At 62.5% G+C, this 56,832-nt stretch carries 51 protein-coding genes and 2 pseudogenes (1 of these 53 only partly in view); 33 read left to right on the top strand and 20 right to left on the bottom strand.

What is annotated here, in order from left to right; all coding sequences use genetic code 11:
• Positions 1 to 86, top strand: partial view of an NUDIX hydrolase gene (locus ACFPB1_RS08575; protein ID WP_379224044.1) — the 3' end only. It extends 538 nt beyond the left edge of the window; only the last 86 of its 624 coding nucleotides appear in the window; its start codon lies off the left edge, out of view; its stop codon occupies positions 84 to 86.
• 83 nt (positions 87 to 169) lie between these two features.
• On the opposite strand, the gene ACFPB1_RS08570 is transcribed toward ACFPB1_RS08575, so the two are convergent.
• Positions 170 to 529, bottom strand: coding sequence for a winged helix-turn-helix transcriptional regulator (locus tag ACFPB1_RS08570; RefSeq protein WP_379224042.1), 360 nt, complete (start codon positions 527 to 529; stop codon positions 170 to 172).
• A 134-nt stretch (positions 530 to 663) separates the two neighbouring features.
• On the opposite strand from ACFPB1_RS08570, the gene ACFPB1_RS08565 reads away from it, so the two are divergent.
• Positions 664 to 1,392, top strand: a complete 729-nt coding sequence (locus ACFPB1_RS08565; RefSeq protein ID WP_379224040.1) for an NADPH-dependent F420 reductase — start codon at positions 664 to 666, stop codon at positions 1,390 to 1,392.
• Between the two features lie 89 nt (positions 1,393 to 1,481).
• Here the strand turns inward: ACFPB1_RS08565 and ACFPB1_RS08560 are convergent, their stop codons facing one another.
• Entirely contained in the window at positions 1,482 to 3,224 is a 1,743-nt protein-coding gene (locus ACFPB1_RS08560; RefSeq protein ID WP_379224038.1) for an ABC transporter ATP-binding protein, read from the bottom strand.
• Positions 3,225 to 3,592: 368 nt separating this feature from the next.
• On the opposite strand from ACFPB1_RS08560, the gene ACFPB1_RS08555 reads away from it, so the two are divergent.
• The gene (locus ACFPB1_RS08555) at positions 3,593 to 4,585 is read left to right on the top strand and encodes a cell wall hydrolase (protein ID WP_379224036.1); all 993 of its coding nucleotides are present in this window, start codon (positions 3,593 to 3,595) and stop codon (positions 4,583 to 4,585) included.
• A 673-nt stretch (positions 4,586 to 5,258) separates the two neighbouring features.
• A complete protein-coding gene (locus ACFPB1_RS08550; protein WP_379224034.1) occupies positions 5,259 to 6,635 on the top strand; it encodes an MFS transporter in 1,377 nt (458 codons plus the stop codon).
• 261 nt (positions 6,636 to 6,896) lie between these two features.
• On the opposite strand, the gene ACFPB1_RS08545 is transcribed toward ACFPB1_RS08550, so the two are convergent.
• The 3 genes from ACFPB1_RS08545 to ACFPB1_RS08535 all read right to left on the bottom strand — a co-directional run bounded on the left by ACFPB1_RS08545 (position 6,897) and on the right by ACFPB1_RS08535 (position 9,828).
• Positions 6,897 to 7,844 carry an ABC transporter permease gene (locus tag ACFPB1_RS08545; RefSeq protein WP_379224032.1) on the bottom strand — a complete coding sequence of 316 codons (948 nt, stop codon included), beginning with the start codon at positions 7,842 to 7,844 and terminating at the stop codon, positions 6,897 to 6,899.
• Positions 7,837 to 8,757: an ABC transporter ATP-binding protein gene (locus tag ACFPB1_RS08540; protein ID WP_379224029.1), complete on the bottom strand. Its 921-nt coding sequence runs from the start codon at positions 8,755 to 8,757 to the stop codon at positions 7,837 to 7,839. Before ACFPB1_RS08540 ends, ACFPB1_RS08545 begins: the two co-directional genes overlap by 8 nt.
• Positions 8,758 to 8,949: 192 nt before the next feature.
• Complete coding sequence (locus ACFPB1_RS08535) at positions 8,950 to 9,828, bottom strand: LysR family transcriptional regulator (protein ID WP_379224246.1); 879 nt, start codon at positions 9,826 to 9,828, stop codon at positions 8,950 to 8,952.
• Positions 9,829 to 9,951: 123 nt separating this feature from the next.
• Between ACFPB1_RS08535 and zwf the strand changes: the two genes are divergently transcribed.
• The 11 genes from zwf to ACFPB1_RS08480 all read left to right on the top strand — a co-directional run bounded on the left by zwf (position 9,952) and on the right by ACFPB1_RS08480 (position 23,338).
• Positions 9,952 to 11,478: a glucose-6-phosphate dehydrogenase gene (zwf, locus tag ACFPB1_RS08530; RefSeq protein WP_379224027.1), complete on the top strand. Its 1,527-nt coding sequence runs from the start codon at positions 9,952 to 9,954 to the stop codon at positions 11,476 to 11,478.
• A complete protein-coding gene (gene tkt, locus ACFPB1_RS08525) occupies positions 11,456 to 13,447 on the top strand; it encodes a transketolase (RefSeq protein WP_379224025.1) in 1,992 nt (663 codons plus the stop codon). Before zwf ends, tkt begins: the two co-directional genes overlap by 23 nt.
• Positions 13,448 to 13,598: 151 nt before the next feature.
• Positions 13,599 to 14,264 carry a fructose-6-phosphate aldolase gene (fsa, locus tag ACFPB1_RS08520; protein WP_379224023.1) on the top strand — a complete coding sequence of 222 codons (666 nt, stop codon included), beginning with the start codon at positions 13,599 to 13,601 and terminating at the stop codon, positions 14,262 to 14,264.
• 55 nt (positions 14,265 to 14,319) lie between these two features.
• Positions 14,320 to 15,666 carry a glucose-6-phosphate isomerase gene (locus ACFPB1_RS08515; protein ID WP_379224021.1) on the top strand — a complete coding sequence of 449 codons (1,347 nt, stop codon included), beginning with the start codon at positions 14,320 to 14,322 and terminating at the stop codon, positions 15,664 to 15,666.
• A gap of 16 nt (positions 15,667 to 15,682) precedes the next feature.
• Positions 15,683 to 17,095 carry an NADP-dependent phosphogluconate dehydrogenase gene (gndA, locus tag ACFPB1_RS08510; RefSeq protein WP_379224019.1) on the top strand — a complete coding sequence of 471 codons (1,413 nt, stop codon included), beginning with the start codon at positions 15,683 to 15,685 and terminating at the stop codon, positions 17,093 to 17,095.
• A gap of 174 nt (positions 17,096 to 17,269) precedes the next feature.
• On the top strand, positions 17,270 to 18,733 hold the full coding sequence (locus tag ACFPB1_RS08505; RefSeq protein ID WP_379224017.1) for an ABC transporter substrate-binding protein: 1,464 nt from the start codon (positions 17,270 to 17,272) through the stop codon (positions 18,731 to 18,733).
• A gap of 93 nt (positions 18,734 to 18,826) precedes the next feature.
• A complete protein-coding gene (locus ACFPB1_RS08500) occupies positions 18,827 to 18,988 on the top strand; it encodes an RAxF-45 family protein (protein ID WP_379224015.1) in 162 nt (53 codons plus the stop codon).
• 141 nt (positions 18,989 to 19,129) lie between these two features.
• A complete protein-coding gene (abc-f, locus tag ACFPB1_RS08495; RefSeq protein WP_379224013.1) occupies positions 19,130 to 21,067 on the top strand; it encodes a ribosomal protection-like ABC-F family protein in 1,938 nt (645 codons plus the stop codon).
• Positions 21,068 to 21,267: 200 nt separating this feature from the next.
• Complete coding sequence (locus tag ACFPB1_RS08490; protein ID WP_379224011.1) at positions 21,268 to 21,729, top strand: DUF2269 family protein; 462 nt, start codon at positions 21,268 to 21,270, stop codon at positions 21,727 to 21,729.
• 111 nt (positions 21,730 to 21,840) lie between these two features.
• Positions 21,841 to 22,827, top strand: coding sequence for a zinc-binding dehydrogenase (locus tag ACFPB1_RS08485; protein ID WP_379224009.1), 987 nt, complete (start codon positions 21,841 to 21,843; stop codon positions 22,825 to 22,827).
• Between the two features lie 151 nt (positions 22,828 to 22,978).
• A complete protein-coding gene (locus ACFPB1_RS08480; RefSeq protein ID WP_379224007.1) occupies positions 22,979 to 23,338 on the top strand; it encodes a DUF1304 domain-containing protein in 360 nt (119 codons plus the stop codon).
• A 72-nt stretch (positions 23,339 to 23,410) separates the two neighbouring features.
• Here ACFPB1_RS08480 and ACFPB1_RS08475 read toward each other — a convergent pair whose 3' ends face one another.
• Complete coding sequence (locus tag ACFPB1_RS08475; RefSeq protein WP_379224005.1) at positions 23,411 to 24,814, bottom strand: S-layer homology domain-containing protein; 1,404 nt, start codon at positions 24,812 to 24,814, stop codon at positions 23,411 to 23,413.
• Positions 24,815 to 25,121: 307 nt separating this feature from the next.
• On the opposite strand from ACFPB1_RS08475, the gene ACFPB1_RS08470 reads away from it, so the two are divergent.
• Complete coding sequence (locus ACFPB1_RS08470) at positions 25,122 to 25,982, top strand: DUF6597 domain-containing transcriptional factor (protein ID WP_379224003.1); 861 nt, start codon at positions 25,122 to 25,124, stop codon at positions 25,980 to 25,982.
• Between the two features lie 88 nt (positions 25,983 to 26,070).
• Positions 26,071 to 26,496 (top strand): VOC family protein, encoded by a 426-nt coding sequence (locus ACFPB1_RS08465; RefSeq protein ID WP_379224244.1) that lies wholly within the window; start codon positions 26,071 to 26,073, stop codon positions 26,494 to 26,496.
• A 177-nt stretch (positions 26,497 to 26,673) separates the two neighbouring features.
• On the opposite strand, the gene ACFPB1_RS08460 is transcribed toward ACFPB1_RS08465, so the two are convergent.
• Positions 26,674 to 27,747: a lactonase family protein gene (locus tag ACFPB1_RS08460; protein ID WP_379224001.1), complete on the bottom strand. Its 1,074-nt coding sequence runs from the start codon at positions 27,745 to 27,747 to the stop codon at positions 26,674 to 26,676.
• 246 nt (positions 27,748 to 27,993) lie between these two features.
• Between ACFPB1_RS08460 and ACFPB1_RS08455 the strand changes: the two genes are divergently transcribed.
• Together ACFPB1_RS08455 and deoD are read left to right on the top strand one after the other, a co-directional pair.
• Complete coding sequence (locus ACFPB1_RS08455; protein WP_379223999.1) at positions 27,994 to 30,066, top strand: HelD family protein; 2,073 nt, start codon at positions 27,994 to 27,996, stop codon at positions 30,064 to 30,066.
• Between the two features lie 174 nt (positions 30,067 to 30,240).
• Complete coding sequence (deoD, locus tag ACFPB1_RS08450) at positions 30,241 to 30,954, top strand: purine-nucleoside phosphorylase (protein WP_379223997.1); 714 nt, start codon at positions 30,241 to 30,243, stop codon at positions 30,952 to 30,954.
• A gap of 239 nt (positions 30,955 to 31,193) precedes the next feature.
• Here deoD and ACFPB1_RS08445 read toward each other — a convergent pair whose 3' ends face one another.
• Positions 31,194 to 31,979 (bottom strand): helix-turn-helix transcriptional regulator, encoded by a 786-nt coding sequence (locus tag ACFPB1_RS08445; protein ID WP_379224242.1) that lies wholly within the window; start codon positions 31,977 to 31,979, stop codon positions 31,194 to 31,196.
• 8 nt (positions 31,980 to 31,987) lie between these two features.
• On the opposite strand from ACFPB1_RS08445, the gene ACFPB1_RS08440 reads away from it, so the two are divergent.
• Entirely contained in the window at positions 31,988 to 32,749 is a 762-nt protein-coding gene (locus ACFPB1_RS08440) for an MFS transporter (protein WP_379223995.1), read from the top strand.
• A 5-nt stretch (positions 32,750 to 32,754) separates the two neighbouring features.
• On the opposite strand, the gene ACFPB1_RS08435 is transcribed toward ACFPB1_RS08440, so the two are convergent.
• The 3 genes and pseudogenes from ACFPB1_RS08435 to ACFPB1_RS08425 all read right to left on the bottom strand — a co-directional run bounded on the left by ACFPB1_RS08435 (position 32,755) and on the right by ACFPB1_RS08425 (position 35,467).
• Positions 32,755 to 33,684, bottom strand: a complete 930-nt coding sequence (locus tag ACFPB1_RS08435; protein ID WP_379223993.1) for a LysR family transcriptional regulator — start codon at positions 33,682 to 33,684, stop codon at positions 32,755 to 32,757.
• 287 nt (positions 33,685 to 33,971) lie between these two features.
• Positions 33,972 to 34,200, bottom strand: a pseudogene (locus ACFPB1_RS08430) (SDR family oxidoreductase); the annotation flags it as partial.
• A gap of 733 nt (positions 34,201 to 34,933) precedes the next feature.
• Entirely contained in the window at positions 34,934 to 35,467 is a 534-nt protein-coding gene (locus ACFPB1_RS08425; protein WP_379223991.1) for a hypothetical protein, read from the bottom strand.
• 196 nt (positions 35,468 to 35,663) lie between these two features.
• Here ACFPB1_RS08425 and ACFPB1_RS08420 point away from each other — a divergent pair, with 196 nt between their 5' ends.
• The gene (locus ACFPB1_RS08420; RefSeq protein ID WP_379223989.1) at positions 35,664 to 36,443 is read left to right on the top strand and encodes a (2Fe-2S)-binding protein; all 780 of its coding nucleotides are present in this window, start codon (positions 35,664 to 35,666) and stop codon (positions 36,441 to 36,443) included.
• 188 nt (positions 36,444 to 36,631) lie between these two features.
• On the opposite strand, the gene ACFPB1_RS08415 is transcribed toward ACFPB1_RS08420, so the two are convergent.
• Entirely contained in the window at positions 36,632 to 37,519 is an 888-nt protein-coding gene (locus ACFPB1_RS08415) for a LysR family transcriptional regulator (RefSeq protein ID WP_379223987.1), read from the bottom strand.
• Between the two features lie 132 nt (positions 37,520 to 37,651).
• Here ACFPB1_RS08415 and ACFPB1_RS08410 point away from each other — a divergent pair, with 132 nt between their 5' ends.
• The 4 genes from ACFPB1_RS08410 (at position 37,652) to ACFPB1_RS08395 (ending at position 40,016) form a co-directional block, all read left to right on the top strand.
• Positions 37,652 to 38,323 carry an O-methyltransferase gene (locus ACFPB1_RS08410; protein WP_379223985.1) on the top strand — a complete coding sequence of 224 codons (672 nt, stop codon included), beginning with the start codon at positions 37,652 to 37,654 and terminating at the stop codon, positions 38,321 to 38,323.
• A 203-nt stretch (positions 38,324 to 38,526) separates the two neighbouring features.
• The gene (locus ACFPB1_RS08405; protein ID WP_379223983.1) at positions 38,527 to 39,030 is read left to right on the top strand and encodes a MerR family transcriptional regulator; all 504 of its coding nucleotides are present in this window, start codon (positions 38,527 to 38,529) and stop codon (positions 39,028 to 39,030) included.
• A gap of 1 nt (position 39,031) precedes the next feature.
• Positions 39,032 to 39,469 (top strand): SRPBCC family protein, encoded by a 438-nt coding sequence (locus ACFPB1_RS08400; protein ID WP_379223981.1) that lies wholly within the window; start codon positions 39,032 to 39,034, stop codon positions 39,467 to 39,469.
• 73 nt (positions 39,470 to 39,542) lie between these two features.
• Positions 39,543 to 40,016, top strand: coding sequence for an SRPBCC family protein (locus ACFPB1_RS08395; protein WP_379223979.1), 474 nt, complete (start codon positions 39,543 to 39,545; stop codon positions 40,014 to 40,016).
• Positions 40,017 to 40,168: 152 nt separating this feature from the next.
• Here the strand turns inward: ACFPB1_RS08395 and ACFPB1_RS08390 are convergent, their stop codons facing one another.
• Positions 40,169 to 40,372, bottom strand: a complete 204-nt coding sequence (locus ACFPB1_RS08390) for a hypothetical protein (RefSeq protein WP_379223977.1) — start codon at positions 40,370 to 40,372, stop codon at positions 40,169 to 40,171.
• A 386-nt stretch (positions 40,373 to 40,758) separates the two neighbouring features.
• On the opposite strand from ACFPB1_RS08390, the gene ACFPB1_RS08385 reads away from it, so the two are divergent.
• On the top strand, positions 40,759 to 41,604 hold the full coding sequence (locus tag ACFPB1_RS08385; protein WP_379223976.1) for an aminoglycoside adenylyltransferase domain-containing protein: 846 nt from the start codon (positions 40,759 to 40,761) through the stop codon (positions 41,602 to 41,604).
• Positions 41,605 to 41,719: 115 nt separating this feature from the next.
• Here ACFPB1_RS08385 and ACFPB1_RS08380 read toward each other — a convergent pair whose 3' ends face one another.
• From ACFPB1_RS08380 to ACFPB1_RS08360, 5 genes are all read right to left on the bottom strand, one after another.
• Positions 41,720 to 42,415, bottom strand: a complete 696-nt coding sequence (locus ACFPB1_RS08380) for a metal-dependent hydrolase (RefSeq protein ID WP_379223975.1) — start codon at positions 42,413 to 42,415, stop codon at positions 41,720 to 41,722.
• A gap of 318 nt (positions 42,416 to 42,733) precedes the next feature.
• Entirely contained in the window at positions 42,734 to 43,519 is a 786-nt protein-coding gene (locus ACFPB1_RS08375; RefSeq protein WP_379223972.1) for an anti-sigma factor domain-containing protein, read from the bottom strand.
• Positions 43,516 to 44,091, bottom strand: coding sequence for an RNA polymerase sigma factor (locus tag ACFPB1_RS08370; protein ID WP_379223970.1), 576 nt, complete (start codon positions 44,089 to 44,091; stop codon positions 43,516 to 43,518). Before ACFPB1_RS08370 ends, ACFPB1_RS08375 begins: the two co-directional genes overlap by 4 nt.
• Positions 44,092 to 44,167: 76 nt before the next feature.
• Positions 44,168 to 45,079: a plastocyanin/azurin family copper-binding protein gene (locus ACFPB1_RS08365; RefSeq protein ID WP_379223968.1), complete on the bottom strand. Its 912-nt coding sequence runs from the start codon at positions 45,077 to 45,079 to the stop codon at positions 44,168 to 44,170.
• A gap of 33 nt (positions 45,080 to 45,112) precedes the next feature.
• Positions 45,113 to 46,702, bottom strand: a complete 1,590-nt coding sequence (locus tag ACFPB1_RS08360; RefSeq protein WP_379223966.1) for a plastocyanin/azurin family copper-binding protein — start codon at positions 46,700 to 46,702, stop codon at positions 45,113 to 45,115.
• Between the two features lie 214 nt (positions 46,703 to 46,916).
• Between ACFPB1_RS08360 and ACFPB1_RS08355 the strand changes: the two genes are divergently transcribed.
• Together ACFPB1_RS08355 and ACFPB1_RS08350 are read left to right on the top strand one after the other, a co-directional pair.
• Positions 46,917 to 47,390, top strand: coding sequence for a MarR family winged helix-turn-helix transcriptional regulator (locus ACFPB1_RS08355; protein WP_379223963.1), 474 nt, complete (start codon positions 46,917 to 46,919; stop codon positions 47,388 to 47,390).
• A gap of 57 nt (positions 47,391 to 47,447) precedes the next feature.
• Positions 47,448 to 48,668: an MFS transporter gene (locus ACFPB1_RS08350; protein ID WP_379223961.1), complete on the top strand. Its 1,221-nt coding sequence runs from the start codon at positions 47,448 to 47,450 to the stop codon at positions 48,666 to 48,668.
• Positions 48,669 to 48,812: 144 nt separating this feature from the next.
• Here the strand turns inward: ACFPB1_RS08350 and ACFPB1_RS08345 are convergent, their stop codons facing one another.
• Both ACFPB1_RS08345 and ACFPB1_RS08340 read right to left on the bottom strand, forming a co-directional pair.
• Positions 48,813 to 49,997 (bottom strand): oxalate decarboxylase family bicupin, encoded by a 1,185-nt coding sequence (locus tag ACFPB1_RS08345; RefSeq protein ID WP_379223959.1) that lies wholly within the window; start codon positions 49,995 to 49,997, stop codon positions 48,813 to 48,815.
• A gap of 15 nt (positions 49,998 to 50,012) precedes the next feature.
• Positions 50,013 to 50,758: pseudogene (locus tag ACFPB1_RS08340) on the bottom strand (cupin domain-containing protein).
• A 175-nt stretch (positions 50,759 to 50,933) separates the two neighbouring features.
• Here ACFPB1_RS08340 and ACFPB1_RS08335 point away from each other — a divergent pair.
• From ACFPB1_RS08335 to ACFPB1_RS08315, 5 genes are all read left to right on the top strand, one after another.
• Complete coding sequence (locus ACFPB1_RS08335) at positions 50,934 to 52,280, top strand: TolB family protein (protein WP_379223957.1); 1,347 nt, start codon at positions 50,934 to 50,936, stop codon at positions 52,278 to 52,280.
• Positions 52,281 to 52,607: 327 nt separating this feature from the next.
• Entirely contained in the window at positions 52,608 to 52,859 is a 252-nt protein-coding gene (locus ACFPB1_RS08330) for a hypothetical protein (RefSeq protein ID WP_379223955.1), read from the top strand.
• A complete protein-coding gene (locus ACFPB1_RS08325) occupies positions 52,856 to 53,545 on the top strand; it encodes a class I SAM-dependent methyltransferase (RefSeq protein ID WP_379223953.1) in 690 nt (229 codons plus the stop codon). Before ACFPB1_RS08330 ends, ACFPB1_RS08325 begins: the two co-directional genes overlap by 4 nt.
• A 401-nt stretch (positions 53,546 to 53,946) precedes the next feature.
• The gene (locus ACFPB1_RS08320) at positions 53,947 to 54,699 is read left to right on the top strand and encodes an ABC transporter ATP-binding protein (RefSeq protein WP_379223951.1); all 753 of its coding nucleotides are present in this window, start codon (positions 53,947 to 53,949) and stop codon (positions 54,697 to 54,699) included.
• On the top strand, positions 54,696 to 56,660 hold the full coding sequence (locus ACFPB1_RS08315; RefSeq protein ID WP_379223949.1) for an FtsX-like permease family protein: 1,965 nt from the start codon (positions 54,696 to 54,698) through the stop codon (positions 56,658 to 56,660). The genes ACFPB1_RS08320 and ACFPB1_RS08315 overlap by 4 nt, the downstream gene beginning before the upstream one ends.
• The last annotated feature ends 172 nt before the right edge of the window (positions 56,661 to 56,832 follow it).

The raw sequence follows: 56,832 nt of genomic DNA, 5'->3' as shown, positions 1-56,832 counted from the left end.
TGTCGATCGAGCGCAACACAGAGGCGCAGATCAAGGCGTTGTTCGCGGCGAAGCGGGAACCGGGCGGGGAAGCCGCGTTCGATTGAGGCGGCCGGCACCGGCGGCAGCCTCGGGGCGCTTCCGGCGGCCGGGCAAGCGCCGGCGGGCAATTTGATGGTTACGTTCCATGTTATTGAGGACTGAACGCCGACCGGGCTTGGTGCTTTTTGTATGCCTCTCCCCATAATTTGACGGAGTCTAGGATAGGTTTGAGCTGCATCCCGATATCGCTCAAGGCATATTCAACCTTTGGCGGTAATTGGGAATAGACGGTTCGTACTACAATGCCGTAGTCCTCCAGCATGCGAAGCTGTTTGGTCAGAGTAGCATGTGTAATGTCCGGAAATAAGCGTTGAAGTTCATTAAAGCGCATGGTCCTTTCGCTCAGGAACAAAATAATCAGCATTGACCATTTGCCCGATAAAATTTTTTGGGCAAAAGTGAAACCGCATTCTTCTAGAAATTCATTGGTATAAGACAGAATCGCCACCTCTTTCGCTCAGTATCCAATGGCATACTTACGCTCTCTTTATAGCGTAGAGACGCCGGAATAAAGTTTTTATAATACGATTATACGATAAAAAACTATCGTATGATATTTTTTTAACTCGGGAGGTAATGAAATTGAGATTTGGATTTATAGGTGCAGGACCAATGGCGACGAACATCGCCAAAAAATTAGCTAAGAACGGACATGAGATCAAAATTGCGGATGCTCGCGGAATCGAACGTCTAGCAGGAAAAGAGCTGGCAGGCAAGCCTGTGCCTGTTCAAGAAGTCATTACGGACATTGATGTTCTTATCGTCTCGATCCCACTCAACGCGTTGCCAAGTATTCGCGGCATGATCGAGCAAGTTGGCGAGGATGTCATCATTGTCGATACTTCGAATTATTATCCGGTAAGAGACGGGGAAATGGAAGAAATCGAGAACGGGATGCTTGAAAGCGAATGGGTTTCAAAGCAATTAGGCAGACCGATCATCAAAGCCTTTAACAATTTATTGGCCTATACCTTGGAGTATAAAGGAACTCCCGAGGGGACCAACGGACGCATTGCCATCTCGATTGCCGGTGATAACGAGCAGCATAAACAAATAATCATGAACGTAGTGAATGAGGTCGGCTTTGACCCGGTAGACGGCGGATCGTTAAGCGATTCCTGGCGACAACAGCCAGGCACCCCTGGCTATTGCACGGAACTTACCAAAGCGGAACTGACCGCTGCATTGCAAAAAGCCATTAAAGAAAAAGCCAGGTTCCAACGGAATCTAGTGTTAGAGAAGCTGTCGGCGTTTACGGAAGGATTCACGCACCAAGACCTTGTGAATCTGAATAGAGAGCTCCAGGTTTAACCCGCATTTTAATAATAGACAGCTGTACGCAAAAAAACGGCTTCCCCTGCCGGCGGGGGAAACCGTTTTTTTAGTGCACCAAACGCGGCTTACGGCTGGTATTCGAACTGCTTGGCGTAGAGCTGGGCGTAGGTCCCGTCGCGCTTCAGCAGCGCGTCGTGCCGGCCTTCCTCCGCGATGCCGTCCTCCGTCAGGACGACGATCCGGTCGGCGCCGCGGATCGTGGAGAGGCGATGGGCAATGACGATCGTGGTGCGTCCTTTCGCCAGCTTCTCGAGCGAGTCCTGGACGATGCTCTCGCTTTCGTTGTCCAATGCGCTCGTCGCTTCGTCGAAGATGAGCACCGGCGGGTTCTTGAGGAAGACGCGGGCGATGCTGAGCCGCTGCTTCTGGCCGCCGGAGAGCTTGACGCCCCGCTGTCCGATTTCGGAGTCGTAGCCGTCCGGCAGGCTCATGATGAAATCGTGCGCGTTGGCGTGCTTCGCCGCCGCGACGATCTCGTCGTCGCCGGCGCCCGGTCTGCCGTAACGAATGTTCTCCATGACCGTCCCGGCGAATAGGTAGACGTCCTGCTGCACGACGCCGACGCTGCTGCGGAGCGACCCGAGCTCGAGCTGCCTGACGTCGGTCCCGTCGAGCAGCACCTCGCCCGATTCGACGTCGTAGAACCGGGGAATGAGCGAGCAGAGCGTTGTCTTGCCCGCACCGGACGGCCCGACGAGCGCGACGTATTCGCCGGGGCGCACGCATAGGGACAGGCCGGCGAGAACGGGCTTCAGCCGAGGTTCGTAGCGGAAGGTGACGCGCCGGAATTCCACCTCGCCCCTGACGTCCGTGAGCATCCGGGCATTCGGCGCGTTCGCGACGGCCGGCTCGACGTCCATGAGCTCGACGAACCGCTGGAAGCCGGTCACGCCCTCCTGCAGCTGCGTGCTCATGTGGGTCAGCCGCTGAATCGGCTCGATCATGAAGCCGACGTAGAGCAGGAACGTGATCAAGTCCGCCAAATCCAGCCGGCCGTGCACGATGCTGGCACTGCCGAAGATGATGACCGTCGCGGAAATGAGCAGGATGATCGTTTCGAAGCTGTTGTAGAACAGCGCCTCCGCCTTGTACGTATGCTTGCGGCTGGCGAGGAAGCGGTCGTTCTCGCGGTTGAACTTCCCGATCTCGACGGCCTCGTTCGCGAACGATTGCACGACGCGGATGCCGCCCAGGCTGTCCTCGACCTGCGCGTTGACGTCGCCGATCCGGTCCTTGTTCCGGTTCATGGCGGTGTTCAGCCGCTTGTTGAAGACGAGCGAGAGGATGCCCATGACGGGCAGGAAGCAGAAGACGGCGATCGTGAGCCGCGCGTCGATCGTGCAGAGGATGACGAAGGCGCCGATGAAGCGGGCGGCATACTTGACGTAATCCTCCGGACCGTGATGGTAGAGCTCGGACACGAGCAGCAGGTCGTTCGTGATGCGGGACATGAGCTTCCCGGTCTTCTCCTTGTCGTAGAAGCCGAAGGAGAGCGTCTGCAGATGCGCGAACAGCTCGCCCCGCATATCGCGTTCCATCCGGGCGCCGACCTCGTGGCCTTTATAGTCGACGAAGCAGTTCGCGGCGTTCTGGAGCAGGGCCAGCGCCGCCATGAGCGCGCCGATGCCGTAGACGCGGGGCAGCGCGGCGGACAGATCGCCGGTCAGCACGTCCTTCGTAATGTGCCGCACGAGCAGCGGATACACGAGGGTCATGGCCGATACGGCGAGCGCGCAGGCCAAGACCGCCGCGAACAATGGGAGATAAGGCTTGTAATACGAAAAAAAACGTTTGATCGGAAATCGCATGAGATACCCCTTTTACGTGTTTTTTGGCACGCCTACAAGGGGGTGATGCGTGTGCCGTTTACGTCCGCGTTCCACCCTTGTATGGCTGAATGGCTGGAATCGTCGTTTTTTTCATGTTTTTGCCTCCTTGTTCATTATTACTTGTAGTATAAGGGATTTTCTTTGGAAAAAGTACGGGGGAATCGCGAAATCGGACAGGACGTAACCGGAAAAATCGGGGAAATCAACCGTCTTTTTCGCGAGTTCGTTAAAGTTTTTCTTAATTCTGTGAAAAAGTTAATCCAAACGGCAACTTTCGCTGTGCTATAATTTGCCCAGAAGACGAATGTTGGAAGCTTCATCCAACCATCTTGCTCTGGGAGGTACGCATGATCAGAGAAAGCAAGCCGGTTAGAAGGCTGTTCATCACGGCTATGGTGCTGGCGCTGGCCCTGCTCGGCGCTCTGCCGATGTCCAGCGCGCACGCGCAGGACGCTTCGGCGGCGAACGTGAAGGTCGTCGTAAACGGCGCCGCAAGCAAGCTCGGTCTCTTGTTCATCAGCGACGGGAAGCTGTACGCGCCCGTGGCCAAAGTCGCCGCGAAGCTGGGCGCGACGTCGAGCTGGAACAAAGCCGACGAGGAATTGACGATACATAACGCAGTAAACGATACGATCGTGCTTGGCAACGGCGTGCCCGTCGTCTACTTCAACGGCGGCCGTTACATGATGGAAACTTATCCGTTCTTGAAGGGCGGCAGGCTGTACATGCCGCTGCGCGCGCTCGCCGAGATGCTCCACGCCGACATGAAGGCGGCAGCGGATGGCACGGTCATTGAACTGTCTTCCGTGAAGCCGGCGGTCGTCACGGCATCGTACGGCCTGGGCGACATCAGCAAGGACGCCGGCAGCAGCCAGTCGGCGCTGTTGAAGCGCAACGGCATGGCCGTCGGCGCGAACGTGAACTCTGGGGCGAAGCTGAAAGTGGTGAACCCGTCGTTCCTCGCCCATCCGGCGAAGGCGTACACCGAGGAGGATTATCGGCTCCTCGCCAAGATTACGATGGTGGAAGCCGGCTACGAGCCTTTCGAAGGACAACTGGCTTTGGCGAACGTGATCCTGAACCGGGTGAAGGACCCGCGGTTTCCGAACACGATCCGTGACGTCATCTATTCCGGCCGGCAGTTTCCGCCTGCGCATAACGGACTGCTCGACAAGAGCAAGCCGAGCGCCTCGGTGCTTCGCGCCGCAAAGGATGCGCTGAACGGCCGCAATAACATCAAGAACGCGGTTTATTTCTTCAATCCCGCGGTGTCCACCGGACCGTTCTGGTCCAGTCTGGACGCGATCGCGACGATCGGCCATCACCGGTTCGCCAAATAACCGCTGGCATGCCGCAGTTAGGATGGAATGTTTGTTAGGAAAGGCTGTCTCTCACGTCATGCGCGTGGTTAAGGGGCGGCCTTTTTCATTTGGTGCCTGAGGCATTTGACAAACAATCACTTCGTTCCCACCGGTTCGGGTCAGGAATGCCCGGTCTTTTAAATTTATCGGATTAGCGGGGAAATGACCGGTGAAATCGTTCTCGCGCGCATCATTATTGGCTGCCCGGCACCGTTCCAACATTTATACTTGACTGATCATTCTTAAATGAGGTATAGTGGGATTCATGAAACGCGTGATGAACTTTCGCTGCCGATATAAGAACGATAATTCTTAAACGAATGCCGGATATAGACCGAGAAACAATAAGGTCATTGGGGACTTATCCGGACGGCGCGGTATTGGCATGACGCGATCATCGGGATGCCGGAGGCGAACAGCCTCGGACCGATTCAATGGGGAGGATACGAATGAGGAGCATCACATCCGTAACGGGTGCCGGCAGAAGCGCCGGTTACGCAGGCGGCATGCGGCAGGCAGTGCGGACCATCGCCGTCTTGCCGACGTTGCGGCGAGCAGGATCTTCCATGCCGGACCGTTAGCGTTTTACGCTTGGCTGCTTGCCGCTAAGCCGACCGAAATCATACTTTCATAAAATGGGGTGGAGAAATCAATGATAAACACAGAGAAGCAAGGTGTGATAAAGGAAGGCAAGGTCACGCTGCTGCTTGCTTTTACCATCGTGCTCGTCATCATGAACACGATGATGTTCAATCTGGCTTTACCGGACGTGGCGAAGGACTTCCAGCTGTCGGCGTCCTCTACTTCCTGGATCGTCACGGGGTACTCCATCGTGTTCGCGATGGCGTCCATTACGTACAGCCGGCTCTCGGATTTCGTACCGATCCGCCGACTGTTCATCATCAGTCTGCTGTCGCTCAGCTTGGCCGCGATCGCCGGCACGTTCAGCGACAGCTTCCTGATGCTGCTGCTCGTCCGCATCCTGCAGGCGTCCGGCGCCGGCGCGATTCCCGCGCTGTCGCTTAACTTGATCTCCCGCTACGTGCCGGTCGAACGACGCGGCAAAGCGATGGCCGTCATCATGTCGGCCGTCTCCCTCGGCCTCGGTCTCGGTCCGGTCGTCGGCGGCGCGATCGTCGAATATTTGGGCTGGCATGTGCTGTTCATCGTCACGGCGGTCACGCTGCTGTGCGTGCCGCTGTACGTCTTCATGATTCCGAAGGAGCAGCCGCGCAAAGGCGCTTTCGACGCGCTCGGGGCGCTGCTCATCGGCGCCGGTACGACCGGGCTGCTGCTGTACTTGACGAACCACTCGTGGATCGCGCTTATCGGCGGCATCGTGTCGCTCATTCTGTTCGCGATCCGCATCCGCGCGGCGAAGAATCCGTTCGTGCTTCCGGCGCTGTTCCGGAACCGTTCGTTCCTGGTCCTGAGCGTTGTCGGCATCGCGGGCTACATCAGCAGCTTCGCGACGCTGTACCTGCTGCCGCAAATCCTCGTCAAGCAGTACGGCTTGAGCGCGATCGAAGCGGGACTCGTCATCTTCCCGGGCTCGTTCCTGGCCATCTTCGTCTCGCGGAAAGCGGGCAAAATCATCGACCTGCGCGGCAACGGTTCGATTATCCGTTTCGTACCGCTCTTGCTGCTGCTGTCCGTCGTCCTGTTTGCCTTCTTCCAAGGCACGTCGTACGTGGCGATCCTGTTCATCTATATCCTGATGAGCATCAGCTTCACGATTCTGTCGAGCAGCATATCGAATGAAATCTCCCGCCTTCTGCCGCCGGCACAGATCGGCTCGGGGCTCGGCCTGTTCCAGCTGCTGCAGTTTTTCAGCGGAGCGTTCGGCGTGGCGACGTCCGCGAGCGCGCTGTCGTGGCAAAAGAGTCTGCCGATCAAAACCGCGTACAGCAATATTTACTGGGGATTGGCAATCATCGTTATTATAGCCATCGGCTGCGCGTTTATGTACCTGCAGGCCCAATCCAGGAAGCAGCCGGCTTCCCTGCGCGGGGCGACCGATATGGATTAATGAAGAAGGAATCCGGGCAGGAAACCGGGTTCCTTTTTTTGCGCGGCGGAGACTTGTTTGCCGAGGCGGCCCTTCCGGTGCCAAGCCCGCGCCGCCCGTCGTCAGCGGCCGATCGGTATGCCCTGCCGCGCCGTCGTCGAACGAAGTCCGATCGCGCTCGCACGTAACGCGCAAATACACGCCGGCAGCGAGCCGGCGTGTGTTTGCGTTTTCCGGTATTTCGTTAATCGGATTATTTCGTAGATCGGTTTATTTCATTGATCAGGCCGCCACGTCCCGCTTCGTGAACAGCAGCCAGGCCACGAGCTGGAAGACCGCGTAGTACGCGACCAGCATGAGGATGGAGAAGGACAGCGTCATCTCCGGCCGCAGCGGCGCGGAGCCCTCCATATACTGCGTCAGGTCGATGTTGGAGAAGAGCAAGTATTTTACCCACTCGTACCCGCGCAGCAGCTCGGACAGCGAATTGCCGAGGAAGATGAACAGCAGCGAGAAGGCGATGGCCATCGAGGAGCTCCGGAACGCTGCCGAGATCATGAACGCCATCGTGACGTAAAGCAGCAGCGAGACGACGGCGAAGCCGTATTTCTGCAGCGCGTTCGCGATCATCGAGCCCTCATGGACGACGCCGTTCGCAATCGTCACATGCGGCTCGCTTATGGCGCCGAAGCCTTCCAAGATGCCGCCCGCGGCGAAAGCAGCCGCGAACGCGATCACGAGCAGCAGGAGCGCGTAGCCCAGCGTGGCGATATATTTGGCTGCCATGATCTTCGTTCGCGACGCGGGCCCGACGAGCAGCAGCTTGACCGTGCCCCATGAAAATTCCGCGGCGATCATGTCGGCCGCGACGATGACGGTCAGAATCGTGACCAAAATAATGAGCGAGGCCGAAGTGTTTACGTACGTCCACAGTGTCAGCCGGTTCGGATTAATATCGTGCTCCAAATAGTAGGCGTTCAGCTTGATCGCGTCTTCCAGGTGCTCTTTGTCGCCCGGATGCGCGAGGCCCTGCAGCTGCTGCTGCAGCTGGTCGTTCCGCTGCGTCAGCTGCTGCCGCCAATCCGTCTGGCTGCCTTTGCCGGCATCCCATTTCATGATCCCGCTCATGAGGCCGATGGCGAGCAGGAGAAAACCGATCATCGCCCAGGTGCGCGGACGGCGGTAAATTTTCATGTTCTCGTTGCGAATCAGTTTGCTTAAGCTAGACAACCATCTCACCTCCGGTAATTTCCAGGAATTGGTCCTCGAGCGATCGCTGCGCGGCATGAATGCTGAGCACGTCGATCTCGGCGCCGACCAGCAGCCGCACGAGATGCGGGATGACGGCCTTGTCCGCCGTCAGCTCCAGCCGGCCGCCGGTCTCGCGCACGAGCGCGGGCTCGAACGCCGAGGCGAGCAGGCGCAGCGCGGCCGCGGCATCGCCGGTCTCGATGACGATTTTGGTCTGCGCGTCGTCCCGGGATTCTTGGATCGAACGGACGTCGACCAGCTTGCCGGACTGAATGATCGCGACGCGGTCGCACATCAGCTCCATCTCCGACAGCAGGTGGGAGGAGACGATGACGGCGGTCCCTTCCTCGCGGGTCAGCTTGCGCAAGTAATCGCGCAGCTCGCGGATGCCCGCGGGATCGAGGCCGTTGGTCGGCTCGTCGAGAATGAGCAGCGACGGGCGGTGCAGGATGGCCTGGGCGACGCCGAGCCGCTGGCGCATGCCGAGCGAGTAGCGTTTGACCTTCTCGTGGATCCGGTTCTGAAGCCCGAGGAGCGTGACGACTTCGTCGATGCGCGCCTTCGTCACGCCTTCGTGCCGGCGCGCGAAGTGGACGAGGTTCTGGTAGCCGGTCAGAAATTTATACATTTCTGGATTTTCGACGATCGCGCCCACGTGCGTCATCGCCAGCTCGAAATGCTTGCCGACCGAGATGCCCTTGATGATCGCCTCTCCCTTCGTCATCGAGATCAGGCCGACGATCATGCGGATCGTCGTCGTCTTGCCCGCGCCGTTCGGGCCGAGGAAGCCGAATATCTCGCCAGGCTGGATGTCGAATGTCAGATTGTCGACGATGTTGCGCCTGCCGACGGTTTTGGTCAGATTGCGTAGCTGAAGGACTGCGTCTGTCATACAAGGTAACCTCCTGTATAAGTGCTCTGCTAGCAACTATACCGGAAGGCGGGGCCTGGAAAAACCGACCTGCGCTCAGGCCGCGTCCCCTGCTTTGGTCGGGGATTCCCGCGGAAGCACCAGCTCTGCGCACGGCAAAAAGCCCGCGATCCGATCGCGGGCTGGCCGAGGATAGCCGGCACGGCGCCGTTCTCAGTGCACCAGCTCCATGAATTTGCGGGCCGCGTTCGACAGCGGCATGTTGCGCATCATCATGAAGCCGACCTGCGAAGGCGGCAGCTTGACGTCGAGCCGGATTTCGAACAACGACCCTTCCTCGAGCTCCCGGGTCACGAATTCCCGGGTCACGTAAGAGATGCCGAGCCCTTTGCGCGCGAATTCGATGAGCAGGTCGACGCTGCCGACCTCGATCTCGGGCTTGATCTCGAAGCCGTAGCTCTGGAACAGCTCCGTGATCGCCATCCGGACCCGGCTGTTGCGCGAGAACAGGATGATGGGATACTCCAGCAGCTCCTTCATCGACAGGACCTCGCCCTTCAGCTCGGCGTACAGGTTGCCCGCCACGAAGCAGTCCTGGAGCTGGATGCCTTTCAAGACCTCGATTTGCTCGTCGACGATCGGCATCCGCACGACGCCGACGTCGATGCGGCCTTCCTTCAGGAACGAGATCGTCTCCGGCGTCGTCCCGTGGTTCAAGTGCAGCTTGATGCCGGGATGCTTCTGGTGATAATCCTCGAGGAAGGGGAGCAAATAATGCTTGAACAGCGAGTCGCTGCCGCCGAGCCGCAGCTCGCCGCTGTCGAGGTTTTTGAGGGCGGCCATCTTCTCTTCGGCGATCGTGATCAGAATTTGCGATTTCTCGATGTAGGAATACAGAATGCTGCCTTCCTGCGTCAGCGCCACGCCTTTGGAGTTCCGGTAGAAGAGGGTGAGGCCGAAGCTGTCCTCGAGCTGTTTGATCGCATGGCTGACGCTCGGCTGCGTCAAGTACAGCGCTTTGGCGGCCTGCGTCAGGCTGCCGGTCTTCGCGGCCCAGTAAAAAACTTTGTACAGCTCGTAGTTATTGGTCATAGACATGGTCTATAGCTCCTGTGAAATATATTAATTACTTGTATAGATGCTAATCGTATTATAGTTGAACCAAGGAAGAGAAACCAGCATTTCAGATAAGCATGCCGGAAGGAGTCATGAACCATGGAGGCAACAACGTTTGTCTTGTTTGGAGCTACGGGGGATTTGGCGAAACGCAAAATATATCCCGCTTTGTATAATTTATTCGTCGACGGGAAGCTGCCGAAAGCCTTCTCCGTCGTCGGGCTCGGCAGACGGGAACTGACCGACGAGACGTTTCGGGAGAACGTCGCCCGGTCGCTCAAGAGCTTCTCGCGCCGCGAGGCGAACGAAGGCGAGGCGCTGAACGAATTCTTGGGCGCGTTCCGCTACAGCGTCCTCGACATCGGCCGCAAGGAGGATTACCAGAAGCTGCTGCGGCTGGTCGAAGCGCGCGAAGCGGAGCTCGGCGCCGCGCCCAACCGTCTGTTCTACTTGTCGGTCGGCCCCGAATTCTTCGAGACGATCGCCGCGAACATCCGCGAGAGCGGGCTCGGCTCCGCCGACGGCTGGAAGCGTCTCGTCATCGAGAAGCCGTTCGGCCACGATCTGCAGTCCGCCCGCGAATTGAACGCGCGGCTGAGCCGCTCGTTCGCCGAAGAAGAGATTTACCGCATCGACCACTACCTCGGCAAGCCGATGGTGCAGAAGCTGGAAATTCTCCAGCAGGCCAATCCGGTGCTGCAGGCGCTCTGGACGAACCGCCACATCGCCAACGTACAGATCACGGCGAACGAGACGGTCGGCGTCGAGGAACGCGCGGGCTACTACGATCATGTCGGCGCCGTCCGCGACATGTTTCAGAACCACATGCTGCAGCTGCTCATGATGCTCGCGATTCACCTGCCGCACAACAGCACGTCCGACGAAGTGCGCACGAAGAAGCGGAAGGTGATGGAGGCGCTCGAGCCGCTGGCGAAGGAAGACGTGGCCGCGAACGTCATCCGCGGACAGTACGCGGCCGGCGAGATTCAAGGCAAGCCGGTCGTCGGCTACACGTCGGAGCCGGGCATCGCGGCGGATTCCATGAACGATACGTTCATTGCCGCCGAGCTGCACATCGACGATTATTTTTGGCGGGGCGTTCCGTTCTATATTCGGACCGGCAAGCGCATGAAGGAGAAGTCGACGCGCATCGTCATCGAGTTCAAGGAACTGGCCGGCGAGCATACGCAGGAAGACGACAAGACGAAAGCGCCGAACCTGCTCGTCTTCGAGATCAGCCCGAACGAAGGCATCACGCTGCAGCTGAACACGCGGGATCCGCAGCATAAAGGCGAATTCCAGCCGATGCTCGTCAACTTCCACACGAGCCAGCAGGACGTGCCGGAAGCGTACGAGAACCTGATCCACGACGCGCTGCAGGGCGATCCGACGTTCTTCGCGCACTGGAGCGAGGTGGAGCTGGCCTGGAAATGGGTGCAGCCGGTCCTCGACGCCTTCAAAGAAGATCTCGTGCCGCTTCGAACGTACGCGGCCGGCACTTACGGCCCGGCCGAAGCCGACGAGCTGCTTGCGCGCAACGGCCATCGCTGGCGGTTCGACGATACAGCCGACAATCAAACCCACACGAAAGAAGGAGCCACTTATGCCTACCACGCAAACCATTGACCAACTCGCCATCGATACGATCCGGACCTTGTCGATCGATGCCATCAACGCCGCCAACTCCGGCCACCCCGGCCTGCCAATGGGCGCAGCGCCGATGGCGTACACGCTCTGGTCCCGCCAGCTGAACCATAACCCGGCGCACGCCAAATGGTTCAACCGCGACCGCTTCGTCCTCTCCGCCGGCCACGGCTCGGCGCTGCTGTACAGCCTGCTGCATCTGTCCGGCTACCAGGTGTCGCTGGACGACCTCAAACAGTTCCGCAAGCTGAACAGCAAGACGCCGGGGCATCCGGAATACGGCCACACGGACGGCGTCGACGCGACGACGGGACCGCTCGGCCAAGGGATCGCAATGGCGGTCGGCATGGCGATGGCGGAAGCGCATCTGGGCGCCAAGTACAACCGCGACGGCTTCCCTGTGGTCGACCATCACACCTACGCCATTGTCGGCGACGGCTGCTTGATGGAAGGCATCTCGTACGAAGCGATGTCGATGGCGGGCCACATGAAGCTGGGCAAGCTGATCGTCCTGTACGATTCCAATGACATCTCCCTCGACGGCGATCTGAACCTCTCCTTCGGCGAGAACGTCCGCAAGCGCGCGGAATCGGCGCAATGGCAGTACCTGCGGGTCGAGGACGGCAACGACGTGGCGGCCATCGCGAAGGCGATCGAAGAAGCGAAGCAAAACGAATCGCAGCCGACGCTGATCGAGATCCGCACCATCATCGGGTACGGCAGCAAGGTTGCCGGCACGAACAAGGCGCACGGCGCCCCGCTCGGCAAGGAAGAAGCCAAAGCGACGAAAGCCGTCTACGGCTGGAATCACGAGGAAGAGTTTTACGTGCCGGAAGATGTCAAAGCGCATTTTGCGGAGTTGAAGCATAAAGGCGCCGGCAAAGAAGCAGAATGGAACCGACTGCTCGAATCGTACAAGGCGCAGTATCCGTCGCTCGGCGGCGAGCTGGAAGACGTCATCGAAGGCAAATTAACGATCGAGACGGCGGACGTGCTCACGTTCGACCCGGCCAAGACCGTCTCGACCCGCGTGGCCAGCGGCAACGCGATCAATCACTTCGTGAAGCTCGTGCCGTCCATCTTCGGCGGCAGCGCGGACCTGTCGCACTCGACGATGACGGATATCAGCGGCGAAAGCACGTTCGCGATCGACTCGTACGCCGGGCGCAACGTCTACTTCGGCGTCCGCGAGCACGCGATGGGCGCGGCCGGCAACGGCATGGCGCTGCATGGCGGCGTGAAGCCGTTCGTCAGCACGTTCTTCGTCTTCAGCGACTACCTGCGGCCGTCCATCCGCTTGGCGGCGCTGCAGAAGCTGCCCGTCACGTACGTCTTCACGCACGACTCCATCGCGGTCGGCGAAGACGGCCCGACGCACGAGCCGGTCGAGCACCTCGCGGCGCTGCGCACGATTCCGGGCCTGACGGTCATCCGTCCGTCGGACGCGAACGAGACGGCCAGCGCATGGGCGTACGCCCTGCAGCAAAACGAAGGGCCGGTCGCGCTTATTCTGAGCCGCCAGAACCTTCCGGTATACGAAGCGACCCAAGCGAACGTGAGCGACGTCGCAAAGGGCGGTTACATTCTGACGGAAACGAACGCCAATCCGGACGTCATCCTGATCGGCACGGGCTCCGAGGTGTCGCTGGCGGTGAGCGCCAAGGCTGAGCTCGAGCGCGAGAACCTGTCGGTGCGCGTGGTCGCCATGCCGAGCCGCGAGCTGTTCGAACGGCAGGACGACGCGTACAAGCAAGCGGTGCTGCCGGCTTCCGTCGCGAAGCGCGTAACCATCGAAGCGGGGATCTCGCTCGGCTGGGACCGGTACGCCGGCCCAAGCGGCAAGGTGCTGGCGATCGACACGTTCGGCGCGTCCGGCCCGGGCAACGAGGTCATGGCGTACTTCGGCTTCACGGTCGGCAATGTCGTCAACGCGGCGAAGAGCCTGCTCTAATCGTTTACGCATCGCGTTCTGATATATTCATCGTGCAATCGCCGAATTTCTAATTTCCGATCAGCGTTCATGAGGATGTCTGCCGTGTCCGCGGGCTGCCAGCCGGCGGACGGGGCTCAATCATAAAACCATATCCGGAGGTAATGAAACCATGAAATTTTTTATCGACACCGCTAACCTGGCCGATATCAACAAAGCGTACAAAATCGGCGTCCTGTCCGGCGTAACGACGAATCCGTCCCTGGTCGCCAAAGAAGGCGTGAAATTCGAAGACCGCATCGAGGAAATTCTGAAGGCTGTGCCAGAAGTCGAATCCGTCTCCGCGGAAGTCACGCCGGACGCGCTGACAGCCGAAGACATGATCGCGCAAGCGAACGAGCTGATCAAGATCAACAACAACGACAAGAACATCACGATCAAGCTGCCGATGACGCTGGCCGGCCTGGAAGCGTGCCGTTATCTGACCAAGAAAGGCGTCAAGACAAATGTCACGCTGATCTTCACGGTTAACCAGGCGCTCCTCGCGGCTCGCGCTGGCGCGACGTACGTATCGCCGTTCCTCGGCCGTCTGGACGACATCTCCGAAGACGGCGTGCAGCTGGTATCGAAAGTCGCCGAGCTGTTCCGCGTCCATAACCTCGACACCCAAATCATCGCGGCTTCCGTCCGTCACCCGGACCACGTGACGCGCGTCGCCATGGCGGGCGCTCATATCGCCACCGTGCCATTCTCGGTCATCGAGCAAATCTCGAAGCACCCGCTGACGGACGCTGGCATCGAGAAATTCGCCGCCGATTGGCAGAAAGCCGTTCGTTAAGCCATCCGTCCATTGAATAGAGAGAAGCCGTTCAGGCAGGAGGAGAGAAACCGTAATGGGGATTAAATTCGATTATTCGAGCGCATTGTCGTTCATCGGTCAACACGAAGTGGATTATTTCGGCGAGTTTGTGAATGTTGCGCACCGCATGCTGCACGAGAAGCAGGGACCTGGCTCCGACTTCCTCGGCTGGGTCGACCTGCCGCTCCAATACGACAAAGCCGAGTTTGCGCGGATCAAGCAGGCCGCGTCGCGCATCCGCAGCAATTCCGATGCGCTGATCGTCATCGGCATCGGCGGCTCGTACCTCGGCGCGAGATCCGCGATCGAAGCGCTGTCGCATACGTTCCACAATCAGATGAAGGGCAACACGCAGGTATACTTCGCCGGTCAGAACATCAGCTCCACCTACATCACGCACCTGCTCGAGCTGCTCGAGGGCAAGGACATCTCCTTGAACGTCATCTCCAAGTCGGGCACGACGACGGAGCCCGCGATCGCTTTCCGGATTCTGCGCGACTACATGGAGAAGAAATACGGCAAGGACGAAGCCCGCAAACGGATCTACGCGACGACCGACGCCGCGAAGGGCGCGCTGAAGAAATTGGCCGACGATGAAGGCTACGAGTCGTTCGTCATTCCCGACGACGTCGGCGGCCGGTACTCCGTCCTGACGGCCGTCGGCCTGCTGCCGATCGCGGCCGCCGGACTTGACATCGACCGGATGATGGAAGGCGCGGCTGCCGCCTCGAAGAAATACAACAACGCGGACCTCGCAACCAACGAGAGCTACCAATACGCCGCCGTCCGCAATGCCCTCTACCGCAAAGGCAAATCGATCGAGCTGCTGGCGAACTTCGAGCCGTCCTTACACTACGTGTCGGAATGGTGGAAGCAGCTGTTCGGCGAGAGCGAGGGCAAGGATTCGAAGGGGCTGTATCCGGCATCCGTTGATTTCACGACCGACCTGCACTCCATGGGCCAATACGTCCAGGAAGGCCGGCGCGACCTGATCGAAACGGTACTTGCGGTGAAGAAGCCGAAGGTCGAGCTGACAATCGGGGAGGACGCGAGCAATCTCGACGGCCTTAACTTCCTGGCCGGCATGACGATGGACGAAGTGAACAAGCAGGCGGCCATCGGCACGCGGCTTGCGCATGTCGACGGCGGAGTGCCGAACTTGATCGTCGAGCTGGACGAGCTGAACGAGTACACGTACGGCGAAATGGTCTACTTCTTCGAGAAGGCTTGCGGCATCAGCGGCCTGCTGCTCGGCGTGAACCCGTTCGACCAGCCGGGCGTCGAAGCGTACAAGGTCAACATGTTCGCCCTGCTGGGCAAACCCGGCTTCGAAGCGCAAAAGGCCGAGCTTGCGAAACGTCTGTCCGCATCGGAACAATAAGAGGAGGTCGTCAACCATGAGTAAACAACAAATCGGCGTCGTCGGACTTGCCGTCATGGGCAAAAACTTGGCCCTTAACATCGAAAGCAAAGGATTCTCGGTCGCGGTGTACAACCGTTCCCCGGAGAAAACGAAGGAACTGCTGGCGGAAGCCGAAGGCAAAAACTTCGTCGGCGCGTACAGCGTCGAGGAATTCGTGGCCGCGCTGGAAGTTCCGCGCAAAATTCTGATCATGGTCAAAGCCGGCCAGCCGACGGACGCGACGATCGAATCGCTGCTGCCGCATTTGAGCCCGGGCGACATCCTGATCGACGGCGGCAACGCGTTCTTCCCGGATACGCAGCGCCGCAACAAGGAGCTGTCGGCCAAAGGCTTCCGCTTCATCGGGGCGGGGGTATCGGGCGGCGAAGAGGGCGCGCTCCACGGCCCGTCCATCATGCCGGGCGGCCAGCGCAGCGCGTATGAGCTCGTGGAGCCGATCCTGACGGCGATCGCGGCGAAGGTGAACGGCGAGCCGTGCACGACGTACATCGGCGAAGACGGCGCGGGCCATTACGTCAAGATGGTCCACAACGGCATCGAGTACGGCGACATGCAGCTGATCGGCGAAGCGTACCACCTGCTGAAGGACGTGCTCGGCCTCAGCACGAGCGAGCTGCACGACATCTTCACCGAGTGGAACAAGGGCGAGCTGGACAGTTACCTGATCGAGATCACGGCCGACATCTTCGGCAAGACCGATCCGGAGACGGGCAAGCCGATGGTCGACGTCATCCTCGACTCGGCCGGCCAGAAGGGTACGGGCAAATGGACGAGCCAAAGCGCGCTCGACCTGGGCGTGCCGCTGTCGATCATCACGGAATCCGTTTTCGCGCGGTTCCTCTCCGCGATGAAGGAAGAGCGCGTCGCAGCCAGCAAGCTGCTGGGCGGCCCGGCGCCGGTCCGCTTCGAAGGCGACCGCGCGGCGTTCATCGAAGCCGTCCGCAAGGCGCTGTACGCGAGCAAGATCGCCTCGTACGCCCAAGGCTTCGCGCAGATGCGCGCCGCTTCCGAAGCATATGACTGGAACCTGAACTACGGCGCCATCGCGATGATCTTCCGCGGCGGCTGCATCATCCGCGCCCGCTTCCTGCAGAACATCAAGGACGCGTACGACCGCGACCCGGCGCTGCGCAACCTGTTCCTCGACGAGTACTTCAAAGGCGTCGTCGAGAACTACCAAGGCGCATGGCGCGAAGTCGTGGCCGCCGCCGTCTCCCGCGGCATCCCGGTTCCGGCCTTCGCTTCGGCGCTGGCGTACTACGACAGCTACCGCTCCGAGCGGCTGCCGGCCAACCTGCTTCAAGCGCAGCGCGACTACTTCGGCGCCCACACGTTCCAGCGCGTGGACAAGGAAGGTACGTTCCACCACCAGTGGATGGAGCAATAATCGTTCGAACGCGAAGAGACGCCCGGCTTGCCCGGGCGTCTCTTTTGCGCATTCCGTGTTTTCCGATATCGGGACATCTCCAACATTTAAGGTAAAATTAGAAAATTATAGTAGAATTAATGCTATAATAGGTGGCGTTTGGAAGAAATGCGAATCGGAAACGGAGTGAAGGCATTGAAATGGTTTATGGGAAGGCGTTCGGCAAGCATCGCCGGTCTCGCGGCCGCGATGGCGATGTCCGGGTGCAGCTTGACTGGCGGCGGTACGGACCCGAGCAGCGATATCGCGTCCCTCAAGGTGATGTACTACGATGAGAGATCGTTCTACGATCAGTTCGGCACGGTGTATTCGGCGCTGCATCCGAACGTCGAGCTGACGGTCGTCTCCAATCAGAATTACTCGGACAAGCCGGTCGCGGATCCCGAGGCGGAGCTGCGGAGCTTCATCGAACGGGAAAATCCCGACGTCCTGATGCTGTCGGTCGACCAGCTGTCGACAATGGCCAAGGAAGGCAAACTGCTCGAGCTAGACACGATGATCGCGGAGAAGGACTATCGCGCGGAAACGCTGATTCCTGGCCTGCTCGATTATTTGAAATCGTTCGGGGACGGCAAGCTGTACGGCCTGTCGCCGACCTTTTACAGCCAAGCGCTCTTCTACAACAAAGATCTGTTCGCGAAGTACGGCATTCCGCTTCCGGAGGACAAGATGACCTGGGAGCAGCTGTTCGAGCTGGCGCAGCGCTTCCCGACCGACGGGCCCAAGGACAAGCGCGTATACGGGCTAGGTTTGGGCTATGGCGTCGACGCCTATCAGCTGGGCACCATGATCGGGTCCGCCCAGAACCTGACGATGATCAATCCGGCGAACGGCCAAGTCACCGCCGACACGCCTTCCTGGAAGCGCATTTACCAAACGGCGTTCAACGGACTCAAGTCCGGGGCGCTCTACTCGGAGGATCCGAATGGCATGAACGGGTCGAGCACGTATGAGGACTATTTGCTCCGCGATCCGTTCGTGTCCGGCAGGCTCGCCATGAGGCTTGACGGCACGTACTTGATGGATCAGATCAACGAGGGGCGCAGCCGGATCCCGGATAAGAGCAAGATCGTGCAGAATTGGGACCTCGTCACGGTGCCGGTCGACCCGCAAAATCCGGAGGGCAGCGTGAGCATGAACGTAGGGCAAATATTCGCGGTGAACGCCAAGTCTGCGAACGCCGAGGCCGCCAAGGAGTTCGTGAGGTACATCACGAGCGAGGAATACGCCAGGGTCACCTCCAAGCTCCACTCCAACGGCTTCCCGGTGCGGACCACCTACTTGAAGGACGAAGAAAATCATAATTTCAAAGCGTTCTACGCTCTGAAGCCGAATACGCCGAAGCTGCCCCAGGACTTCGGCAGCGTCCCGCAGGCGTTCTACATACGCTTCTCGACGCTCGCGCAGCAGGAGCTGAAGGACGCGTACGACGGCAAGCAGTCGCTCGACGCGGCCCTGGCGTCCATTCAGACCAAGGGCCAGCAGGCGTTAATGGAGGAGCAGACGAAGGTGAAGATTCAGATTAAGGACGGAGGCGCGCAGGGCGTCGAGGCCGGCGGCACGGCTTCTTCCGGGGACGCGTCCACCGGTACCGAATAGCGCGTACGGCTGGCAGAACGGGTATCTGCCCCGTTGCCAGGGCGCAGGTGCCTGTGCTATACTCGAACCAATTATGCGAAGGAGGTGAGGCAGGTGAATCACGAATGGGTCAATTCCCGCATTAGCCAGCTGCCGATTGCCATGGCTGGCATTACGCATGCATTTTTCGCGAACGGGATCCGTCTGTCCATTTACGACGATACGATTGACCATTCGCGAGAAGAGCCTGCCTCCACCGCAACGGATTGCTTATGAACGGGTGATTGCCTTTCGCTTCCGGCCGACGCCGGGAGCCGATCGTCCGGCATCTGTCCAGGAGGGCCGCGGCTTGTTGCCGCGGCCCTTTTTTGCGCTCTCGAGAGCGGGTCTTCCGACTATACCAGGAGGACTAAAACCATGATGATCGTGAACATGCAGGATATCAAAAAATACCATGCCGCCCAGCTCGTGCTGAACGGCGCGACGCTGCAGCTGCTTGAGGGCGAGAAGGTCGGCCTAATCGGCCGCAACGGCAGCGGAAAATCGACGCTGCTGCGGCTGATCGCGGGCCACGATCGGCCCGACGAAGGGCTGCTCACCGTGCGAAAGGACTTGACGATCGGGTATTTGCCTCAAATTCCAGCCGAATTCGAGGCGATGAACGTCTACGACGTGCTGGCGTACGGCTACCGCGAGCTGCTCGGCGTGAGGGCGGAGATGGCGGCACTCGAAGCGCGCATGTCCGATCCGGCCGCGGCTGCGGACACCGCCGCGATGGAGCGGTTGCTGCGGGCGTATGCCGCGGCGCAGGAACGGTTCGAGCAAGGCAGCGGCTACGAGATGGAGACGGCGATCGACCAGGTGGCCGAAGGGCTGCGGCTTGACCGGAAGCTCGACGGGCGGCGGTTCGGCAGCTTGTCCGGCGGCGAGCAGACGCGCGTCGTGCTGGCGTCCCAGCTGGTCGTTCGTCCGGAGCTGCTGCTGCTGGACGAACCGACGAACCATTTGGACCTGAAGGGGATCGAATGGCTGGAGTCGTTCCTGCGGCGGTACGAAGGCGCCTTCGTCGTCGTCTCGCACGACCGGTACTTCCTCGATGCCGTCTGCAAGAAAACGATCGAGCTCGAGGACGGCGAAGCGTCGGCGTATCCGACGGGCTATACCGGATACGTGCAGGAGAAGGAAGCGCGGCTGCTCCAGCAGTTCGCGCAGTATCAGGAGCAGCAGAAGGTTATTAAGAAGATGAAGGAGACGATCCGCCAGCTGGAGGAATGGGGACGGGTCGGCGGCAACGAGAAGTTTTTCAAGCGCGCGGCGTCGATCCGCAAGGCGCTGGAGCGGATGGACGTGCTCAAGCGGCCGGTGCTCGATCCGAAAACGGCGGCGTTCGCGCTGTCGATCCAGGACCGTTCCGGCCGGCGCGTGCTCGATTTCGAGAACGTGGAGAAGCGGTTCGAGGATCGGGCGATCCTGAACGGGGCGTCGGGCAGCCTGCTCTACGGCGAGAAGGTCGCGCTGCTCGGGGACAACGGCTCCGGCAAAACGACGCTGTTCCGGCTGCTGCTGGGCGAAGTCGAACCGGACGGCGGACGCATCGAGCACGGTTCGCGCGTCGACGTCGGGTATCTCGCGCAGCAAGAGCCGCCGGCGGACGGCAAACGGACGGTGCTCGACTACTTCCGCGTTGAAGGCGCGTACGAGGAAGGGGAAGCGCGAGGTGTGCTCGCCCGGTATTTGTTTTACGGGGGCGACGTCTTCAAGCCGGTCGCGTCGCTGTCCGGCGGCGAATGGGCGCGGCTGCGGCTCGCGCTGCTCGTCCGGCGGGCGCCGAACCTGCTGCTGCTGGACGAACCGACGAACCACCTCGACATCGCCTCGCGCGAGGCGCTGGAGGAGGCGCTCGAGCAGTACCCGGGCACGGTGCTGGCGATCTCGCACGACCGTTATTTCATCAATCGCCTCGCGCGGCGCGTATGGGAGCTGAAGCGCGGCCGGATCGCCGCCTATCTCGGCAATTACGAGGATTACCGGGCGAAGCGCGCCGAGCCGGAGGAGGAGTCCGGAGAGCCGGGGAGCGCGAAGCGACCGGCGCCCGTCCGCGCGGAAGCGGCTGAACCGATGGCACAGCCGGCGGACCGGAAAGCGGCTGCGGCGCCGGGCGGCGGGAAGCGGGCCGAGCAGCTGGAACGGGAGATCGCCGCGCTCGAGACGGAGCTGGCCGCGGCCGACGAGCGGCTCTGCGGCTTCGATGCCGCCGGCGATGCGGCGGCGCTGGAGGCCGGCTGGCGCGAGCGCGAAGCGCTGCAGGCGCGGCTCGATGCGCTGCTGGAGGCGTGGATGGCGCTTGAGCCGTAGCGAGCTCGGGCGTTGCCGGGGCGGCCTCGGTTCGCGGCCGAGCTTTCGGGCGCCCGCGAATGGCATTGCCGCTCCGCGCCGGCGAAGGAAGGGACAGGGACCTATTATTCAAGGTCCCTTCCATTTTTCTTATTTACAAACCGTTAGTCGGTATGTATGATGAAAGTAAGCAATTATTTTCCAATTGGGAGGGCGCTTAGATGAACGGATTATTGCTGCTGCATTTGCTGGGGGTCGTCGTCTTCGTGGGCAACATCGTGACGGCCGCGTTCTGGAAGGTCCGCGCGGACATCGGGAAGAATCCCGTCGCGATTCACGCCGCGGTCAAGTCCGTCATGGCGGCGGATTACGCCTTTACGCTTCCCGGGCTCCTGCTGATCATCGTCTCCGGCGTGCTGATGGCATCTCGCGAGCATCTGCCGATGCACGGCATGAACTGGCTGACGGCGTCGCTCGCGCTGTTCGCCGTGACGGGCATCATCTGGCTGGCAGTGCTTATCCCGCTGCAGCGCGCGATGATCCATCACAGCGCCGAGGGAATCCAGCGCGGCACCGTCACCGAAGCGTACGCGCGCGCATCCCGCCAGTGGGCCGTATTCGGCATCTCCGCGACGCTGCTGCCGCTCGTCATTCTATACTTGATGGTGTCCAAGAGCTTCTGAACGGGCGTCCGCCTTGGCGGGACGAGGATGAGAACGATCTCATTTTTTTCCTTGGGCGGCTTCGGTGTGGTATGCTTGAGGGAAAATCACATTATAAAAGGGGTCTTTTCGATGATGAGATCAATCGTTCTGCTCGCCCCCGGCGAGCCGCATACCATGACGCTGGCGGAGCTGCCGGTTCCCGAGCCCGGGCCGGGCGAAATCCGCGTCCGCATCAAGGCCGCCAGCTTGAACCCGGCGGATTACAAACTGGCCAAAAACGGGCATCCGGCCTGGACATACCCGTTTGTGCCCGGACTCGACGCCGCCGGCGTCGTAGACCGGGCCGGCGAAGGCGTCGCGCAGTGGCGGGAAGGCGACCGCGTCGTCTACCACGGCAGCTTCGTTCGGCAGGGCACCTTCGCCGAATACGGCATCGTCAAGGCGAACGCGGCCGCCCGCATCGCGGAGGGGCTCTCATTCGAAGAGGCGGCGGCGTTCCCGTGCGCGGGGCTGACGGCTTATCAGGCGCTGACCCGCAAGATGAACCTCAAGCAGGGCGCCTCCATTCTCATTCACGCGGGCGCAGGCGGCGTCGGCGGGTATGCGATCCAGCTGGCGAAAGCGTTCGGAGCGGGACAAATCATCACAACCGCCTCGGCCGCCAATTTCGACTATGTGCACACGCTCGGCGCTCACGCCGCGATCGACTACACGGCGGAGGACGTCCGCGAACGCGTCCTGGCGCTGACGGACGGCCGCGGCGTCGATTACGCGCTCAATTCGATCAACCGGCAGTCGGCGCAGGCCGATCTATCGCTGCTCGCCTTCGGCGGCCAGGTCGCCTGCATCGCGGGCGCGCCGGAGACCGTGGCCGATTTTCAGCCGTCCCACAAGACGTTCACGGTGCACAAAATGATGCTCTCGGGCGCATACCTGGCCGGCGACGAACGGGCGGAGACCGAGCTCGGCGTTATGGCGGAGCAGTTCATGGCGCTGATGACGGCCGGCAAAATCGTGCCGATGATCGAGAAGCGCATCTCGCTAGAAGAAATCCCGGGCGAGCTGACCCGGCTCTCGCAGCGGCATGTCCGGGGCAAAATCGTCGTCGTCCTTTGACGTGTCCCGACCTGCATCTATCAATAATCTATCAATACGACAGGTGCAGCAGAGCGCGCAGCCGCACCTCGGCGGCAATCTCAATCTTCGTGTCTAGCAGCTTTCATGCTAATATAAAGGTGAAAGACGCATACATATCGAGGAGGACCCGATGATACTCGCCGCCATTTTCGTAGGATTGGTCGCACTGGAGCACGTGTACATCTTGGTGCTCGAAATGTTTCTATGGACGACGCCGCGCGCGATGAAAGCTTTCGGCACGACGAAGGAAGAAGCGGAAACGACGAAAGCGCTCGCCGCGAACCAGGGGCTGTACAACGGATTTCTGGCCGCTGGACTCGTCTGGGGGCTCGTGCATCCGGACGAGACGACCGGCCGCGCGATCGAGCTGTTTTTCCTGATCTGCGTCTTGGTCGCTGCGCTGTACGGCGGCGCGACGGCGAAGCGCTCGATCTGGCTCGTGCAGGGTCTGCCGGCGCTGATCGCGTTGATCTTCGTGCTGGTCCGATAAACGTTACGACGCACGCGCAAAAGAGGCTGCCCATAGGGCAGCCTCTTTTGGTTTTTCGATCGCTGCTGCGGTTTATTTCGCTTGCGGGTACTTTTCCAGTGCTTTCACGGCGCTGGCGATTTCGTCGGCTGCTTGCGCTTGCGTCAATTCGGCTTTCGGATCGAGCTTGCCGTCTGCGTCCAGCTTGACGATGCCGAGGTTCAACGCCGTTTGTGCGGAGCCAGAGTAGAGCACGTCGAGTTGGTCGCCGTCTTTGATGTCGACCGGCGCGACCTTGATCATCGGCAGCTTGCCGCTCTTTTGCAGGCTTTGCACCAGCACGTGCGTGAACGCTTCGCGCGTTACTTTTTGGTCCGGATTCAGGTCGAAGCTCTTCAGGTCGACCGTGATGCCGAATTGCTTGCCGATCAGGTCGGCGCCTTGTGCTGCGGTAACCGGCGCGTTCGCTTCGGCCGGCGCTTGGTGAGCTTTCAGGTATGCCGTCGCTTTGTCGATCGCTTCAAGCGCCGCGGAACGCGTCATTTCCGCTTTCGGATCGAAGGCGCCGTCTTCGTTCAGCTGCGCGATGCCGTATTTCAGCGCGCGCTGGATGGAGCCGGAATAGACGACGTTGATTTGGTCTTGGTCCTTGATGTCCACGACGACCGGGTTGATCAGCGGGAGCTTGCCGGCTTTCTCAACGGAACGGACGAGCAGGTCGACGAATGCTTCGCGCGTCAGCGCGGCGTCCGGCGCGACGTCTTCGCCGAGCTCGACTTTGGCGCCCAGCGCGCCGCCGATCAGATCGGCGCCCTGCGAAGCCGTCAGCGTGCCGTCGACGACCGGTGCCGGGTGAGCTTTCAAGTACTCAAGCGCGTTGTAGATTTCCTCGGCCGACTCGGAGCGGGTGATCGCGGCTTTCGGTTTCAGCTTGCCGGTCTTGTCCAGCGCAACGACGCCGTATTTCAGCGCGCGTTGGATCGCGCCGGAGTACTCCACCTTGATTTGATCGCCGTCCTTGATGTCGGCGACGACCGGATTGATCATCGGCAGCTTGCCGCTTGCTTCCATCGCGTGGATGAGCATGAACGTGAATTCTTCGCGCGACAGCTTCTTGTTCGGCTCGAGGTCCGCTGGAAGGCCGATGTTGTTAACGGCAGCAATGATGAGCGCGTCCGCGTACCATGCGTCGTCCTTGGCGTTCGCGAAATAATCAGTCGCTTTCGGCTCTTTGAAGAAACGGACGAGATCGAGGTTCAGGTCGAGCGCGTTCACGATCAGCTGCACGCCTTGAGCGGCGGTCATCGTCGCGCGAGGCGCGAACAGTTCGGAACTCACGCCTTTAACCAGTCCTCTCTCCTGCAGGGAAATGATTTTATCCTTCGCGACGTCGCTTGCGAGGTCAGTGAATCCGGCTGCAGCGAAGCTCTGGCTGGCGAACGTGAGCGAGAGAGCAGCGGTAGCGGTCAGGGTTAGCATTTTGAATGGTTTTTTCATTTCTTTCACCTCTAGGGAAGTAGTTTTTTCCTGTCACACAGCCTCAGACGGGCCTAGCTTCAAAAAGGTTGCAAGGCTGCATGAAAATTTTGTCGAGCGCGCCGGGAACGGATGCCGGAAGCCGGAAGCACCGCCGCTCGCCGCTTGCCGAAGCGATTGTCGTTCGCGGGGGTTCGCTGCCTGCAGAATCGCCAACTTCCGCGGGATTCAATCGCGGGACGGGACAGTCGAGGGATACGGCGGCTTCCGTTCCGGAACGGGATGGATTACAATCGAACCAACATCACGGGAAGGAGCGATGGCGTTCATGGAAGCATACCGTCCGCTGCAGCCGCCGATGCTTCAAATCGGGTTGACGGACGCGGATTATCGCTATCGGGAGTACGAGCCTTGCGAGGCGCTGCGTCCGTACGTCGCCTGCTACTGGACCGTCGACGTTCGCGCGCCCGTCGGCTCCGGCCGCCACCGGGTCATACCGGACGGCTGCGTCGACATCATGCTGGAGCTCGGCCGGCTGCCGCGAGGCGGCCTCGGCGCGTTCGCCGCGGGACTCATGACCGGGTTCGATACGCCGGAGCTCGGAGCGGAACGGTCCGTGTTCGGCATCCGATTCTATGCGGAGACGGCCGCGCGCTTCCTTCGCCACCCGGTCGCCGGGCTGGCGTCCGATCCCGTGCCGCTGGACGCGCTCTGGGGCGGCGAAGCGGCGCTGCTGCTGGAAGAAGCGCGCGGCGCTCGCGGCATCGCGGACGTCATCGGGCGGGTCCAACGGCGGCTGACGGCGCTGCCGCAGCGTGCCGCGCTGGAGACGGACACGCTGATCCGCTCCGGATTGCGGCTCATGCACGCGAGCCGGGGATGCCTGGCCGCCAGCGACCTGGCGGCGCATTATCATTGGAGCGAGCGGAACGTTCGCCGCATCTTCAAGCGGGAGCTCGGCGTCGGGCCGAAGAAGCTGCTCGGCATCCTGCGCTTTCAATATGCGCTGCAAGCCTTGCGCCGCGGCATCCCTGCGAAGCGCGTCGAGGCGGCGCTGACGCACGGCTATTACGACGAGTCCCACTTCGCCGCCGATTTCAGGCGGTTGTACGGATTGCCGCCTCGTCTCGTGTTCGACGGGCAAAGCCGTCCGTTTTCTACAAGCGGGCTTGGCGCAGAAGCGCGATAATGGACTTGTTCGCCCGGGGAGGCCTTGGCGCGGGCTCGCGGGCGACGGCATGGAATGAGAGGAGATGAACGAAGAGATGAACGATCGGATGAAACCGCGGATTACGGTGTTGACGCTGGGCGTGGACGATCTCGAGCGATCGCTCCGGTTCTATCGCGACGGGCTCGGCCTGGCGACCGAAGGGATCGTCGGAGAGGAATTCGAGCACGGGGCGGTGGCGTTCTTCGACCTGCAGGCCGGGATGAAGCTGGCCATCTGGCGCCGGGCGGATATGGCCCACGAGACGAAGCTGCCGCTTGCGCCGCCGAGCCCGACCGAATTCACCATCGGGCATAACGTAGGGAGCAAGGCGGAGGTGGACCGGGTCATGGCGCTCGCCGGGAAGGCGGGGGCGACGATCGTCGATCCCGCGCACGACGCGTTCTGGGGCGGCTACTCCGGCCATTTCCTGGACCCCGACGGCCATCTGTGGGAAGTCGTCTGGAATCCCGCCTGGGAGCCGGACGAGGACTAACGCGGGATGGATCCGCGTGTATGCGACGAAGCAAAGGCCGCCCGGCGTCGAACGAATCGACACCGGGCGGCCTTTTGCTTTGAGGCGAGCGCGGTCTATGATGACGACGGCGCTCGCCGGTTTCGTCCGCCGGCTGAATAGCCGCGGTGGCGCTCGACGGGACGGGGACGGTTGAAGCTACAGCGCCGCGAAGCGGACGCATACCGGCTTGGACACCTGCAGCTCACTTCCCGTCGGCCGCAGCTTGCCGGTCTCGGCGTCGCGGGCGAACGTCACGACGTTGTTGCCGTCGCGGTTCGCGACGAGCGCGAACCGCCCGTCCGGCGAGATGCCGAAGTTGCGCGGATGTCCGCCGAGCGTCGGCGCGTACTCCACCGGCTCCAGCCGGCCGCTCGCCGGGTCGACGCGGCAGACGGCCAGGCTGTCGTGTCCGCGGTTGGAGCCGTACAGGAACTTGCCGTCCGGCGACAGATGGATGTCCGCCGTGCCGTTCTCGCCCTCGTAGCCGTCCGGCAGCGTCGAGATCGTCTGCATGGCGGTCAGCGTGCCCGCCTCGGCGTCGTAGCCGTAGACAGTAATCGTGCTGTTCAGCTCATTGATGCCGTAGCCCGTCGGCAGCTCGGGATGGAACACGAAGTGGCGCGGACCCGAGCCCGGCGCGATGCTCGTCTCGGAATGCGGCGCCAGCTTGCCGTTCGCAAGGTCGAGCTTATAGACGAACAGCTTGTCCAGGCCGAGATCGGATACGACGGCGTAGCGGTTGTTCCGGTCGACGATGACTGAATGCGCGCGCGCCTGGGTTTGGGCCGGATGCACGCTGCTGCCGTGATGCCGATGAATATCGGCTACGGGGCCGATGCGGCCGTCCGGCAAGATCGGCGACAGGCCGATCATTCCGCCGTGATAGCTCGCCGTCATCGCGAACCGGCTCGTCCGGTCAAGCGTAATGTGGCAGGTCGTCGCCGGCAGCGTAATCTCTTCGTTCAAGCGCTCCAGCCTGCCGGCTTCCGGATCGAACCGGAACGCGGCGGCCGCTCCGACGCGGTGTCCATCCGCGTCCTTGCTTTCCATGATCGTATACAAGGTCCGGGCGGAATCGGCCGGGACGAGGAAGGTCGGGTTTTGCAGGCCGGCCGCTTGATCGAGCAGCGTCAGCGCCCCGGTCTCGGTGTCGTACGCGCACGCGTAAAGCCCGGGACCGTCCGCATCCGCGTACGAACCGATAAAGGCAAAGGATTGTGTTGCCGCCATGGTCAGGCACCTCCAAATCGAATGGGCATGCTACGGTTGCATTTTACCATTATTCGAAGGAAAAGGCATCCCGGACGCAAAAAGTCCCTCCGTTCGCGAAGAACGGAGGGACGTATCGGTAACGTTGTACAAGGTTTTTTGGACCCACGTACATTACATAATAATACGGCCGTCAGGATAAGTCTATACTTTTTTTCATTTCCCTCTATACTTAGGCTTACTTTACCGAGGAAACGGGGGATCGCAATGGTGATGAACGAGACGGAAGCGGAAGAACGGCGGCATTTGGCGGAGACATTGGCCCGGCTGCGGGACGTGCTGCGGGAAACGGAGGCGCGCATCGACGGCACGCGAAGCGGCGTCCTCGAAGCGAAACGGTACGTCTGGGCGAACAGGGACCAGCTTGATCCGGCGGAACGGGCGGCCAACGCGGTCGACATCTCGCTCGCCGTCGACCGCGGGGAGAAGGATATGTCGAAGCGGGAGCGACTGAACAAGCAGCTGGCCTCGCCATATTTCGGGCGCGTGGATTTTACCCCTGACGGCTGGACGGCGGCCGAAACCTATTACATCGGCGTGCATGCGTTCGGCGACGCGGACGGCGGAGCGGATCTCGTCTACGACTGGCGCTCGCCCATGGCCAGCTTGTTCTACGATTCCCCGATCGGGCAAGCCCGGTATGAGGCGCTTGCGGGCGAGATCGCGGGCCGCGTCGGCTTGAAGCGTCAATACCGGATCGAGCGCGGGGACATGGCGTATATGCTCGAAAGCGCGGAGCGTATCCATGATGAGGTGCTGCAGCGGGAGCTCAGCCGGACGTCGGACGAGAAAATGAAGCAAATTGCGGCGACGATTCAAGCGGAGCAAAACGCGGTCATTCGCAACGAGCGCGCGAACGTGCTGATCGTGCAGGGCGTCGCCGGTTCCGGTAAAACGTCCGTCGCGCTCCACCGCATCGCATACATGCTGTACCGCCGTAAGGAGACGTTACGCTCCGCGAACGTCATGATTCTGTCGCCGAACCGCGTCTTTGCGGACTTCATCTCGAACGTGCTGCCGGAGCTCGGAGAAGAGCGCATCGCCGAAACGTCCGCCGCGGACATCGCGAGCCGCGAATTGAAAGGCATTTGCGACTTCGAGACGTTCGGCGAGCAGCTCGCGGAGCAGGTTTCCGGCTCGGACGAAGCTCTGCCGGACAGAATCCGATTCAAGGCCGGCATCGCGTTCGTGCGCGCGCTGGACGAATACTTCGCGCATCTGGAGGCGGAAGGCTTCACCGCCGAAGCGATCGCGTTCGGGGACGTGGAGATCGGGGAGACGGCGGTTGCCGAAGCTTACCGGGGCGCGGCCGGTCTGCCGGTCAAGCCGCGTCTGGCCAAGACGGCGGCCGTGCTCGCGGCGCAGGGCCGGACCGTGCACGGCGACAAGCTGAAGCCGGCCGCCGCGAACCGGATCAAAACGGCCGTTCGCCGGATGTTCCGGACGTTGGACCCGCTTGCGTTATATCGGGACTTCTACATCTTCATCGGCGCCCCGGAGATGTTCAAGCCCAAGGCCAAGAAGAAGGTCGAATACGCCGACGTCTATCCCTTGATCTATTTGAAGCTCCTGCTGGAAGGCGCGGCGGGTTACGAGGCGGTCAAGCATCTGGCCGTCGACGAGATGCAGGATTACACGGCCGTTCAATTCGTCGTTCTGGCCCGGTTATTCGCCTGCGGCATGACGATCGTGGGCGACGAGAACCAGCCGCTTGATCTGAACGCGTCGTCGACGCTGAACACGCTCCGGGCCGTATTTCCGGCGGCGGAGACGGCCGAGCTGCTGAAGAGCTACCGCTCGACGGCGGAGATCATCGCGTTCGCCCGGCGAATCGCGCCCGTGAGCCGCATCGAGCCGGTCGAGCGCCATGGCGAGCAGCCCGTCGTCATGCGCACGGCGGACGAAGCGGAGGAAATCGAACGGATCGGCGACGCCATCGCGGCCTTTCGATCGTCCGGACACCGGACGCTAGGCGTCGTGTGCAAGACGGAGGCGCAGGCCGAACGGCTGCACGCGGCGCTGCTGGCGCGGCATCCCGGCGTCCATCGGCTGGGCTTCGGCAGCACCGGGTTCCGGGAAGGCGCGGTCGTGCTGGCGGTGCCCGTCGCCAAAGGGCTGGAATTCGACCGGGTCGTCGTGCCGTTCGCGAACGCGGAGACGTATCGGACGGAGTCGGATCGCAGCTTGCTGTACATCGCCTGCACGCGAGCGCTACACGAGCTGGCGCTGACCTTCTCCGGCTCGCTCTCGCCGTTCGTCGATACCGGGACCCGGCCGTAAGCCGGACCCCGCCCGGCGTTCGCCGGCACCGATTTGCCGCATGTTGTAAACGGTCCCTGTTCATATTATGATAGGGGGCGAAGTTCGAAGATTCGCTAATCCGGCATACTTACATAGATCGCGACGATGAAGGACATGCTTGGGCTAACTTTACCTACGATGGAGGATTTCCGAATGAGTATTCATATCAACGCCAAACCGGGCGAGATTGCCGAGACGATTCTGCTGCCGGGCGATCCGCTGCGCGCGCGGTACATCGCCGAGACGTTCCTCGAGGACGCACGCTGCTACAACGAGGTGCGGGGCATGCTCGGCTTTACCGGCCGTTATAAAGGGCACCGTATATCCGTGCAGGGCACGGGCATGGGCGTGCCGTCGATCAGCATCTACGTGAACGAGCTGATCCGCGAATACGGCGTCAAGCAGCTCATCCGCGTCGGCACGTGCGGCGGCATGCGCGAGGACGTCAAGGTGCGCGATGTCATTCTCGCCATGACGGCCACCACGGATTCCGCGGCCAACCACCAGCTGTTCCCGGGCTTCACGTTCGCGCCGGCCGCGGATTTCGATCTGCTGCACCGGGCCTACCGGGCGACGGTCGAGAAGGGGCTGGCGGTCAAAGTGGGCAACATCCTGACGGCCGACAACTTCTACCGCGAAAGCATGGATCCGGTCAAGAAGCTGGCCGACTACGGCGTACTCGCGGTCGAGATGGAGTCTTCGGCGCTGTACACGATCGCCGCTCGCCACGGCGCGAAGGCGCTGTCCGTGCTGACGGTGAGCGATCACCTGTTCAGCGGCGAAGCGGATACGACGGCGGAGGAACGCCAGACGACGTTCAACGATATGATCGTCGTAGCGCTCGAGGCGGCCGTCCAAAGCGTGTAGCGCGCAAGCTGGCTGCGGCGCCAAAGAGCAACAACCAGCAGCCATAGGGCCAATGATCCAAACAGTTAAACAGTCATACAAGCCAAGCATTGCGGCGAACAGCAAACCCCCGAGCGTATGATGCGCTCGGGGGTTATTCGTCGTGTTGCCAGAGACGCCGTCGGCTGGCCGCCGGGAAGGCTTGGCTCCGTTAGCGCGAGGCGGATCGGTCAACCGATGTATCGGGGCGTCCGTCCGATCTACCGGGAAGCGCCGTCCACCTCCAGCAGCGCGCGCATCCGGGCCGCCGTCTCCTCGTCGTCCGGCAGGTTGACGGTCGCCGTCAGATGCGCGGCGTCCGAGACGAGAAACGAGATTTGCTCGAAGACAAGACGGCCGGCCGCCGCATGATGGTTGACCTTCTTGCCTTCGGGACCGGCCAGCACGTCGTGCTGCGGCCACCAGGCCGCGAATTCCGGGCTGATCCGCGTCAGCTCCCCGATCAGCGCGACCCACCGCGGGTCGCCGGGGTAGCTGGCGTAGCCGGCCCGGAAGACCGCGAGGCGATGCCGGGCGTGCGCCTCCCACTTGTCGCGCAGCAGCGCTTTGACGCCGGGCGAGGTGAATGTGCGCCAGAGCGAATTGCGCTCGCGGTCGTCCAGCTCTTCGTACGGACCGTAGAGCAGACTGGCCGCCCGGTTCCAGGCGACGACGTTCAGCCGTTGGTCCGTGATGTAGGCCGGGCTCGCGCCCTGCAGATCCAGGAACCGCTGCAGCGCGGGATCGACGCCGGGGATGCCGGACGTCCTGCGGGCCGGCACCTGATCGAGCGCCAGCAGATAGAGATGCCGGCGTTCGGGGTCGTCCAGCCGGAGCGCGCGCGCCAGGCTGTCCAGCACCTGCGCCGAGATGCCGATGTTCCGGCCTTGCTCCATCCACGTGTACCAATCGACGCTTACGCCGGCGAGCTCCGCGACTTCGCCGCGCCGCAGCCCCGGGGTCCGCCTTCGCCCGCCCGGCGGCAGCCCGACCTGCTCCGGCGACAGCCGCGCGCGTGCTCACGGCCTTCGCCGCCATCGTCGCGCTGTCTTACGCGCTCATGCAAGGCGGAACGGACGGCTGGCGCTCGCCGCGCATCGTCGCGGCTTTCGCGCTGGCGGCGGCGGGCGCCGCCGCCTTCGTAATCGCCGAGGCCCGCGTGAGGTCGCCGCTGCTGCCCCTGCGGCTGCTGCGCAAGCCGGCGGTGGCGGGCGGCCTCGCCGCGGGCATGACGATCAACGTCGCGCTATCCGCCCTTTTGTTCGCGCTGCCGTATTACGGCCAGCGCGCGGGCGGGATGTCCGCGCGCGACGCCGGCCTCGCGCTGCTGCCGATGATGGTGCCGCTCGCGTTCAATCCGATCCTGACGGGGCGGCTCGCGGGGCGGATCGGCACGAAGCTTCCGACGGCAGCGGGCTTCGCACTGGCGGCGGCCGGCGCGCTGCTGCTCTTCATGGCGGACGGGCGAATAGGCGGCGCGCTTGCGTTCGCCGGTCTCGTCCTGACCGGCTTCGGCGTCTCCTTCGCGATTCCGTCCATCATGACGGCCGTAATCGCCGCTGCCGCGCCGGAGGAGACCGGTACCGCGTCGGGCGCGCTGAACGCCGCCCGTCAGCTGGGCGCGACGATCGGCGTGGCGCTGGCCGCGCTGGCGTTAGGCCTGCACGCCGAGCTGGAGGCCGGCATGCGCGCGTCACTGCTCGGCATGGCCGTCCTGCTGCTCGGCGGCGTGCCGATCGCGCTCTTCGGCATGGGCGGCGCGCGGCGTTCCCGCTGACGACGCTACGCTTCCGGCCTCGCGTCCGAGAGCCCAGAAGCGGCCCGATCGCCGCGCGACCATTCGTCGACGAACGCGATGAACCGTTTGGCCGCGGGCGAGAGATAGCGGTCCCGGCGCCATTTCAGCCCGAGCTCCCACTGCCAATCTTCCGCGTCTTGAATCGGGAGCCAGACGAGGCCTTCGAGCAGAAGGCCGGGCGTCCGCGGGAGCACCGATACGCCGAGGCCGGCCTTGATGAAGCCCGCGACGGTGATGAGGTCCTCGGCGTCATACGCCGGAGCGAGCGCGAAGCCGGCGTCGGCGGCGATGGCGCGCGCCCGGACCGAATCCCGCAGGCCGCAGTTTTTGCTCAGCCCGACGAATGGCTCGCCTGACAGCTCCGTCAGGCGGACCGATGCCCGGTCTGCGAAGCGATGCCGTTCGGAGACGACGACGTAGAGCGGCATCCGCCGGATGACGATCCATTCGCGGTCGTCCATCACGGTTTCCTTGGACGTGACGAGCAGGTCCGAACGGCCGCTCTCCAGCTGTTCGTCGATGTCGGCGTTGTCGCCTTGAATCAGCTCGAAGCGCACTTTGGGATACCGTTCGAGATAAGCCGTGACGAGCGCAGGCACGAGGTCGACGCCGAGGATATTCAGATAGGAGAGCGGAATGACGCCCGTATCGGGGCTGGACGATTCCTCGATTTCCTGCATCCCTTTGCGGATGCTCGTCAGCGCCTCGTCGACCCACTTCGCGAACGCGGCGCCGTACCGGTTCAGTCGCAGGTTCCGCCCGCCGCGGTCGAAGAGCGGCACGCCGAGCTCGTTTTCCAGCTTGGAAATGGCATGGCTGAGCGCCGGCTGCGTCACATTCAGCGCCTTCGCGGCCATCGTCATATGCTGAAGCCGGGAGACGGTCAGAAAATAGTCAAGCTGCGTGAGTTCCATTCGCCGCGCTCCTTCGTCCATGAATACTAATAATCGTTTCGCTTCTTACTATAACGCAAGCGTAATAATCGGATCAAATGCGCAAAAAAACACGCCGATCCGGCGTGCTAACTTGCTGCGCGGGCATAAATTGCTGTTGTCGGCCATCGTGTTAAGACCCCATTTACGGGGTCTTTTTCCGGTTGCGATGCAAGTGATAGACCGTGCATGCGGAAACGTTGCGGCGAAGGAAGCCGCGGCAGGAGGATTCTGTCCCCCGATCGCGTCCGCTTCGATCGTGTCCCGGGCTAGGTCTCGGTCATGACGCCGCCGTTTACGTGCAGCACTTGGCCCGTCACGAACGACGAGTCGTCGGAGGCGAGATAGACATAGGTTGGCGCCAACTTGAACGGTTGGCCGTCTCGCTTCATCGGCGTTTCCAGCCCGAACGTCTTCACGTATTCCGCCGAGTAGCTGGGACAGGATGAGCGGCGTCCAGATCGGGCCGGGCGGGCGCGGGGCGCTGGCGTTGGCGCGCGGGGCACTGGCGGCTGGCACGGGGCGCTTGCGCTGGCGCGCGGGGTGCTGGAGTGCTGGACGCGGGGCGCATGCGCTGGCGGCGGGGCGCTGGAGTGCTGGACGCGGGGCGCTTGCGCTGGCACGAGGGGTGCTGGCGCCCCAGCGGCTGGCACGCTGGCGACTGGCACAAGGCGCTAACGGCTAGCCACGCCCTGGCGACTGGGGCGTTTATGCTGGCGCGCGGGGTGCTGGAGTGCTGGACGCGGGGCGCATGCGCTGGCGGCGGGCACGGGGCGCTAACGGTTACGCCCTAGCGGCTAGGCACTACTAGCGCGCAGCGCCCGGTTCGCTCACGGACCATAGCCCTCTCTCTCGCCGGCCGTCCGCCTAAGCTTTCGCGGACAGGAAAGCCGCTATTTCGCCGAATCGGCGGTAATTTGATGTTTGGCGGACACAGGCGCCGCTATTTGCCGATTTTCAGGCAAAACAGCGCCATTTTCGGCGAATAGCGGAACGTGCGGCCGCTCATTTCAAAAAGCGGGCGATCCGATCGCAATAACGGCTTCTGTGTCCGCGAAACCCCGCGCGATCCATTGCCTGACCGGATCCTTGAGCCGGAAATCCGCTCTTCTCCACTACTATTCTCCAGGCGGATAACCCGGAATCATCGGTGGACTTCCGTGGGTGTAACCGGCCGGCAAGGAGGCACGCGCCGAAGGTTGCCGGCCGGCGGGGGAGCGGACGCTGTCGCCTACACCGATGAGAAAAACCGGACGAGGCCGAGCAGCGCAAACCCGAGCAGCGACGCGCCCGCGCCGATGCCGGTCACGGCGCTGTTCGCGACCCGCAGCCGCGGCGCGATGAAGGGGGCCGCCGCAGCGATGGCGACGAGCAGCGCCGCCAGCACGTACAAGCCGGCATCGTCAAAGACATGCCGCAGCCCAATGAAGTGCAAGCCGACGATGAACGCGATCCACGGCGCGACGTAGCCGGAGCGCTTGCGGCGGATCAGCAGATAGGCGCCGATGCCGCAGACGACGATTTCCGCGTAGACGGAAATCAGATAGCCGCGGAGCGAGCCGTCGTCCGCCAGCGCGGAAGGTGCATCCCAGTGCGTGATGCTTAAGTAGGCGCCGTACAGGCAGAGCAGCAGCGCCGCCCCGGAAGCGATTCCGAGGTACTTGCGCCACTGCGGGCGCGGGTTTTCCTGGGCCCAGCCGAACCAAACGAAGCTGAACAGGCCGAAGATGGTGACATACATGGCATGATCGCGGACGAAGTCCATTTCGAATCTCCTCTTGGAATTGCGGATGGGGAGTTCCGTTAGCCGCGAAAAATTGGAAAATAATAGAACTCCACTTCTAGAATACCATGAAAGGGGCGATTGTGTACCCTGCAGTGATATGTTAAGATATTGAAAGTGATAATCATTATCATGTGGGGGCGAATGAACCTTGACGAAGGCTTACGATTTTTCGTTGGTGAAGACCTACTTACATATTTCGCCGGAAGGCGTGGACCACGTGCTGGACGAAATGCCGGCGTCCGGCTTCTTCGACGCGGCCCGCTTGGACGAGATGCTGCGCAAAACGGGGGAGCTCGTGCAGGCGACCGACTACAAGCTGCCGGGCTCGTTCTTCGGCACGACGTTGTGCCATCTGAGCGTGACGAAGCTGATTTTCCTCGCAATGTACGGCAAGGTGCTTCGGCTGGACCTCGATCGCCTGACCTTCCAGATCGACTACGAGGAAGGCCATGGCCATCCGCATCTGGGCTACCGGCTGGGTGAGATCGTCGCGCTGGAGCTGCCCGAAGCGAACGCTGACGGCTTCGTGACGGAGGATTGGCTCGCGTTCGTAACGGACACCGCGGTGCCGGCCGTCCGCGCGATCGCGCAAGCTTCGCGCATGAACGCAGAGGTCATCTGGCAGCAGTTCGGCGGCATCGCCGGCATGGTCAAGGACTTCGTGCATCAGATGCAGCTGCCCGCGGAGGCGGTAGAACGGTTCGATCATCATTTCCGGCTGCTGTCCGAGGCGATCCCGGCGGAGGCGTTCGGCCGCAAGCGCAACCCGTTCCAATGGGAGACCCGCTACGTCGACAATCCGTACCAGCCCGGCGAGCGCTGGGTGATGCGTTCCGGCTGCTGCCAGTACGACCGCCGCGAGGGCGGAACCAAATGCTTCGTCTGCCCGAGCATGACGCCGGACGAACGGGCCTGCGAGGTGCGGCGCATCCAGTCGGAATCCGCCGCCGTGTAGCCCCGCGCGAAAAAAACGGCTAACTCGTATAATGCTGCCTTGCCGTATGAACGCCACTTATACTATGCAATTCGGCTTATCCTAGTAAACGCAACTTATCCTACTCAAATCAACTTATCAGAAGCCGTTCCATTCACCTCGCGCACCGGGGCAGGGAACGGCTTTTTCACGCCGCTGCAGGAGCCGGGTCAGGCTTCGCTGCGGATGAGGTTCACGAGGTTGGCCGCTGCGGCGGGAAGGGGCTCGTCCCTGCGCGTGCAGACGGCGATCGAGTTGACGAGCCGGATATCCTGCACATGGACGCGGCACAGCTCGCCGCGCCGGACGTACTCGCGCACGACGAGCGACGAGACGAAGTTGGCACCGTAGCCGGCGATGACGGCCATGATCGCCTCGTGCAGCCCGTTGAACTGCAGCGGGATGCGCGGCGCGGGGACATTGTACGTCCGGCAGAGCGCCAGCAGCCGCTCGCGCGTCGAGCTGCCTTCTTCCCGCATGACGAACGGCTCTTGCATCATGTCGCGAAGGGACACCTCCCGGTTCGCGTACGGGTGGTTCGGCGCGACGACGAACCATAGCTCGTCCTGAAACAGCTGCTCGGCCAGGATCGCGTCGGGATGCTCTTCCGTCAGTCCGCCGTAGAACGCGATATCGGCGTCCATGTTCAAGAGCTGGCGGAACGCGTCGGCGGAATTGGTCGTCGTGATCGTCATCTCGACGTTCTCGTAGCGCTGCTTGAATTTGGCGATCCAGGCGGGGATGAGAAACTGCGCGGGCAAATACGTCGCGGCGATCCGAATATGGCCGCGCGCGCCGCCGCGGAACTCCTCGCAGTAGTGCTCGATCTGCTGCTCCATGGCGAACAGCCGCCTGGCAAGCAGCGCGAGTCCGGCGCCGGCCTCGGTCAGGGCGATGCCCCGTCCGCTCGGCTGCAGCAGCGTCATGCCGAGCTCCTTCTCGAATTTCTTGACCTGGGCGGTAATAGCCGGCTGGCTGATGCTCAGCAGCTCGGAGGCCCGGGTCACGCCCCCCGTGGAGGCGATCACGTGAAACAAGCGCAAGGCGTGCAGGTTCAATGGAAGGCTCCTTTCCATCCTTTTTATACATTTAATATATGAGTCGGAGACTAAGATATATTTTATTTATCATTATAGAGGCCTTACAATGGAATTGGAAGCTCAATCCATACGGATAAGGAGAGGATCAGCATGAACGAAGCCTTTACGTGGAGTCTTGTCGACGAGTATATCGAGGACCGCCTCCTCCCGCGCGATCCGGCGCTGGATCAGGCGCTGGACGCGAACCGCCAAGCCGACCTGCCGCCGATCGACGTGTCCGCCGCCCAGGGCAAGCTGCTGCAGCTGTTCGCGCGCATGGCCGGCGCGAAGCGCATACTCGAGATCGGGACGCTCGGCGGGTACAGCACGATCTGGATGGCGCGGGCGCTGCCGGCGGACGGCGCGCTGGTGACGCTGGAGCTGGACCCGCTCCATGCCGCCGTCGCCGCCGCGAACGTGGCACGGGCCGGGCTGGACCGCATCGTCGACGTCCGCGTCGGCCCGGCGCTGGAGGAGCTGGCGAAGCTGGACGCGGAGGGGGCGGCGCCGTTCGACCTGATCTTCATCGACGCGGATAAGCCGAACAATCCCGCGTACCTGCAGTGGGCGCTGCGTCTCTCGCGTCCCGGCACGGTCATCGTCGGGGACAACGTCATCCGCGAAGGGGCGGTGATCGAGCGCCACAGCACGGATCCGCGGGTGCAGGGCGTCCGCGCCTTCTTCGACCTGCTGGCGCAGGAGCCGCGCATCTCGGCGACCGCGATTCAAACCGTCGGGGGCAAAGGCTACGACGGCTTCATGATCGGCATCGTGAACGGTTGACGGGTTCGCGGGCCGGACGATTGCCCCTGCGGCGCTTCCGCTTGAAGCACCGCAGGGGCGTTTTGGCGTTTTGGGGGCGGGCCGGCGGCAGCCCGTCGAAATTTTTTTCGCGATTCGGGGATAAGGTGCTTGCACCTGACGTTACGTCATGTTTTATAGTAATGGTACCGGTAAATCTGAAGCGCGAACGAAAGGGGATGGTTATGAAGCGGACATGGAAGGTCGGCGAGCTGGCGAAGCTGACGGGCTTGACCGTCCGGACGCTGCGGTTTTACGACGGGATCGGGCTGTTCTCACCGTCGGCGTTATCCGAGTCGGGACACCGGTTGTACAATGAAGCGGATATTGCGCGGCTGCACCAGATATTGGCTTTGAAGGACTTGAACCTGTCGCTGGACGAGGTGAAAGCGATCCTGTCCGGCGGCGAATACAGCCCGTTCGACATCGTCGCGGAGCAAATGGCCCGCGTGAAGGAGACGATTCGGATCCAGCAGAAGCTGCTGGGCGAGCTGGAGCACGTCGCCGACCTGATGGCGGCGAAGGATTGGCTGTCCGTGGACGATTTCCTCGGGTTGCTGCAGACGATGAAGATGAGTCACGAGAAGTACGTGTTCGAACGGAAGCGAAGCGTGGAGAGCAGCCTGGACAGGCTGGGCGGCTTTCTGGACGGCGAGCTTGCGGACGAGCCACTAGAGGAGGATACCTGAGATGACGAAACGCACTGTAGAACATACCCAATTTACCGTGGAACGCGTATACGGCGCGAAGCCCGAGCGCGTGTTCGCGGCGTGGTCGGATCCCGCGAAGAAGGCGCAATGGTTCGCCAAGGCCGACGTATTCGAGTTCCGCGTCGGCGGCCGCGAGTGCAACCGGGACCGGCTGCCCGACGGCATGAGCGTGAATTTCGAGGCGCAGTATCAGGAGATCGTGCCGAACGAGCGGATTGTCTACTCGTATGCGCTCGATCTGGACGACGCCCGGGTATCGGTCTCCGTCGTCACCGTGGAGCTGCGGCCGGCGGACGGCGGCACGAGGCTCGTGTTCACCGAGCAGGGCGCGTTCCTGGACGGCCGCGATACGCCGGCGATTCGGGAGCACGGCACCGGCATCATGCTGGATGCGCTGGGCAAGCTGGTAGCGGAGTAATCTTGGCGGGCTGCAGGCAATACCGGCGGCGGATTCGGCCAGCCGACCCAAATTCGAGGAAAGCAGGGATCTAATGATGAACGATATGACCAATCAAGGAACGATCGCCGCGGGCGAGAACGAGCTTGTCGAGGTGCGCGTCATCGATGCGCCGCGGGAAACGGTGTTCCGCGCGTGGACGGATCCGGCGCTGCTCGCGCGGTGGTGGGGACCGCGCGGATTCACGAATACGTTCAGCAGCTTCGATCTCCGGCCAGGCGGCACGTGGGAATTCGTGATGCACGGCCCAAACGGCACGGATTATCCCAACACGAACGTGTTCGTGGAGATCGTGCAGCCCGAGCGGATCGTCCTTAAGCATATCAAGGCACCGGTCTTCGTGCTGACCGCGTTGTTCGAGGACGTCGATGGCATGACGCGCGTCGTGTTCCGTCAGCAGTTCGAGACGGCGGCCGTGTACGAGCAGGTGAAGGTCTACGCAGGCCGAGGAAACGAAGAGAATTTGGAGAGACTGGCCGAGGTTGTCGCTGGCCTGTCCGCGGACTGAATCGAGCCAAGGGGATCGGATTCAAAGCCGTTCCGCGGGCTCGGGCAACGATGTTGCGTACAAGAGGGCGGCTGCTGACGGATGATTCCGGAAGCGGCCGCTTTTAGGATTGTCCGCTCACCGGCGGCCGGCAGGAACGGATCAGCCAGCCTTCAGCCGTCGCCGAGCTGCCGAAGCGAGGACGCGTGCACAATGCCGGCAATCGGGACGAACCGGATGCCATCCGCATGCCGCAGGGTAACCGTCCAGCGCGTCAGGTCCTCGACCAAGCCCGTCAGCCGGTCGCCTTCGTCCGTCTGAATCGTGACGAGCCGCCAATCCTCCTTGGCCTGCATCAGCTTCGTATGTAAGGTCATGCTACCTCCTACGGATCGCCGCGCGCGAGGCCGGGCGCGGCGGAATGGGTCGCGGCCGCTAAGAATCGGAACCGCGTTCGGGTCGGGTAGGGATGGAAATGCGTATCGCGTAAAGCGCTTTCGGAACTCACTCATAAGATTCGGACGACCGTCCCCCGGACCGGCGGTTGGACGCCGATTATGAGGCGACGGACCCAGCCGGCGCCGGCGAACCAATCCGTCGGAACTAGGTGCTGGCGGGCAGACAGCCAGCGCGTAAAACGCGAAAGACGGGCATGGAATCTTTCACTTTTTGAAAACGATTGCGGCACGTATCATGGGGAGGGGAAGCCGGGCGCGCCGAATGCCGCTCTTCCGCGCTTCCCGATCATGAAGGAGGTGCCGAGATGGATGAGCGTTTGCCGGAAGCCGTTCGCGCCGCCATGCGCAGGCTGGGCGAATCGCTGCAAAGCCGGTTGCCGGATGTCGTGGAAGCCGTGTACGTGTACGGCTCGGCCGCGCTAGGCGCGTATGTCGCGGGCTCGAGCGATATTGATTTTCTCGTCTTCGTGAAGCGGGCGCTGACGCCCTCCGAGCACGAACGGATTCGCGACGCGCACGCGGAGCTAGAACCGGCGCTGGGCGGAACCGAGATCATGGGCGCGTATATCCGGGTGGAGGATGCGGGCAAGCCCGCCGAAGCGCTCCTGCCGATTCTTTCGTACGCCGAACGCAGTCTCAAGACCGACGGGACCGGCGACATCAACCCGGTCACCTGGTGGATTCTTCGCAAATGCGGCATCCGCGCGTATGGCCGGCCCATCGCCTTTCGCTACGAGCTGTCATCCGAGGCGCTCGTCCGTTACGTCATCGGGAACATGAATACTTACTGGGCCGGGTGGATCGCCCGGTTGGAGCAAATTCGGCAGTCGCCGGAAGCCGCGGAGGAGACCGCGGCGGCGAATAAGCTGGACTTCGCTGTGGAATGGTGCGTCCTCGGCATGCTGCGGCAGTGGTATACGATTCGCACGGGCGACGTAACCAGCAAGATCGGCGCCGGGGTATACGGCCTTGCGCAGCTGCCCGAGCGGTGGCACGGTCTCGTCCGCGAAGCGATGGCCCTCAAGCGGCTGGAGCCCGCCGGGCGGATCGATTCGCAGCTCAAGCGGCTGGAGGAACTCATCGGGCTGCTGAAGTTGATCCAGGCGGAGAGCAACCGGTCTTGGGGAGAACGTTATGCCGGCGAAGGATGAACATATCGTGGTTGCGTACGACCGGCCGCCGCACGCCAAAAAGCCGGAACCCGTCAGGTTCCGGCCAATTGCATAGGCCTGTCCGCGTATCGGCGAGAGAATGCCGGTGCCGGACTTAGACGTCGAGCTCGTCGCCCGGCGCCATCGCCTTGCCCTTCAAGCCGCGCTCTTCGAGCTGGCGCACGAACAGCTCCGCGTCCTGGTTGATGCCCGGGAACGTGCTGTGGTGAATCGGCACGGTCAGCTTCGCGTTGTACCACTCCGCCGCCTGGAGTCCGTCCTCCGGCCCCATCGTGTAGAAGTCGCCGATCGGCAGGAACGCGACGTCGATCGGATGGCGTTCGCCGATCATCTTCATGTCGGAGTACAGCGACGTATCGCCCGCGTGCAGGATCGTCAAGCCCTCGGCGAAGATCAGGAAGCCGGCCGGCATGCCGGCGTACAAAATCTGCTTCGTTTCTTCGATGACGATGCCCGAGCTGTGGAACGCCTGAACCATTTTCGCCTTCGCGAAGCCGAGGTCGATCGTGCCGCCTATGTTCATGCCGACGGCGTTCTTCACGCCTTGCCACGACATATATGTCGCGAGCTCGACGTTGGACACGACCGGAGCGTCATGGTTCGCTTGGGCGATCGGAGCCGCATCCAGGATATGATCCATATGGGCGTGCGTCAGCAGGACGGCGTCGGTTTGAATGTCTGCCGGCTTGACGGTCGCGACGGGATTGCCGCTCAGGAATGGATCGATGACGAGCGATTTGCCGCCCGTATGGAGTTGCAGGCAAGAATGCCCGTGATAACGGATTTTCATAACATCGCGCTCCTTAATGGTGTTCCTTACGATTATACTGCCATGTTTAATAGTGACATAAATGCGGGGGCGATTTCAAATCGAATCCGTCCGTCCGGCTGAAGCGACGATCAGCGAAGGCTGTCGGAGACTTCGGGCCTATGCAGACCGGGAGCATGAGCCGCAAGCAAAACCGCAACTAAAAAGCGAAAATCGGATGCATGCCCGCAACTAAAACCGCCCTTCCGGCGGCCCAGCGTGCGGCCGGTCGCGGAAGGGCGGCGAAAGCGTGCGCGGCGACCGCATGCAATCCGATCGCCGCGTTTCGTTAAGGCTCGGCTAGACCGAGCCGTATAATTTTTGTCCGCGCGGCTGGCTGCCGCGGTCGTCCGGCTCAAGCGTGATGCCGATGGCATCGAAGTCGAGGCTCTTGCCATGGATCGGCATCGCCAGCAGCCCGATGCCGCGGCTGTCCCGGCCGATCCGGAACGTGCCCGCGCTGCTGCGCTGCCCGTCCTTGACCAGCCACACCTGATAGGCTTCCTCGCCTTCGGTCGGCGGCGCGCCGAACACGTAGACGACGAACTGCCGGCTCTGCCCATTGTCGATGACGCAGGCGACGCCGGAGGAATTCCCGGCGTCCGGCGACGCGGGCTTCAGCGCGACCAGCTGCTCGATGTTGGACGCGGAGACGTTCAGCGCCTGTTCGATCGGCAGCGGGTCCTGCGCCTGCTCGCGGCGAAGCTCGACGTTCCATACGGACAGCAGCACGATCGCCGCGGCCGCGGCCGCGAGCAGGGCGGCCATCGGCCTGCGGCTCCATGCCGAGCGGGGACGGCGGTCGGCCGCAGCCGGCCGTTCCGGTCGGATCTCCGGGCCGCGGCGGGCCCCGGCGGCCCCGCGGACGGCGTCCATGACTTCCTGCTTCAGAGATGCAGGGGGTTCCATCATATCCATAGCAGCGGGAAGCGCCTCCCAAACGAGGTTCAGATCCTCAAGCTCCTGCCTGCACGCGTCGCAGCCGGGGAGATGACGCTCGAAGGCGCGCCGTTCTTCGTCGCTGCACAAGCCGGCCACGTAGCTGAAGCAGTCTTCGCATTCCGGCCGATTTCCACGATCCGTCATCCCGTTCCCACTCCTTCCGCGGACAGATGTCTTCGCAATATTTTCAACGTCTGATGCAGCCTGTTCTTGACCGTTCCGAGCGGCTGGTTGTAGAGGGCCGCCAGCTCGCTCAGCGTGTAGCCCTGCCAGTAGAAATGCTCCAGCAGCGTAATTTGCTGCTTGCTCAAATGCCGGTACGCGCTTCGGATCTGTTCCTTCACGAATTGATGCTCCGCCAGCTCTTCGGGCGTCTGGCTTCGCCGGTCGGGAATGCGTTCGAGATCCTCGCGCAAATAGTGGACGATGCCGAGATTATCCCTGCGCCGCTTGCGCAGCAGGTCGGCCGTGAGGTTGCGCACGATCGTAAGCAGCCAGCTCGTGAATTTCCCTTTGTCGGGATCGTAGCCCGATTCGGTCGTCCACAGCCGGAGAAAGACGGCCTGCACGATATCCTTGGCGGCCGCTTCTTCCTTCAGCGCTTTCCAGGCAAAGGAATAGACGAGTCCCGCATGCCGGTCGTAGAGCTCCGACAGCGCGGCGTGCTGCTTGCCTTTGACGAGAAGCATCAATTCGTAATCGGACAGATTTTGCATCGGGCAGCCTCCAAAACAGGCAGGTTATAGTCTTCATTGTAACGGGAACGGAGCATACGCGCACCGTGGAAAATTCCTACTTGACGGTAATGACGCCCTTCATGCCGGGATGCGGCGTGCAATTGTAGCTGAACGAGCCGGCGTCCTTGAAGACGACCGTCTTCGAGACGTCCTTCGCCAGCAGATCGGTATCGAACACGCCGTCGACCGAAGTCGCGGTATGCTCGATCTCGTCGCGATTGATGAACGTGACGCTGTCGCCGGCCTTGATCTCAAGCTTGGCGGGCGAGAACGCGAAGTCTTTGATCTCGACGGTGTACGTCTTGGGCTTGGCGGCCTCGGTGGCCGCCGGCTTGTCGTCTTTGCCGGCAGGTTGAGGCGGCTTCGCCTCGCTTTGCGGCGGTTTCGCGGCGGCTTTGCCGTCGTCCTCGCCCGGCTTCGGCTTATCTTCGCCGGCACTCGAACCGGCCGCAGGTGCCGAGGCTTTGCCGCCCGTTTTGTCGGAGGAGGACGGGTGATCGTCCGTGCCGGATTTGCCGGAGCCGGAAGCGGCCGGCTTGCCGCCCGCCTGGTCCGAGGCGGACGGATGGTCGTCCGCGGCTTTGGGCGGATCCGCGGGCTTATTGGCGGCGCCGCCGCCGGAATAGTCCGGCATCGCGCCGTCGTTCGCGCTGCCCGCGGTGCCGTCGTCCGCGGAAGCCCCGCTGTCCGCGGAGCCGCTGGCATCGCCGCCGGCGTTTCCGGCAGCATCGCCGCCGCCGTTCGCGGTTCCCGCGCTTCCGCCCCCGTTATCGGCGGCCGCGTTTTGGCCCTCGCCGGCATTGCCCGTCTCGGCGACGGCCTTGTCGCCGCCGGCCTGCTGATCATTCGCGGCCGCGCCGCCGTTTCCTGCATTGCCGCATGCGGCTAGCGCCAGGCAGCAGACCAGCAGCAGCAGGCTGATGCCTGCCATCATCGAACGCCGTCTCGGTCTCGTTTGCGTCTTCATCGCGTTCGTACCTCCTTGCCAATCTTGAATGCCTTACTTAACGATGATCTGACCCGTCATGAATGCCTTGTGCGGCTCGCAGTAATAGTCGTAGGTGCCCGGCTTGTCGAGCGTGATCGTGTACGACTCGCCCTTCGCGAGGAGCGGGAGGGCGAAGGCGCCGTTGACCGCTACGGCGTTATGCTTCATGTCGTCGAAGTTGGTGAAGACAATGCTCGAGCCGGCTTCCACCGTGAGCGGTCCGGAGCCGAACGAGTAGTCCTTGATGTCGATGTGGTACGTCTTCGGCACAGGCGCCGTCGTGCCGGCGAATTTGACCGGGTCGACCACGAACCAGACGCCGCCGACGTTCTGCCCGAGCGTATTGCCGTGCTTGACGTCCTTGACGAAATAATAGAGCGGATAGCCTTTGAACGTGGACTGCTTGCTGCCGTCGGCGCGGGTGATCATGCCCCAGTCGGCGGCGTTCACGCCGGTCGGCAGATCGGCACCGGAAGCCGAGTAGGCCGGCCAATTGGCGAGGCAGTCGCCCGCGCAGCTGCTCTTGCCCTTCGTATCCTTGTCGAAATAATAGAGCGTCCTGCCCTCCGCGTCCGTCAAATAGTTGCCGAGCGTCGCCGACGTGCCGAGCATCACGGCGTAATTCGGCTTCGCGGCGAACCAGACGCCGCCGACCGCTTCGCCGAGCGTGTCGCCGGGCTTCTGATCCTTGGCGAAATAGTACAGCGGCCAGCCCTTGTACGTCGTCTGCGTCGTGCCGTCCGTCCGCTGCAGCACGCCGAAGTCGGCGGCGTTCAGCGTGGCCGGGATTTGCAGATCCGCGCCGCCGTTATAGATTGGCCACGATTTCAGGCAGTCGCCGGTGCAGCTGTTCGGATCGGGCGCGTCCTTCGTGAAGAAGTAGAGCGTCCGGCCCGCCTTGTCGGTGAAGATCGTGCCGAGCTTCGCGTCGCGGTGCAGGCGGATCCGTTCGCCGGCCGGCAGCGACGCCGAGGCCGGTAGCACGCCGGAGGCTTGCAGCATCGCCATGTACGGCATGCCGTCGGACGCGTTCGCGGCGAGCGCTTCGATCAAAGCCGTGGCGATGTGCGCGTTCGTGATGGATGCGTTGCCGGCGATCTGATCCAGCCCTTTACCGGCGGCGAAAGTTTCGGTCTGCGCGTAGTCGAAGTCCGTGCCGGAGCGGTAGCCGAGCGCTTCGAGCAGCACTTTGTACAATTGCTGGGAGCTGATGCGCGCGAGCGGCATGAACGCGTTGCCGCCCGTGCCGTTCCAGCCGAGCTCCGGGTGCGCCTTCAGGAAGGCGAGCACCGCCCGGTTGCTTGCGCCGACGGAACCCGCGTCCGCGAAATTGACCGTGCCTTGGTAGGCGGCTGCTTCCGCCAAACGGCCCTGCAGCCGCAGCGATATGATCGCGGCCTGGATCCGCGTCGCGGATATGGCCAAATACGCGGCGTTCACGCCGTTGCCGTCGCCGAGCAGCAGGCCGAGCTTGGCGGCCGTGTCGGCATCCGTCGTCGCGGCCGGAGCCGCGCTATCGGCGGCGTAGACGCCAGCCGGCACCAGCATTGCGAAGCAGAGCGCGAGCAGCAGGCCAAGCCGCCCCAATCGTAATCCGTTCATCTTCATTCCTCCTTGGGTAGTGGTCATCCACATAGAGAAACGCACGAAGCGCGAATGCGGTTCGAGGCAATCGGAAAATCGTTTCATGGTTCCGGCTCGCAAATGGTTCCGGCCCGCAAGCCCTGCGCTCAGCCAGCCCAACCGGATTGACAGAATTAGCTGCCCGTCATATAGTTGTCTAGACAACTATTTATGGAGCGAGGTGATCCGCCTCATGACCGAGGCACGGACGAACCCGAACCGCCTGCCGATCGGCTTCGAAATGGGCGTCACGCACCGGAAGCTGTCGGCGCTGTTCCAGCAGCGGCTCGGCTCATACGGCATCACGCCGGAGCAGTGGTCGGCGCTGAACCAGATCGACCGCGCGCAGGGACTGATCCAGAAGGAGATCGCCGAACGGACGTACAAGGACAAGCCGACGACGACGCGGATATTGGACCATCTGGAGAAGAAAGGGCTGATCTACAAAAAACAAGGCGAGCTCGACCGCCGGTCGTACCTCGTCTTCAGCACGGAAGCCGGCAAAGCGCTGATCCAGGAAACGACGCCGCTCGAGGACAGCGTGACGGCGGACGTCATTCAGTGCATCACGGAGGCCGAGTACGAGACGATCATGGAGCTCCTGCAGCGCATTCAGCGCCATATCGGCGGCAAGCTCGACTGCGGCGCGGAGCCGAGGGCCGAATAGAGAACGAAGCACAACATGGCAGGCGTACGAAAATACATGCGTAATGGAGCGGTGAATATGCAGCGAGACCAACAGACGGCGGCGTTATGGACAAGGCCGTTTATCGCCTTGACGGCCTGTTTTTTTCTATTATTTCTAGGGTTGCAGATGTTATTGTCCTCCTTCCCGGCTTACGTGAAGGAGGAATTCCACGCCGGCAACTTGCAGGTCAGCCTGGTCACGTCGGTCTTCGCGCTGGCGGCGATCGTGTCGCGGTTCGCGACGGCCGCGCTCATGCGGCGGGTGCCGCGCATGACGCTGCTGCTCGCCGGGCTGATCATCGCGGCGGCGTCGACGGGGCTGTACACGGCGGCCGGATCGTTCGGCACGCTGCTCGTGCTTCGGATCGGCTACGGCATCGGCTTCGGGATGGCGAGCACGATTCTCCCGACGCTCGTCTCCCGCATCATTCCGCTTGGCCGGATGGGCGAAGGGATCGGCTACTTCGGCTTGTCGACGAGCCTCGCGATGTCGGTCGGGCCGTCCATCGGCTTGAACGTCATGAAGCAAGCGGGTTTTGCGGAGCTGACGCTGCTCGGGCTGCTCGCTTCGGTGCTCATTTTCCCCGTATTGTGGCTCTCCCGCTCGGAACGGCAGCGCCAAGCGGCGTCGCAAGTCCAACCGGACAAGCCGTCCGCGGACGGGAAGCCGCGTGCTCCGCGCGGCGTCAACCGCAAGCTGATCTTTCCGGTACTGCTTAACGTGATGCTCTCGATCACGTACAGCGGTCTGCTCAGCTTCCTCGCGCTCTACGGCGATTATGTGCATATCGAGCAAGTGGGGCTGTTCTTCCTGTTTAACGCGATCACGATCATTCTCGTCCGCCCGCTCTCCGGGAAGCTCTTCGACAGACGCGGCCATGCGGCCGTGCTCGTGCCGGCCGGCTTGTTCGTGACGGCGAGCATGACGCTGCTCTCAAACACGCACGCGATGCCGATGCTCATCCTGTCGGCGCTCCTCTACGGCGTCGGGTTCGGCGCCATTCAGCCGACGATTCAGGCATGGATGCTGCGCGCGTCCTCGCCGGAGCAGTACGGCACCGCGAACGGCATGTTTTACAACTCGACCGATTTCGGCGTCGCGCTGGGCGCGATCATACTGGGCGCGATCTCCTCGGCTTCGAATTATATGATCATGTATCGTTATTCCGCGGGCTGCATGGCGCTGTTCGTCGTGCTTATCCTGCTGCAGCGCTTCGCGTCGGCGGGCCGTGCGAAGCAGGCGGCGGTCGAATCCTGAGCTTCGGCATGCCTCTTGGACAAGCCTAGGAGAAACAAAAAAACACCTTCCGTAAGAAAAGGAGGGCGTTTTTCGTTCTCGCTCTGTTTCACAATGCTCACTGAATGTTTGTTTCTGACCATCAAAGCAAACGCCTAGCAGCGGTCAGCGCTGCGGATATTTCACGACCGGCCACTTGACCTTGCGCAGCGAATGCATGAGCTCCGGCGACGCGTTGAGGTTCGACTGCACGAGCTGATGCGGCGTGAGCGCCATCCACTGGTTGAGCGAGACGTCCTCGAACCGCGGCGCCTTGAACATCTCGAGGAACCAGACCGTGTCCTTCCCCGTGTTCTGGACGTAATGGCCCATCGCGAACGGCACGTAGCCGACGTCGCCGGCGCGGTAGTCGAACGTCCGCGCGACGCCGTTGCCGCCGAACACCGTCATGCGGGCCTGGCCGGACAAATAATACTGCCACTCGTCGTTATTGGGGTGCCAGTGGAGCTCGCGCATCGCGCCGGGCTTGATCTCGACGAGCGCCGCGGCGATCGTCTTGGCGATCGGAAAATTGCTGGAATCCGCGATCCGGACGGTGCCCCCAGGCGTAACGATCGGCTCCTGGGACAGCAGAGAGTGCTTGAAGGAGAGCGGCACGGTGCCGTACGGCGATTGAACCTCCTGGCTTTCGAGCAAGCCCGGCACCTGATCCTGATAAATGTACACTTGCCCCTTCGGGATGCCGTCGAACGCCGACTCCGGGATGCCGAAGTTCGCGGCGAGAACGTCCTTCGGGGTATGGGCGAACCAATCCGAGATCGAGAGGGTATTCAAGTCCGAGAAGCTGCCGTCGTCGAAGACGAGAAGAAACTCGCAGCCGCCTTCCAGCGCCTGGATCGAATGCGGCAGCCCCGCGGGGAAATACCACAGATCGCCCCGTTCGATGTCTGCGATAAAGTTGCGGCCCTGCCAATCCACCGACGTCACGCGGGCGCTGCCCCAAATCATGAACGCCCATTCCGACTGTTGATGCCAGTGCAGCTCGCGGACGCCGCCGGGACGAAGGCTCATGTTGACGCCGGCAAGCGTCGTGGCGATCGGCAAGTCGCGCACCGTGATTTCGCGGGACCAGCCGCCTTTGTTCAGCTGCATATGGGTGTCCGAGAACGACATTTTCAAGTTCGGCAGCAGGCCGTTATCGGTGACGGGCGGGATGAGCATGTTCAGGTTTTCCCTGTCGCGCATTACGTCGCGCGGGCCGTAGTCCGGGCCGCCGAAGCCGTCGCTGACCCGGTACGGCTGCGGGATGAACGCCGCCGGGTTCGCGCCGTTCGGTTGATTTTGCGCCATGTCGCGGTCCTCCTCTTAGCCGTTGTAGTGACCGTATCCCCAGCCGCCGTGCGGGCCGGCGCCCGGGAACTGCGGATAGCCGTAAGCGGGGTGTTCCCGATGGGCGTAAGGCTGCTGCGGATAAGGGACGCCGGCATTGGCCGGGCCGGCCATCGCCCCCGCGGTGTGGCCGTGGTGATAGCCGCTGTGCTGCGCCGCCGCCGCCGCTCCCGCGACCTGGGTGCCGGCGCCGCAGCCGACGGGCGGTCCGATGAAGACCGAATTCGTGATCGGCGCGACCGCGGCTCTCCACGCCGCTTCGTCGAGGCAATACGTATGGGCGTACACGCTGGCCGGCGTCAATCGGAGCAGATCCGAGCCCAGGATGACTTCCGGCACCGGGGCGTCGAAGATCGCGAGCAGATGCGTATGGTCGGCTGTCGAAATCTCGTAGTGCCACCAGCCTTGGGGAATGTTCGCGACCTGGCCGGGCGCGACCGGGAAATTCAGCGCTGCTTCGTGAACGGATTGATCAAGGATACGACCGCCGCGCCCGAGATGCAGTACACGAGCTCGGAGGCGTTCTGGTGGATGTGGGGCTCGATGACGTTGCCCGTGCTGAGGTAAATATCGAGCAGCGAGACGTTGCCGAGCGTATTGAGCTGTTGAATGCCGAGCGCGTTGATGAGGTTGCGCGAGTCCTTTGCGAAGATCGTGTTGTTCTTCAGATCGTACGTGAATTGCACGTTCGGGGAGGTGAAATCCATATAGGAAACCGCCATGATGCATCACCGCCTTTCTATCCGCATGGGCGAATGCCTGACGTAGTTAGTGTATGTGCGCGATCGGGCGCATTTGCTACGTCGCATTCGATAAATTGGCGCATATTGGCACATACTGAAGCCAGCCGGGCGGCGTATCGCGATTAGACGGCCCGGGGGAAAGAGGTCGTGCATCATGGACGGATTCACGTTTCGCGGCGCGAGGCGCCTCTGCTCGCGGGTCGCGATCGTCGCAGCAGGCGTATGCCTGCTCGCTTGTACACCGCCGGCCGGGGCGGCGGCGCCGCGCGAATCGATCGGATCGGAGAGCGTACTGCTGCCCGGGCCGCCGGGAGCCGCGCAGAAGGCCGCCTTCGTCCGCGGGGGCGCGCTATGGGTCAAGGAGCAGGGCCGCGAAAGGCGGCTGACGGCCGAGGGGAGCTTCGCGCGCAACCCGGCCTGGTCGCCGGACGGCCGCTGGATCGCCTACAACGCGGGCGAAGACGAACGGCAGCTGTGGGTGGCGGAAGCGGCTTCGGGCGGCACCCATCTCGCCGCGCCCGAGGGCGGCAGCCGGTTCCTGTGGTCGCCGGCCAAGGACCGGCTCGCGTATCTTCGGGACGAGAAGCTGTACGCGGTCGGCGCGGAAGCAGGCGACGAGCCGGCGGAGATCGCGGCGGGCATCGGCAATTTCGGCTGGCTGCCGGACGGAAGCGGATTTCTCGTGTCGACGGCCGCCCAGCTGCAGCCGGACGGCTGGACCCCCGTCACGATCGGCCGGATTTTGCTGCCGTCGGGCACGGCGGATCCCGTGCAGGAGGAGCCGATATACGTGCTGCCGAAACAGATCGACGAGCTGATCGTCGTGGGCACATCGGCGTTCAAATGGTCCGCGAACGGCCGCTGGATCGCCTTCCTGGCTGCGCCGACGGCGTCCCTGTCGGCCGACGGCAATACGTTATGCGTGCTCTCATCGGACGGCAAGACGTTTCTGCCGGTCGACCAGATGGCGTATAACGAGCAGTGGTACCGCTGGGCGCCGTCCTCCGGGACGCAAGACGGCGATCGGCTGGCCTATATCGCCGGGATCGGCCGCGAAGCGACCTCGAACAAACGGTTGACCGTGACGCCGGTGCCAGCGCTGAAGCCCGCCGCATACACGCCTGCCGGCTTCGTCGACCGGAGCTTCACATGGTACGGCCCCGTCTCGATCGTCGCGTCCCGGGCGAAGGAGGGGGCTTGGACGGGCGAGCCCGGCAAGCGGCCGATCCCGTTTCTCGCGCGCGTCGATACGGCGAGCGGCAGCGGAACCGTGATTACCAAGCCGCCTGCCGGCCGCGGCGATTTCGGGTCGGCCAGCCTGCCGTCGGCCGAGCTCGGCTGGGTCCGTTCCGACCGGACCCATGCGGACGTGCTGCTGGCGAGATCCGCCGCCGAGGCCAAGAAGGCGAAGGCTTGGATCAAGGGCATCGACGCCGGGGACGAGTTCTACGAGCAGTGGAACTGGCTGCCGGTGCTGCGGTTTTACGGGCAGGCGGATTAAGCGAACCGGCGGCGAGAATAAGGCTGCGGGAGATGCAAAGGCTGCAGAGGATGCATGGCATCCCCTGCGGCCTTTTTGTGTCCGGGTTCGGAAAGCATGAGGGCAGCAAGAAGCCCAGCGGCGCCGGCGGCGCCTTCCCTCAGGGCGGCCGCGCCGAGCAGGCTGAACGCAGGCGTGTCCCCCGCCCGGCGGACGGGGGCTCCGGCGGTCGTGCGCCGACGCGGTCATGCCGCCGCCCTCCCCGAATCATGGAATATTGAAGGAGGCGTGCCATAAAATGAGTAATATTCATCGCGCGGCTTATCTGACGGGAGGGTGAACGGTCACATGACCACGATCAGCTGGTGCCCCATCGTAAAGAACGAAGAGGACGTCCTTGCCCATCTCGATTCCGTGAAGACCGCCGCCGACGACATCGCCGCCGTCGCGACGGGTTCGGCGGCCGCAGCCGCGTCCACCGCCAGCCGGGATCGGCGCATCCGCGAGCGGCGCATCCGCGGGCGGCGGAAGGGCGGAGCGTTCGGGCCTCGCGCCCGGGTCCGTTACGGCGCGGAAGCGCGCAAGGAGGTGGCCCGATGAACGGTCGCGCAGGCGGACGGCCGGCAGCGGACGAAGCATCGTCGCGGTTCTTCACCGAGCGCGACCCGTGCCCGGACGAGTTCGTGTTCCCGCTTCCCGAGCCGTGGCGGAGCCGGCCGTACGAATACGCCTGGTGCGCTGGCTTCGCGGAGCCGGGCGGCGTCGTGCTGGACGCGGCGTGCGGAATCTCGCATCCGTTCAAATTTTATTTGGCCGACCGGTGCGGGGAAGCGCATGCGTGCGACTGGGACCCGCGCATCGCGTCCGAGACGGAGGTCGCGCTGGACGTCGTCCGCGATTTTGGCAAGGGCGCGGCGGAGACGCTGATGCGGACGGCAAGCCTCGGCCGGCTGAAGCTGGCCCGGGCGAGCGTCGCGGCGCTGCCGTATCCATCGGATTATTTCGATGCGGTGTTCTGCATTTCGGTATTGGAGCATTTGTCCCCGTCCGATTTCGAGGCGGCACTGCGGGAGTTCTACCGGACTTTGAAGCCGAGGGGGAAGCTCGTCCTGACGTTCGATTATCCGACGGTCGATCTCGGCCGGTTCCGCGCGGCCGCGCTCGGGAGCGGGTTCGCGTTCGCGGGGGCGTTCGACGACGCGCTGCCGGCGGACGCCGTCGCGTCCGATTCGCAGGGAAGGCTGTACTGCTTCCGGTCGCTCCTGCTGAAGCCCGGGGAGCGGTGAACGAGGAGGCAACGCTAGACGGCAAAGGGGCTTTTGCCGGGAGCTTCGCATCGCTGGCAGAGGAGCATCGGACCGCATCCCGCGGGCCGGTGCTTTTTTCGCATGCGCCCGGGACGAGAGGCGCGGGCTCCGTAAGCGCCGGCCTTGACATCGGCTTGCTCGTACGCCTATGTTGGAACCAAGCGCGTCAATCGCGGGAAGGGGAAGGGCACGCATGAACCCGGCCGTGCGGATAAACGCCGGCGATGGCGCAGCCGAAGGGCGAGTCGCCCGGGCGCGTGACCGCTTCGGCTGCGCGGACGGGGCCAACGTGACAAAACCGTCACCCCGCGCCGCCCTGCTTCGATGGATAGGGGACATCGTTCCCTCTATAGTAGAGGTAGCGAAAGGGAGGGAACGCCATGAACGCGGCCACAATCATCCGCACCGAAAACATTTCCAAAGCTTACGGCAAGACGACGGTTTTGAAAAACATCGATCTTACCGTCGCTTCCGGCGAATTTACCGCCGTCATGGGACCGTCCGGTTCCGGCAAGTCGACGCTCATGAACGTGCTGTCGACGATCGACCGGTTCACCGGCGGCGACGTCTGGCTGGAGGGACAGTCGCTGCTCGCGCTCGGCAAGAAGGAGCTGCGCCGGTTCCGGCAGAACCGGATGGGATTCATTTTCCAAGATTACAACCTGCTCGACACGCTCACGGTCAAGGAGAACATCCTGCTGCCGCTGTCGCTGCGCAAGGAGAACCCGCGGGAGATGGAGGCGCAGCTCATGCCGATCGTCCAGGCGCTGCATATCGCCGATCTGCTGGACAAGTATCCGAGCGAGCTGTCCGGCGGGCAGAAGCAGCGGACCGCCTGCGCGCGCGCCATCATCACGAAACCGGCGATCGTCTTCGCGGACGAGCCGACCGGGGCGCTCGATTCCAGGTCGGCGACGCAGCTGCTGGAGGAGCTCGCGGAGCTGAACCGCAAGTTCGGCGCGACGATTCTGATGGTGACGCACGACGTCTACGCGGCGAGCTATTGCAATCGCGTCATCTTCCTGCGCGACGGGGCGATCGTGAACGAGCTGTACGCCGGGGAGCAGCACCAGCGCGCGTTCTACGACCGCATTCTCGAAACCCAAAGCCTGCTGGGAGGCAAGACGCGATGAGCCTGCTGGAACTGACGCTCAAGAACGTCCGCCGCAGCTTCGGCCTCTATACGATCTATCTGCTCGCCATGGTCATCGGCGTCATGATCTTCTTCTCCTTCGCGTCCGTCATGTACAACGGCGATATTCTGGACGCGCTCGAGAACCGGCAGAACTTTCAAACCGGCTTCACGATCGCCTCGGTCGTCCTCGTCGCGTTCATCGTCCTGTTCGTGCTCTATGCGAATTCATTCTTCATCCGGCAGCGCAAGAAGGAGCTCGGCCTATACATGCTCTACGGCATGAACGAGCGTCACCTCCAGCTCATGCTGCTGTACGAGACGCTGGCGCTGGGGGCGATCGCGCTCGTCGCGGGCGGGTTCGCGGGCGGGCTGCTGTCCAAAATCTTCGGCTCGCTGCTCATGAACCTGATGGAATACGACCAGGTCGTGTCGCTGTCGTTCCCGGTGCCGGCGATGCTCGCGACGGTCGGGATGTTCGTCGTCCTGACGGCGGCGCTCGCCATCCAGAGCCACCTGCTGCTTGCCCGCGTGCAGCTGATCGACCTGTTCCGGGCGCGGGAGCGGACCGAGAAACCGGTCAGGACGTCGGCCGCGCTGGCGCTGCTCGCCGTCCTGCTGCTCGGATCGTCGATTGCGATCATCGCCAGCGGCAAGCAGTCGGCGTTCTGGACCGATTACGCGTCGGCGTCGATGATCTACTGCGCGGTCGGCATCATCGCCGGGACGTACTTGTTCATCCGCCAATTCGCCGGGTGGCTGCTGCAGCGGCTGAGCCGGGGGAAACGGTATTTCGGCGGCAACACCGTGCTGTGGTCGTCCTCGATCCGCTTCCAGATCCGCGGCAATACGCTCAACCTATCGTTCATCTCGCTGTTCAGCACCGTCCTCATCCTGCTCATGTGCTTCGTCTCCATCAATTACTCCGTGCAGTTCGAAGCGGTCGGACGCAACCTGCCGAACGACGTCGCGTACGAGTCGAAGAGCAAAGCCGTCGACGACGAGGTGAAGCGCGAGATCGAGGCTTCCGGGCACGGAATCGAGGGCGAGCGGGCGCTGACGCTGCTGCGCGCCGAGGCGGTGACGGATCCCGGCGCCGCGTTCGAGCATCCGGAGTACTTCTTTCCGGGCGTCCTGCTTGCCTCGGCCTCGGACTATAACGCGGTCGTCGCGGCGCGGCAGGACAACGGCAAGCTGCTCCGGCTGGAAGGCGACCAGGCCGTGTCGCTGTCCCAAGGAATGGACTTTCCGGAATCGCTGCCGGACGGCGGGGTAGGCTTCACCGTGCGCGCCGCGTCGGAGACGACGTTCAAGCTGACGGAGAAGCGGGATTACGCGCTGCTCGGCTGGGCGTCGGATCCCGTTACGTCGATGGTCAAAAAGCCCGCGGTGCTCGTCGTCTCCGATGCGAAATACGCCGAGCTGAAGGAGCGCGCGGAACCGGCGAGCTATATCATCTACGATATTGCGGACGCGGGCAGCGCGGAGGCGCTGTCGAAGCGGCTTCACGCGATCGTCACGAAGGAGCCGGGCACGTACTATTCGTCGTTCGCGGACGTCTACTCCAAGCAGATCGAGGGCTCTTCGCTGCTGCTGTTCGCGAGCGCGTTCCTGGCGCTGATCGCACTGTTCGCCCTGGCCGGCGTCATCTACTTCAAGCAGCTTCGCGAAGCGACGGAGGCACAGCGGCAGTACGCGATTCTCCGCAAGCTCGGTGTCGGCAAGCGGGAGATGATGAGCGTCATCCGCAAGCAGCTGCTGTTCGTGTTCGCTCTGCCGCTGCTGCCAGGCCTCGTCAACAGCTGGCTGATCATCAAGACGTACATTCTGGATTCCGTGCAGGATTTCCCGAATTTGACGGGCATGGTATGGGGCATTATCGCGCTCTATTTCCTCATCTATGCCGGCTTCTATCTCGCCTCCGCCAATCTGTATTACCGGATTGCGAATCGGCCGGTATAAACGCGGAACACCCCCGGTGACGGTCGTCCCCGGGGGTGTTTGGCGTGTACGCCCAGCATGGGCGTCATCTCTAGGGTGAAAGTCCCGAACGGGGGCTGGCGAACGCCTACCGTTAGCCAAAAGCAAGGGTGTCCGCCGCGAGGCGGAATCTGAAGGAAGCTTACGGCAAATG

This window comes from Paenibacillus sp. GCM10023250, from assembly GCF_042653205.1.
Taxonomy (GTDB): domain Bacteria; phylum Bacillota; class Bacilli; order Paenibacillales; family Paenibacillaceae; genus Paenibacillus_Z.
The sequence above is the reverse complement of the archived record's forward strand: the minus strand, read 5'-3'. Positions and strand labels throughout refer to the sequence as shown.

Coding starts and splice junctions, on each gene's coding strand:
- ACFPB1_RS08405 (WP_379223983.1), top strand. CDS start 38,527: ATGAAGCGGACATGGAAGGTCGGCGAGCTGGCGAAGCTGACGGGCTTG.
- ACFPB1_RS08515 (WP_379224021.1), top strand. CDS start 14,320: ATGGGGATTAAATTCGATTATTCGAGCGCATTGTCGTTCATCGGTCAA.
- deoD (WP_379223997.1), top strand. CDS start 30,241: ATGAGTATTCATATCAACGCCAAACCGGGCGAGATTGCCGAGACGATT.
- tkt (WP_379224025.1), top strand. CDS start 11,456: ATGCCTACCACGCAAACCATTGACCAACTCGCCATCGATACGATCCGG.
- ACFPB1_RS08315 (WP_379223949.1), top strand. CDS start 54,696: ATGAGCCTGCTGGAACTGACGCTCAAGAACGTCCGCCGCAGCTTCGGC.
- ACFPB1_RS08535 (WP_379224246.1), bottom strand. CDS start 9,828: ATGACCAATAACTACGAGCTGTACAAAGTTTTTTACTGGGCCGCGAAG.
- ACFPB1_RS08400 (WP_379223981.1), top strand. CDS start 39,032: ATGACGAAACGCACTGTAGAACATACCCAATTTACCGTGGAACGCGTA.
- zwf (WP_379224027.1), top strand. CDS start 9,952: ATGGAGGCAACAACGTTTGTCTTGTTTGGAGCTACGGGGGATTTGGCG.
- ACFPB1_RS08325 (WP_379223953.1), top strand. CDS start 52,856: ATGAACGGTCGCGCAGGCGGACGGCCGGCAGCGGACGAAGCATCGTCG.
- ACFPB1_RS08480 (WP_379224007.1), top strand. CDS start 22,979: ATGATACTCGCCGCCATTTTCGTAGGATTGGTCGCACTGGAGCACGTG.
- ACFPB1_RS08490 (WP_379224011.1), top strand. CDS start 21,268: ATGAACGGATTATTGCTGCTGCATTTGCTGGGGGTCGTCGTCTTCGTG.
- gndA (WP_379224019.1), top strand. CDS start 15,683: ATGAGTAAACAACAAATCGGCGTCGTCGGACTTGCCGTCATGGGCAAA.
- ACFPB1_RS08410 (WP_379223985.1), top strand. CDS start 37,652: ATGAACGAAGCCTTTACGTGGAGTCTTGTCGACGAGTATATCGAGGAC.
- ACFPB1_RS08455 (WP_379223999.1), top strand. CDS start 27,994: ATGGTGATGAACGAGACGGAAGCGGAAGAACGGCGGCATTTGGCGGAG.
- ACFPB1_RS08335 (WP_379223957.1), top strand. CDS start 50,934: ATGGACGGATTCACGTTTCGCGGCGCGAGGCGCCTCTGCTCGCGGGTC.
- ACFPB1_RS08550 (WP_379224034.1), top strand. CDS start 5,259: ATGATAAACACAGAGAAGCAAGGTGTGATAAAGGAAGGCAAGGTCACG.
- ACFPB1_RS08470 (WP_379224003.1), top strand. CDS start 25,122: ATGGAAGCATACCGTCCGCTGCAGCCGCCGATGCTTCAAATCGGGTTG.
- ACFPB1_RS08435 (WP_379223993.1), bottom strand. CDS start 33,684: ATGGAACTCACGCAGCTTGACTATTTTCTGACCGTCTCCCGGCTTCAG.
- ACFPB1_RS08320 (WP_379223951.1), top strand. CDS start 53,947: ATGAACGCGGCCACAATCATCCGCACCGAAAACATTTCCAAAGCTTAC.
- ACFPB1_RS08540 (WP_379224029.1), bottom strand. CDS start 8,757: ATGACAGACGCAGTCCTTCAGCTACGCAATCTGACCAAAACCGTCGGC.
- ACFPB1_RS08555 (WP_379224036.1), top strand. CDS start 3,593: ATGATCAGAGAAAGCAAGCCGGTTAGAAGGCTGTTCATCACGGCTATG.
- fsa (WP_379224023.1), top strand. CDS start 13,599: ATGAAATTTTTTATCGACACCGCTAACCTGGCCGATATCAACAAAGCG.
- ACFPB1_RS08560 (WP_379224038.1), bottom strand. CDS start 3,224: ATGCGATTTCCGATCAAACGTTTTTTTTCGTATTACAAGCCTTATCTC.
- ACFPB1_RS08465 (WP_379224244.1), top strand. CDS start 26,071: ATGAAACCGCGGATTACGGTGTTGACGCTGGGCGTGGACGATCTCGAG.
- ACFPB1_RS08350 (WP_379223961.1), top strand. CDS start 47,448: ATGCAGCGAGACCAACAGACGGCGGCGTTATGGACAAGGCCGTTTATC.
- ACFPB1_RS08475 (WP_379224005.1), bottom strand. CDS start 24,814: ATGAAAAAACCATTCAAAATGCTAACCCTGACCGCTACCGCTGCTCTC.
- ACFPB1_RS08355 (WP_379223963.1), top strand. CDS start 46,917: ATGACCGAGGCACGGACGAACCCGAACCGCCTGCCGATCGGCTTCGAA.
- ACFPB1_RS08395 (WP_379223979.1), top strand. CDS start 39,543: ATGATGAACGATATGACCAATCAAGGAACGATCGCCGCGGGCGAGAAC.
- ACFPB1_RS08380 (WP_379223975.1), bottom strand. CDS start 42,415: ATGAAAATCCGTTATCACGGGCATTCTTGCCTGCAACTCCATACGGGC.
- ACFPB1_RS08330 (WP_379223955.1), top strand. CDS start 52,608: ATGACCACGATCAGCTGGTGCCCCATCGTAAAGAACGAAGAGGACGTC.
- ACFPB1_RS08460 (WP_379224001.1), bottom strand. CDS start 27,747: ATGGCGGCAACACAATCCTTTGCCTTTATCGGTTCGTACGCGGATGCG.
- abc-f (WP_379224013.1), top strand. CDS start 19,130: ATGATGATCGTGAACATGCAGGATATCAAAAAATACCATGCCGCCCAG.
- ACFPB1_RS08425 (WP_379223991.1), bottom strand. CDS start 35,467: ATGGACTTCGTCCGCGATCATGCCATGTATGTCACCATCTTCGGCCTG.
- ACFPB1_RS08385 (WP_379223976.1), top strand. CDS start 40,759: ATGGATGAGCGTTTGCCGGAAGCCGTTCGCGCCGCCATGCGCAGGCTG.
- ACFPB1_RS08485 (WP_379224009.1), top strand. CDS start 21,841: ATGATGAGATCAATCGTTCTGCTCGCCCCCGGCGAGCCGCATACCATG.
- ACFPB1_RS08370 (WP_379223970.1), bottom strand. CDS start 44,091: ATGCAAAATCTGTCCGATTACGAATTGATGCTTCTCGTCAAAGGCAAG.
- ACFPB1_RS08345 (WP_379223959.1), bottom strand. CDS start 49,997: ATGGCGCAAAATCAACCGAACGGCGCGAACCCGGCGGCGTTCATCCCG.
- ACFPB1_RS08390 (WP_379223977.1), bottom strand. CDS start 40,372: ATGACCTTACATACGAAGCTGATGCAGGCCAAGGAGGATTGGCGGCTC.
- ACFPB1_RS08360 (WP_379223966.1), bottom strand. CDS start 46,702: ATGAACGGATTACGATTGGGGCGGCTTGGCCTGCTGCTCGCGCTCTGC.
- ACFPB1_RS08375 (WP_379223972.1), bottom strand. CDS start 43,519: ATGACGGATCGTGGAAATCGGCCGGAATGCGAAGACTGCTTCAGCTAC.
- ACFPB1_RS08365 (WP_379223968.1), bottom strand. CDS start 45,079: ATGAAGACGCAAACGAGACCGAGACGGCGTTCGATGATGGCAGGCATC.